At 68.9% G+C, this 53,992-nt stretch carries 47 protein-coding genes and 2 tRNA genes; 23 read left to right on the top strand and 26 right to left on the bottom strand.

Annotated features, from left to right (window positions below; genetic code table 11):
* Positions 1-239 precede the first annotated feature (239 nt).
* Complete coding sequence (dnaB, locus tag N7E59_RS10800) at positions 240-1,550, bottom strand: replicative DNA helicase (protein ID WP_261624947.1); 1,311 nt, start codon at positions 1,548-1,550, stop codon at positions 240-242.
* Between the two features lie 168 nt (positions 1,551-1,718).
* On the opposite strand from dnaB, the gene glsA reads away from it, so the two are divergent.
* A complete protein-coding gene (gene glsA, locus N7E59_RS10795; RefSeq protein ID WP_261624940.1) occupies positions 1,719-3,068 on the top strand; it encodes a glutaminase A in 1,350 nt (449 codons plus the stop codon).
* A gap of 36 nt (positions 3,069-3,104) precedes the next feature.
* Here glsA and N7E59_RS10790 read toward each other — a convergent pair whose 3' ends face one another.
* On the bottom strand, positions 3,105-4,202 hold the full coding sequence (locus tag N7E59_RS10790; protein WP_261624939.1) for an LLM class flavin-dependent oxidoreductase: 1,098 nt from the start codon (positions 4,200-4,202) through the stop codon (positions 3,105-3,107).
* Between the two features lie 743 nt (positions 4,203-4,945).
* The gene (locus tag N7E59_RS10785) at positions 4,946-6,271 is read right to left on the bottom strand and encodes a peptide synthetase (protein ID WP_261624938.1); all 1,326 of its coding nucleotides are present in this window, start codon (positions 6,269-6,271) and stop codon (positions 4,946-4,948) included.
* Positions 6,272-6,350: 79 nt separating this feature from the next.
* Here N7E59_RS10785 and N7E59_RS10780 point away from each other — a divergent pair, with 79 nt between their 5' ends.
* Positions 6,351-7,160 (top strand): alpha/beta fold hydrolase, encoded by an 810-nt coding sequence (locus N7E59_RS10780; RefSeq protein ID WP_261624946.1) that lies wholly within the window; start codon positions 6,351-6,353, stop codon positions 7,158-7,160.
* Positions 7,157-8,131 carry an AsnC family transcriptional regulator gene (locus N7E59_RS10775; protein WP_261624937.1) on the top strand — a complete coding sequence of 325 codons (975 nt, stop codon included), beginning with the start codon at positions 7,157-7,159 and terminating at the stop codon, positions 8,129-8,131. The genes N7E59_RS10780 and N7E59_RS10775 overlap by 4 nt, the downstream gene beginning before the upstream one ends.
* Here the strand turns inward: N7E59_RS10775 and N7E59_RS10770 are convergent.
* Positions 8,077-9,453 carry an amidase gene (locus N7E59_RS10770; protein ID WP_261624936.1) on the bottom strand — a complete coding sequence of 459 codons (1,377 nt, stop codon included), beginning with the start codon at positions 9,451-9,453 and terminating at the stop codon, positions 8,077-8,079. The two genes, N7E59_RS10775 and N7E59_RS10770, sit on opposite strands and share 55 nt — an antisense overlap.
* A gap of 113 nt (positions 9,454-9,566) precedes the next feature.
* Positions 9,567-10,802, bottom strand: a complete 1,236-nt coding sequence (locus N7E59_RS10765; protein WP_261624935.1) for a M20 family metallo-hydrolase — start codon at positions 10,800-10,802, stop codon at positions 9,567-9,569.
* A gap of 161 nt (positions 10,803-10,963) precedes the next feature.
* On the opposite strand from N7E59_RS10765, the gene N7E59_RS10760 reads away from it, so the two are divergent.
* From N7E59_RS10760 to N7E59_RS10745, 4 genes are all read left to right on the top strand, one after another.
* Positions 10,964-11,686, top strand: coding sequence for a DUF5058 family protein (locus N7E59_RS10760; RefSeq protein ID WP_261624934.1), 723 nt, complete (start codon positions 10,964-10,966; stop codon positions 11,684-11,686).
* Between the two features lie 44 nt (positions 11,687-11,730).
* Positions 11,731-12,468: a hypothetical protein gene (locus tag N7E59_RS10755; RefSeq protein ID WP_261624933.1), complete on the top strand. Its 738-nt coding sequence runs from the start codon at positions 11,731-11,733 to the stop codon at positions 12,466-12,468.
* Between the two features lie 48 nt (positions 12,469-12,516).
* The gene (locus N7E59_RS10750) at positions 12,517-13,749 is read left to right on the top strand and encodes an amidohydrolase (protein WP_261624932.1); all 1,233 of its coding nucleotides are present in this window, start codon (positions 12,517-12,519) and stop codon (positions 13,747-13,749) included.
* A gap of 80 nt (positions 13,750-13,829) precedes the next feature.
* On the top strand, positions 13,830-14,246 hold the full coding sequence (locus tag N7E59_RS10745; RefSeq protein ID WP_261624931.1) for a hypothetical protein: 417 nt from the start codon (positions 13,830-13,832) through the stop codon (positions 14,244-14,246).
* A 239-nt stretch (positions 14,247-14,485) separates the two neighbouring features.
* Here N7E59_RS10745 and rplI read toward each other — a convergent pair whose 3' ends face one another.
* The 11 genes from rplI to N7E59_RS10690 form a co-directional block, all read right to left on the bottom strand.
* On the bottom strand, positions 14,486-14,938 hold the full coding sequence (gene rplI / locus N7E59_RS10740) for a 50S ribosomal protein L9 (RefSeq protein WP_261624930.1): 453 nt from the start codon (positions 14,936-14,938) through the stop codon (positions 14,486-14,488).
* Between the two features lie 35 nt (positions 14,939-14,973).
* On the bottom strand, positions 14,974-15,213 hold the full coding sequence (gene rpsR, locus N7E59_RS10735; protein WP_261624929.1) for a 30S ribosomal protein S18: 240 nt from the start codon (positions 15,211-15,213) through the stop codon (positions 14,974-14,976).
* Between the two features lie 116 nt (positions 15,214-15,329).
* Positions 15,330-15,899: a single-stranded DNA-binding protein gene (locus tag N7E59_RS10730; protein WP_261624928.1), complete on the bottom strand. Its 570-nt coding sequence runs from the start codon at positions 15,897-15,899 to the stop codon at positions 15,330-15,332.
* A 61-nt stretch (positions 15,900-15,960) separates the two neighbouring features.
* Positions 15,961-16,260 carry a 30S ribosomal protein S6 gene (rpsF, locus tag N7E59_RS10725; RefSeq protein ID WP_261624927.1) on the bottom strand — a complete coding sequence of 100 codons (300 nt, stop codon included), beginning with the start codon at positions 16,258-16,260 and terminating at the stop codon, positions 15,961-15,963.
* 186 nt (positions 16,261-16,446) lie between these two features.
* The gene (locus N7E59_RS10720; protein WP_261624926.1) at positions 16,447-17,766 is read right to left on the bottom strand and encodes a M18 family aminopeptidase; all 1,320 of its coding nucleotides are present in this window, start codon (positions 17,764-17,766) and stop codon (positions 16,447-16,449) included.
* A gap of 76 nt (positions 17,767-17,842) precedes the next feature.
* On the bottom strand, positions 17,843-18,652 hold the full coding sequence (locus tag N7E59_RS10715; RefSeq protein ID WP_261624925.1) for a response regulator: 810 nt from the start codon (positions 18,650-18,652) through the stop codon (positions 17,843-17,845).
* On the bottom strand, positions 18,645-20,039 hold the full coding sequence (locus tag N7E59_RS10710; RefSeq protein ID WP_261624924.1) for a sensor histidine kinase: 1,395 nt from the start codon (positions 20,037-20,039) through the stop codon (positions 18,645-18,647). Before N7E59_RS10710 ends, N7E59_RS10715 begins: the two co-directional genes overlap by 8 nt.
* A gap of 65 nt (positions 20,040-20,104) precedes the next feature.
* Positions 20,105-21,049 carry an ABC transporter permease gene (locus N7E59_RS10705; RefSeq protein WP_261624923.1) on the bottom strand — a complete coding sequence of 315 codons (945 nt, stop codon included), beginning with the start codon at positions 21,047-21,049 and terminating at the stop codon, positions 20,105-20,107.
* Positions 21,046-21,984 (bottom strand): ATP-binding cassette domain-containing protein, encoded by a 939-nt coding sequence (locus N7E59_RS10700; RefSeq protein WP_261624922.1) that lies wholly within the window; start codon positions 21,982-21,984, stop codon positions 21,046-21,048. The genes N7E59_RS10705 and N7E59_RS10700 overlap by 4 nt, the downstream gene beginning before the upstream one ends.
* 275 nt (positions 21,985-22,259) lie before the next feature.
* On the bottom strand, positions 22,260-23,357 hold the full coding sequence (locus N7E59_RS10695; protein ID WP_261624921.1) for a DUF418 domain-containing protein: 1,098 nt from the start codon (positions 23,355-23,357) through the stop codon (positions 22,260-22,262).
* Between the two features lie 167 nt (positions 23,358-23,524).
* Positions 23,525-24,610 carry an inositol-3-phosphate synthase gene (locus N7E59_RS10690; protein ID WP_261624920.1) on the bottom strand — a complete coding sequence of 362 codons (1,086 nt, stop codon included), beginning with the start codon at positions 24,608-24,610 and terminating at the stop codon, positions 23,525-23,527.
* A 136-nt stretch (positions 24,611-24,746) separates the two neighbouring features.
* On the opposite strand from N7E59_RS10690, the gene N7E59_RS10685 reads away from it, so the two are divergent.
* Positions 24,747-26,180 (top strand): glycosyltransferase family 87 protein, encoded by a 1,434-nt coding sequence (locus tag N7E59_RS10685; RefSeq protein WP_261624919.1) that lies wholly within the window; start codon positions 24,747-24,749, stop codon positions 26,178-26,180.
* A 97-nt stretch (positions 26,181-26,277) separates the two neighbouring features.
* Here N7E59_RS10685 and N7E59_RS10680 read toward each other — a convergent pair whose 3' ends face one another.
* Together N7E59_RS10680 and N7E59_RS10675 are read right to left on the bottom strand one after the other, a co-directional pair.
* Complete coding sequence (locus tag N7E59_RS10680) at positions 26,278-27,027, bottom strand: CPBP family intramembrane glutamic endopeptidase (protein ID WP_261624918.1); 750 nt, start codon at positions 27,025-27,027, stop codon at positions 26,278-26,280.
* Positions 27,028-27,100: 73 nt separating this feature from the next.
* Positions 27,101-28,528 carry a CCA tRNA nucleotidyltransferase gene (locus N7E59_RS10675; RefSeq protein ID WP_261624917.1) on the bottom strand — a complete coding sequence of 476 codons (1,428 nt, stop codon included), beginning with the start codon at positions 28,526-28,528 and terminating at the stop codon, positions 27,101-27,103.
* Positions 28,529-28,711: 183 nt separating this feature from the next.
* On the opposite strand from N7E59_RS10675, the gene N7E59_RS10670 reads away from it, so the two are divergent.
* The 5 genes from N7E59_RS10670 (at position 28,712) to trxA (ending at position 34,891) form a co-directional block, all read left to right on the top strand.
* Positions 28,712-29,212, top strand: a complete 501-nt coding sequence (locus tag N7E59_RS10670; RefSeq protein ID WP_261624945.1) for an NUDIX hydrolase — start codon at positions 28,712-28,714, stop codon at positions 29,210-29,212.
* A 37-nt stretch (positions 29,213-29,249) separates the two neighbouring features.
* Entirely contained in the window at positions 29,250-30,995 is a 1,746-nt protein-coding gene (murJ, locus tag N7E59_RS10665) for a murein biosynthesis integral membrane protein MurJ (protein ID WP_261624916.1), read from the top strand.
* A gap of 51 nt (positions 30,996-31,046) precedes the next feature.
* Positions 31,047-33,407: a hypothetical protein gene (locus N7E59_RS10660; RefSeq protein WP_261624915.1), complete on the top strand. Its 2,361-nt coding sequence runs from the start codon at positions 31,047-31,049 to the stop codon at positions 33,405-33,407.
* Positions 33,408-33,516: 109 nt separating this feature from the next.
* Positions 33,517-34,506 carry a thioredoxin-disulfide reductase gene (trxB, locus tag N7E59_RS10655; RefSeq protein ID WP_261624914.1) on the top strand — a complete coding sequence of 330 codons (990 nt, stop codon included), beginning with the start codon at positions 33,517-33,519 and terminating at the stop codon, positions 34,504-34,506.
* A 58-nt stretch (positions 34,507-34,564) separates the two neighbouring features.
* On the top strand, positions 34,565-34,891 hold the full coding sequence (trxA, locus tag N7E59_RS10650; RefSeq protein WP_261624913.1) for a thioredoxin: 327 nt from the start codon (positions 34,565-34,567) through the stop codon (positions 34,889-34,891).
* Positions 34,892-34,975: 84 nt separating this feature from the next.
* On the opposite strand, the gene N7E59_RS11920 is transcribed toward trxA, so the two are convergent.
* The 8 genes from N7E59_RS11920 to rpmH form a co-directional block, all read right to left on the bottom strand.
* Positions 34,976-36,457, bottom strand: a complete 1,482-nt coding sequence (locus N7E59_RS11920) for a ParB/RepB/Spo0J family partition protein (RefSeq protein ID WP_261624912.1) — start codon at positions 36,455-36,457, stop codon at positions 34,976-34,978.
* A gap of 319 nt (positions 36,458-36,776) precedes the next feature.
* On the bottom strand, positions 36,777-37,739 hold the full coding sequence (locus tag N7E59_RS10640) for a ParA family protein (protein WP_390905046.1): 963 nt from the start codon (positions 37,737-37,739) through the stop codon (positions 36,777-36,779).
* A gap of 166 nt (positions 37,740-37,905) precedes the next feature.
* Entirely contained in the window at positions 37,906-38,592 is a 687-nt protein-coding gene (gene rsmG / locus N7E59_RS10635) for a 16S rRNA (guanine(527)-N(7))-methyltransferase RsmG (RefSeq protein ID WP_261624911.1), read from the bottom strand.
* Between the two features lie 50 nt (positions 38,593-38,642).
* Positions 38,643-39,296 (bottom strand): Jag family protein, encoded by a 654-nt coding sequence (locus N7E59_RS10630; RefSeq protein ID WP_261624910.1) that lies wholly within the window; start codon positions 39,294-39,296, stop codon positions 38,643-38,645.
* Between the two features lie 2 nt (positions 39,297-39,298).
* Positions 39,299-40,276, bottom strand: a complete 978-nt coding sequence (gene yidC, locus N7E59_RS10625) for a membrane protein insertase YidC (RefSeq protein WP_261624909.1) — start codon at positions 40,274-40,276, stop codon at positions 39,299-39,301.
* Between the two features lie 116 nt (positions 40,277-40,392).
* Positions 40,393-40,863: a membrane protein insertion efficiency factor YidD gene (gene yidD / locus N7E59_RS10620; protein WP_315943021.1), complete on the bottom strand. Its 471-nt coding sequence runs from the start codon at positions 40,861-40,863 to the stop codon at positions 40,393-40,395.
* Positions 40,860-41,336, bottom strand: a complete 477-nt coding sequence (rnpA, locus tag N7E59_RS10615) for a ribonuclease P protein component (protein ID WP_261624908.1) — start codon at positions 41,334-41,336, stop codon at positions 40,860-40,862. Before rnpA ends, yidD begins: the two co-directional genes overlap by 4 nt.
* A gap of 142 nt (positions 41,337-41,478) precedes the next feature.
* Positions 41,479-41,616: a 50S ribosomal protein L34 gene (rpmH, locus tag N7E59_RS10610; protein WP_261624907.1), complete on the bottom strand. Its 138-nt coding sequence runs from the start codon at positions 41,614-41,616 to the stop codon at positions 41,479-41,481.
* A 454-nt stretch (positions 41,617-42,070) separates the two neighbouring features.
* Between rpmH and dnaA the strand changes: the two genes are divergently transcribed.
* From dnaA to N7E59_RS10560, 10 genes are all read left to right on the top strand, one after another.
* Complete coding sequence (gene dnaA / locus N7E59_RS10605; protein ID WP_390905047.1) at positions 42,071-43,651, top strand: chromosomal replication initiator protein DnaA; 1,581 nt, start codon at positions 42,071-42,073, stop codon at positions 43,649-43,651.
* Positions 43,652-44,328: 677 nt separating this feature from the next.
* Positions 44,329-45,456, top strand: coding sequence for a DNA polymerase III subunit beta (gene dnaN / locus N7E59_RS10600; protein WP_261624906.1), 1,128 nt, complete (start codon positions 44,329-44,331; stop codon positions 45,454-45,456).
* A gap of 7 nt (positions 45,457-45,463) precedes the next feature.
* The gene (gene recF / locus N7E59_RS10595; protein WP_261624905.1) at positions 45,464-46,672 is read left to right on the top strand and encodes a DNA replication/repair protein RecF; all 1,209 of its coding nucleotides are present in this window, start codon (positions 45,464-45,466) and stop codon (positions 46,670-46,672) included.
* A complete protein-coding gene (locus tag N7E59_RS10590) occupies positions 46,669-47,295 on the top strand; it encodes a DUF721 domain-containing protein (protein WP_261624904.1) in 627 nt (208 codons plus the stop codon). Before recF ends, N7E59_RS10590 begins: the two co-directional genes overlap by 4 nt.
* A 268-nt stretch (positions 47,296-47,563) precedes the next feature.
* Positions 47,564-49,642, top strand: coding sequence for a DNA topoisomerase (ATP-hydrolyzing) subunit B (gyrB, locus tag N7E59_RS10585; RefSeq protein ID WP_261624903.1), 2,079 nt, complete (start codon positions 47,564-47,566; stop codon positions 49,640-49,642).
* Between the two features lie 67 nt (positions 49,643-49,709).
* Positions 49,710-52,355 carry a DNA gyrase subunit A gene (gene gyrA, locus N7E59_RS10580; RefSeq protein WP_261624902.1) on the top strand — a complete coding sequence of 882 codons (2,646 nt, stop codon included), beginning with the start codon at positions 49,710-49,712 and terminating at the stop codon, positions 52,353-52,355.
* Between the two features lie 320 nt (positions 52,356-52,675).
* Positions 52,676-53,062 (top strand): DUF3566 domain-containing protein, encoded by a 387-nt coding sequence (locus tag N7E59_RS10575; protein WP_390905045.1) that lies wholly within the window; start codon positions 52,676-52,678, stop codon positions 53,060-53,062.
* 146 nt (positions 53,063-53,208) lie between these two features.
* Positions 53,209-53,282, top strand: a tRNA-Ile gene (locus tag N7E59_RS10570).
* A gap of 33 nt (positions 53,283-53,315) precedes the next feature.
* Positions 53,316-53,444: a DLW-39 family protein gene (locus N7E59_RS10565; protein ID WP_261624901.1), complete on the top strand. Its 129-nt coding sequence runs from the start codon at positions 53,316-53,318 to the stop codon at positions 53,442-53,444.
* Positions 53,445-53,459: 15 nt separating this feature from the next.
* Positions 53,460-53,532, top strand: a tRNA-Ala gene (locus N7E59_RS10560).
* Positions 53,533-53,992 lie beyond the last annotated feature (460 nt).

The raw sequence follows: 53,992 nt of genomic DNA, 5'->3' as shown, positions 1-53,992 counted from the left end.
TGCGGGCTTCCCATATACGGAAGCCCGACGCACCCACATAGATGAAGCTCTGCGAATCCGGGACGTCTCACTCCCCGGGTGCAGATCGATCGACGGTCCGGAGCCTGCCGTCGAAGTCACACAAGGCTGCGGATCGCTCGCGGTCTCTGTGGGCCGAACGGTCGAAGTGCCTGAGCAGACGGGGCTCGATCCGCGTGAGACGTCGAGGGGCGTCTCGGTGAGGTCCACCTTCTGATGCGTCAGTAGTCCCGCGCCATGTCCTGGAAGCGGGCGTAGTGTCCCTGGAAGGCGACGGTGATGTCCTTCGTCGGACCGTTTCGGTTCTTGGCGACGATGATGTCGGCCTCACCCGCCCGAGGCGTCTCCTTGTCGTAGACCTCCTCGCGGTGGAGCAGCAGCACCATGTCCGCGTCCTGCTCGATGGAGCCGGACTCACGCAGATCGGAGACCTGCGGACGCTTGTCGGTGCGCTGCTCAGACCCGCGGTTCAGCTGGGAGAGCGCGATGATCGGCACGTCGAGCTCCTTGGCCAGCAGCTTCAGGGTCCGGGAGAACTCCGAGACCTCCTGCTGTCGGGACTCCACACGTTTGCCCGAGCTGAGCAGCTGCAGGTAGTCCAGGACCACCATCTTCAGATTGTGGCGCTGCTTGAGCCGTCGGCACTTCGCGCGGATCTCCATCAGCGACATGTTCGGAGAGTCGTCGATGAACAGCGGCACGTCGTTGAGCTTGTCCCAGGTCACCGCGACCTTCTGCCACTCCTCGTCCTCGAAGTTCCCGTTGCGGAAGTTCTGGAACGGGATCCGCGACTCCGCGGCGAGCAGCCTCATCGCAATCTCATGCCGCCCCATCTCCAGGGAGAAGAACGCGGCGGTCATCCCGTGCTGGATCGCCGCCGAACGCGCGAAGTCCAGGGCGAGGGTGGACTTGCCCATGGCCGGACGCGCCGCGACGATGATCATCTGCCCGCCGCTGAACCCGTGGGTCAGGTCGTCCAGCTCACGGAAACCGGTGGGGATCCCGGTCAGGCCGCCGTCGTGGCTGGCGTTGGTCTCGATCTCGTCGATCGTCGCCGGCAGGATGTCGGCCAGGGACACGTAGTCCTCGGACTGTCGGTTCTCCGCGACGTTGTAGATCTCCGACTGCGCCTCGTTGACGATCCCGTCGACCTCACCGTCGGCGGTGTGGCCCAGCTGGACGATCTTCGTCCCGGCCTCCACCAGACGCCGCAGGATGGCCCGTTCGCGCACGATGTCGGCGTAGAACGACGCGTTCGCCGCCGTGGGCACCGACTGCGCCAGGTTGTGCAGGTAGGCGGGCCCGCCCACCCGCTGCAGCTCCTGCTTCTTCGTCAGGTGGTCGGAGATCGTGACCACGTCGGCCGGCTCCCCGCGGCCGTAGAGGTCCACGACTGCGTCGTAGATGAGCTCATGCGCCGGCCGGTAGAAGTCGGATCCGCGCAGCACCTCCACCACATCGGCGATGGCGTCCTTGGACAGCATCATGCCGCCGAGCACGGACTGCTCGGCGACGATGTCCTGCGGCGGCATGCGGGACTCGCCGCCCGGCCCGGCGTCGTACGCCTCCAGACTCACCTGCTCTCCCCTCAGGTCGGCTCGACTCTGCCCCTAGACTACGCCTTGTCGGTGACGTCCCGGCCCGCCGCCTGAGGCTCCGGCCGCCCCACCGTCCCACCACCGCCGGCCCGAGGAGGAACCTTGCGCTCACCGATCCCCGACTACCTGGACGAGGTCCTCGACGCCTGCTCCTCGGACCGCTCCGGGCACGTCGCAGACTACATCCCCGAGCTGGCCTCGGCGGACCCGGACGTCCACGCCCTGGCCATCAGCACCGTCGACGGCTCGGTCTATGACGTCGGAGGGCGGGACCATCAGTTCACCATCCAGTCGATCTGCAAGCCCTTCGTCTACGCCCTGGCCATCGACGACATCGGTCTGGACCGGGTGCTGGAGGCCGTCGGCGTCGAGCCCTCCGGCGAGGCCTTCAACGAGATGTCACTGGAGGGCGGTACGGGCCGTCCCTACAATCCGATGATCAACGCCGGCGCCATCGCCTCCCACCAGCTGGTGCGCACCGACGTCTGGGAGCCGGACCCGGCCTCCCCTTCTGAGGAGCACAGGACCGAAGGGGTCCGACGCCGTGTCGCCCGGGTCCTCGGCGGCCTCTCCGCCTTCGCCGCACGGGACCTGGACATCGACTATGACACCGCCGACGACGAGTTCGCCTCCGCGCACCGCAACATGGCTATCGCACACATGCTGCGCAACCACGACATCATCACCAATCCCCCGGCCGAAGCCGTCCGGGGCTACATCGACGTGTGCTCCGCACTGGTCACGGTCGGCGACATCGCCCTGATGGCCGCCACCCTGGCCAATTCGGGGACCAACCCGATCACCGGCGCACGGGTCGTCTCTCCCACCGCCGCCCGACAGACGCTGTCGGTGATGGCGACCTGCGGGATGTACGACGGATCCGGCCGCTGGCTGGCCCAGATCGGCATCCCGGCGAAGTCGGGCGTCTCCGGGGGGATCATCGGGGTCCTGCCGGGACAGGTGGGCCTGGCGAGCTTCTCCCCGCGGCTCGACGAGGTCGGCAACTCGGTGCAGGGCGTGCAGATGTTCCAGCGCCTCTCCGCCGACATGGGCCTGCACCTGATGAGCAACGAGCAGCCGTCGAACACGGCCGTGCGATGGATCGGCACGGTGGACGACACCACGATGCCGGCCACCGACGACGGCACCGTCGGCGACGGAGGCGACCCCGGGGATGCGGTCCTGCCCGACGACGGCGCTCCGCCCATGGGACTGCGGACGAAGGTCGTGCTGCAGGGAACCCTGCGGTTCTCCGGCGCCGAGCGCACGCTGCGCGCGGTGGTCGACGCCTGGGAGTCGGCCGAGCTGCTGGAGCAGATCGAGCTGAACCTCGCCCGGGTCGACTCCATCTCCGGGGCCGGCGTGCGGATGATCCGCGAGCTGGTCCGGCGCCTGGAGCGGGACGACCGGCAGGTCGTCGTCGTCGACCCGGACCGGCTCCTCACCGACTGAGCCGCCTCAGAGGCGCGCGGGGATCACGGCCCAGCCTCAGGCCGGGGACTGCTCCAGCTCGGCCCGACGGCGCACCAGCGACCGGTGGGTGGGCGCCTCCGGGGTGCCCTCCGGCGCCCGGGCGGCGACCTCCTTCCGCAGCACCGGCACCACCTGCTCGCCCAGGATCTCGATCTGCTCGAGCACGGTGTCCAGCGGCAGTCCGGCGTGGTCGATGAGGAAGAGCTGACGCTGGTAGTCCCCGGCGTAGTCCCGGAAGCTCAGCGTCTTCTCGATCACCTGTTCGGGGGAGCCGACGGTCAGCGGCGTCATCTCGGTGAACTCCTCCAGCGACGGACCGCCGCCGTAGACCGGGGCGCGGTCGAAGTACGGGCGGAACTCCCGCACGGCGTCCTGCGAGTTCGGGCGCATGAACACCTGACCTCCCAGCCCGACGATGGCCTGCTCGGGCGTGCCGTGCCCGTGCTCGGCGAAGCGCTGCCGGTACAGGTCCACCATCCGCCCGGTGTGCTCCCTGTTCCAGAAGATGTTGTTGTGGAAGAACCCGTCGCCGTAGTAGGCGGCCTGCTCGGCGATCTCCGGGGACCGGATGGAGCCGTGCCAGACGAAGGGCGGCACGTCGTCGAGCGGTCGGGGTGTCGCGGTGAAGCTCTGCAACGGCGTCCTGAAGCGGCCCTGCCAGTCGACGTCGGTCTCACGCCACAGCCGGTGCAGCAGGGCGTAGTTCTCCACAGCAAGGGGGATCCCGGCGCGGATGTCCTTGCCGAACCACGGATAGACGGGACCGGTGTTCCCGCGGCCCAGCGTGAGGTCGACCCGCCCCTCGGCCAGGTGCTGGACGTAGGCGTAGTCCTCGGCGATCCGCACCGGGTCGGTGGTGGTGATCAGCGTGGTCGCGGTGGAGAGCAGGAGCCGTTCGGTCTGTGCGGCGATGTGCGCCATGAGGATGGGCGGGTTCGCGGGAGCCACGAACGGCGGATTGTGGTGCTGGCCGACGGCGAAGACGTCGAGGCCCACCTCCTCGGCCTTCTTGGCTATGGCGACGGCGGCGCGGATGCGCTCGTGCTCGGTGGGAGTGCGCCCGGTGGTCGGGTCGGTGGTGACGTCCCCGATGCTGAAGATCCCGAACTGCATGTTCTTCTCCTGATGTCCACGGATCAGTCCGCCGGATGTCCGACCTGCCACTGATCCTTCAAATTTTGAATGTTGTAGGTCGTAACGTCCGTCGCGCCCATGCTATTCCCGACAGTCGTCGCTGGGCGCGCCACGATGGGCCACAACCTGTGGAACACCTGTGGAGAATGACAGGCGAGAGGTTGCTATACACCCAACATGAGGTGGACGGCAAGCAGGACGACGGACCGTCAGTCCGTTTGAAAAAAATTGAACTCACAGGTGTGTCGCTGCATCGCCGCAGGTCAACGCGGTCCCCGAAGAGAATAAGTGAGTGCCCCCACAGCTTGTCCCCACGTTTCCCACAGGACACGCCGTGAACTTCACACGTTATCCACAACCTTGGGGACGCGACTGATTGCCCCACGGGCCGAGGGGTCATATCGTAAGTCCTGGCCCTGTTCGCAGGGCGGGTATTGGCCGGTACTCTCTCCGGCGTGCATCCGCCCCTGGGGCTGACGGTGACGGCAGCTGACATGTCGTCATGCGGACAGCGGCGCAGGCGCCCGCTCCCGGTCATCCGCCGACCTCGCGGGCCCGCCGGAGGCGTCCAGGGACGCATCGGGCGGAACCTGCATCGGATCGCCGGGTGTTCGGCGAAGGGAAGGGAATCACGCCCGCCCCGCACGGGACGGTTCGTGATTCTGCTGAACACCCCGGCGATCCGGTCACGTCTGCCGACTCTGCGCCGCGTCCGCCCCGCCTCAGCCCTTCATGGGAGACCGCATCTCGGTCACCACATCTGCCAGCCACGTCGGGACGGTCGACCGCGCCTCCTCGGTGTCCGGGTAGCGGCAGCGCAGGTGGAGGCCCCGACCGTTGACCACGAACCAGATCATCACGCCGTCGGTGCGGATCACGGCGGAGACGTGCTGGGTGTCCAGCCTCTCGTCCACAGCGACGGGCAGGCGCCGCTGATCGAGCCACGACATCGCGAACATCCCCGGCGCCGCCGGCATCCCGCCATAGGGTCGCATGATCGGCGTCAGCGGCGTCGAGCCCAGCCGGATCGACTCCCTGACCGCACGATGCGCCGACTCCAACGACGGGTCGCCGTTCTCCAGGACGGCGTTGGTGATGAACCACCCCACCGAGTCGAACCAGCGCCGGTCCTCCCTGTTGTGCACGGGGAAGACTGCACGCAGCGGCTGCCCCGCACCGTCGAGGCTCAGCCGGGTGAGCGCGGAGATCGCGACGCTGAGCAGCCGCACCCCGTGGTCGGAGGCGTAGGCCTCCAACAGACCGAGCTCCTCGGCGTCGACGACGTCGCAGACCTGCATCACCTGATCCCGCGGGCTGCTCAGGTCGCCCAGGGGCAGCGGAAAGGTGGGCATCGCGTCCCCGCCGGCACGGAGGATCTCGCCCCAGCGGCTCACCACCTCGGACGGAGGATCTGTGCGCGCTTCGAGCATCGCCGTGTGTGCGGAGAACGGTTCGGCGGCGGGGAGGTCGCCACCGATGGAACTCCGACCGGCGACGACGTCGGCCAGGCAGGCGGTGAGGTCGCGGGCCAGCAGCAGGGACCAGGCGTCGACGTGGGAGTGGTCGGCCCCGACCACGATCTGCGGGGGCCGATCCGGGGCCTCGACCAGGCAGAGCCGGTGCGACGGGCGGGCGAAGGGTTCGCACACCTCGTCGAAGTGTCGCCGCAGGACCTCACGCACCTCGTCCGCCCCGACCTCCCCGTCGGTGAGCGGGAGCCAGTCGCCGGGGACGACGTCGACTTCGGTGAGGATGAGCTCGGCGTCCGGCCCGTCCCGGAGGAACACGGTCCGGAGGGTCTGGTGACGGGCGACGACGGCGCACCAGGCCTCGGCGATCTGCTGCCGGGTCGCGGACTCGGGCAGGCTCAGCGCCACCGCCATCCATGACCCGGGGCGCGGACCGAGTCCGACGTGGCGTGCCTGGTCGAAGGAGATCGTCAGCCGCTCCTCGGACGCGACAGGACCGTCCAGTGGGAGAGCGATGAACGGGAGGCTCGTGACCCGTCCGGCCCGGGTCCCCATCCTCGCCACGGAGGTCAGCCGCATACGCGTAGTCTAGGGGCGAGGACGACGACGTCACACCTGCCGTCTCATGTGCGGCTCGGAGAGGAGCACCCCTGTGGGGATGTACCAGGCGGACGGTGCCCAGCTGCACTGCCGGAGCGCCGGGGAGGGCCCCGCGGTGGTGCAGCTGCACGGGCTGACGTCCCACGCCCTGCGCGAGCGCGCCGCGGGACTCGACATGACCCAGGAGCTCCACGGGGTGCGCACCCTGCACATCGACGCACGGGCGCACGGGAGCTCCACCGGCCGACCGGTCCCCGAGGACTACGTGTGGCCTCAGCTGGCGGCCGATCTGCTGGGGCTGCTCGACGTCGTCGCCCCGGGCGAGCGTGTCGCCGCCGCCGGACCGTCCATGGGAGCGGCCACTCTGCTGTACGCGGCACTCGAGGACCCGGACCGGTTCACCTCGCTGACGCTGCTGGTCCCGCCGACCGCCTGGGAGACCCGGGCCGCACAGGCGAAGGACTATCGGCGGGCGGCGCGGATGGTGGAGGCACTGGGGGTCGCGGCCTTCGCCCGGCTGGGACGGCTGATGCCGCCTCCGCCGGCCCAGGCCGATCGCACCAAGGAGACCATGCCCTCGGTGTCCCGCGAGCTGCTGCCCTCGGTCTTCCGCGGGGCCGCCCTGACCGACCTGCCCGACCCGGAGCGTCTGCGCCGACTCGACGTCCCCTGTCAGCTGCTGGCCTGGACCGAGGACGCCGCCCACCCGCTCTCCACCGCGGAGGAGCTGCACCGCCTGCTGCCCGACTCCACCCTGGACGTCGCCGAGACCCCCGAGCAGCTGCGGTCCTGGCCCCGGCGCACCGCCGAGTTCATGGCGCGGCGCGGCGCAGGCGACCGTACCGGCCCGACGGGGCGGCGATCATGATGGACCCCCTGGAACTCCGGATCGCGGAGGCCCTCCAGTGCGATCCCCGAGCCAGCTGGCGTCGGGTGGCCGCCGCCCTCGGGGAGAACGAGCGGATGATCGCCAGACGGGGCGGCACGCTGCTGGCCCGCCGCAGCGTCGTGGTCGCCGGGGTGCGCACCACCGGGACGTCGATGCTGCTGAGGGGGACGTGCCATCCCGGCGCACGCGCCACAGCGGCCGAGTCCCTGGCCACGCGCCCCGAGGTCACGTTCAGCTACATGCTCGCCGGGGCCTACGACGTCGTCGCTGAGGTCTTCAGCCCCGCGACCGAGAGGCCCTACTCGCTCGACGCCTCCATCACCCCCGGCTTCGCCCACGCCGAGACGCTTCCGATCCTGCACTACTTCCGGACCATCCGGGGATGGCGGCTCGGCGTGCTCTCCGACTCCGAGCGCGGCGCCCTCTCGCTCGGAGATGAGGACACCATGCCCGTGACCCATCACCCGGAGGGCGGCTCGGAGATCGATGAGGCGATCATCGGCTCCCTCGTGGACGACGGCCGGACGAGCATCGACGAGCTCGCCCGCCGGGCAGGAACCTCACAGTCCACGGCACGTCGTCATCTCGATGCGCTGATCGCGGAGGATCGCCTGCATCTCCGCGCTCTGGTCGAACCCGAGCGCGCCGGTCTGCGGACCGAAGCGCTCCTGTGGCTGCGGGTCGCCCCGCATCGGGTCCCCCAGGTCGGCACGGCCATCGCCGCGGACCCCAAGGCCCGCTATGTGGCCGCCATCGCGGGCTCCTCACAGCTCGTCGCCGACATCACCGTCAGCGGCCCCCAGGCGCTCTACACCTACCTCGCAGAGTCGGAGTGGGCGCAGGACATCGATTCCGTCGAGGTCTCCGTCGTCGCGGGCGCCCGCAAACGCGGCGGTCAGCTCTTCGAGGCCCCGGGAGCCACGGTCGGCCATTCCGTGGCCTCGTCATAGGCCTGCGCCCGGCGCAGCAGCAGCGCGTCCCCGTAGTGCGGCGCGGACAGCTGCACCCCGGTGGGCAGCCCGGTCGCTGTGAACCCGGCGGGGACGGCCAGCGTCGGCAGGCCCGTCGCCGACAGGATCGTCGCCGAGGACATCCACCCCAGATACGTGGACATCGGCACGCCGGCGACCTCCGCGGGGTACCGATGCTCCACGGGGAAGGGGACGACCTGACACCCGGGGCTCAGGAGCAGGTCGCAGGAGTCGAACAGACGATCACACTCGTCCTGCAGCTGTGCTGAGAGCGCGTTCGCCCGAATGATCCGGGGGACGTCCAGTGCGAACCCCTCCTCGACGTTCCAGACAACCTCCTCCTTCACCTGCTCCGGCGAGGCGCGGACGAACTCCCCGTACGCCGCGGCGAAGTCGAAGGCGCGCGCCACATGGAAGACCTCCTGTGCCGCCGAGAGGTCGACGACGACCTCCTGGACCTCGGCCCCCAGCTCGGTGAGCACCGCGGCCGCACGATCCACGGCCTCGGACATCTCAGGCTGCAGAGGCATCTCGGTGCCGAAGGTCCGAGTCACTCCGACCCGCACCCCGCGCAGCGACGCCGGCCCGGACTCGGCGAACTCTTCACCGGACATCGACCGCAGACCGGGAAGGCCGTCGGCCGGGCCGCTGCATGCGGCCATGAACAGCCGGATGTCGCGCACGTTCCGCGCCATCGGTCCCTGCCGGCCCAGCCATGCCGACCGGTGGGCCTCCCCGTGCGAGGGGATGACGCCGAGCGAGGGGCGGAAGCCGTAGACGTTGCAGAACGAGGCGGGGATCCGCAGCGATCCCCCCATGTCGCTCCCCTCCCCGAGCGGCTGGATCCGCGCGGCGAGTGCGGCGGCGAGGCCTCCGGACGATCCTCCCGCGCTGACTGCCGTGTCGTACGGGTTCCGGGTCACCCCGAAGACCTCGTTGAACGTGTGGGAGCCGGCTCCGAACTCGGGAACGTTCGTCTTGCCGGTGGAGACCGCACCGGCGCGTCTCAGGCGCGCGATGATCCGGTCGTCGGTCTCGGGGACGTGGTCGGCGAACAGCGGAGAACCGAAGGTCGACCGCATCCCGGCGACCGCGTGGGTGTCCTTGTGCGTCATCGGCAGACCGTGGAGGAGCCCGAGGGAGTGTCCCGAGGCCCGGCGCTCGTCGGCCGCGGCGGCCTCGGTCAGTGCGCGCTCGGGATCCAGGGTCACCACCGCGTTGAGGGGCCCGTCGACGGCTGCGATGCGGTCGAGGTGGGCCTGGGTGAGCTCCCGCGAGGAGAGGTCGCCGGATCGCATCATGTCCACGAGCCTCACTGCCGAGAGTTCCAGGAGGTCGTGCCCGTCGGAAGCCGCTCCGGGTGTCATCGGTGTGTCCTCCTCACGCTCATCTCCTCACGCTCATCTCCTCACGCTCATCTCCGCACCGCGTCCGCGCGGCGCAGCGATTCGGCCAGGGCCCGTATCCCGTCGATCACGTCGTCGAGCTCCGTCCATTCCTCCGGGCAGTGGCTCCGGCCCCCGACGGAGGGGACGAAGAGCATGGCGGTCGGGCTGCGTGCGGCGATGAACGCGGCATCGTGCTCGGCGCCGCTGAAGAGTTCGGCGCGACTCAGGCCGAGGTCGTCGACGGCTCTGCGACACATCTCGGTCACGGAGCCGTCCAGGCGCCGCGGCGCCTGAGGCAGCCATTCCATCTCGACGGTCACGCCCCGTCCGGCGGACTCCTCCGCGGCGCAGGAGGCCAAGGTCTCCTCAGCCGTGCGCAGCCACTCGTCGTCGATGCTGCGGAACTCGCCGCGCATCTCGGCCGCCTCGGTCACCACGTTGACCGCGGCGGGCGTGAACGTGACACCGCCGGTCGTCCCCTTCGCCCCGTCGGGTCCCGACCGTGCGATCCGCTCCACCGCGAGCACCGTCCCCGCGGCCGCACAGCCCGCGTCGGCGCGGCGATCCATGCCGGTCGTCCCCGCGTGGTCCCGGCGTCCGCCGAAGAGCGCCCGAAAGCGCGAGATCCCGGTGATGGAGCTGACCAGACCTATCGACGTCCCGGCGTGCTCGAGCATCGGGCCCTGCTCGATGTGCAGCTCGATGAAGGCGTCGACCCTGTCCCAGGGCCAGGTGCTCGCCATCATCGTCGCGGGATCGATGCCGACGGCGGCGAGCGCGTCTCCGAAGCTCCGCCCCTCCTCGTCCAGGACGTCGAGCATCGCGGTGTCGAAGACGCCGGTCAGCGCTCGGGAGCCGACGCAGCTCAGCCCGAAGCGGTTGGGCTCCTCACCGAAGAAGTCGACGACGACCAGGTCGTGGTCCAGCCGGATGCCCGCCTCGTCGAAGGCTCTGACGACTTCGAGCGCACCGACGACTCCCACCATCCCGTCGAACCGTCCTCCGCTGGGAACGGTGTCGGTGTGCGAGCCGGTCATCAGCATCCGCCCGCCCCGGGCGCCTCGTCGGACCCCGATGACGTTTCCCGCGGGGTCGATGCGGGCGTCCAAGCCGACCTCACGCATACGAGCCAGGACCGACTCCCGCCCTGCGACGTCGGGCTCCGACAGGGCGGTGCGGGTCCATCCGGGCTGTGCCGAGTCGGTGAGCCGTGCGAGGGCGGCGAGATCCTCACGGACACGGTCGGCTGAAGGTGCGATCACACCGTCCACAGAAGCAGAGCGGCCCCCTCCTTGGGAACTCCTGGTGGATTTCTCCATTCTTCATGTCGTATTCCACCATCCCTTGCTCCCGCCAGGTGTGACTCAGAATACTTATCGGCACCACCCACTTCTCCGGCTCGATCATGGAAGGTTCGACTCTCATGGACCCTGCGACATCGACGGACATCTGGTCGGTCGCGCAGTCTCCGCTTCTGTGGATCTGTGCCCTGGCCGTGTTCGGCATCATCTGTCTCCAGTCCTGGATCTACGTCCGCGCGGCGAAGCGCGCCGGAGAGGGCGTCGGGATCAGCAGAGGTGATCTCAACCGCGCCTTCCGTTCGGGCGCCGTCGCCTCCGTCGGGCCGTCCCTGGCCGTGGTCCTCGTCGCGATCGCACTGCTGACCCTCTTCGGCACGCCGGCAGTGCTGATGCGCATCGGTCTGGTGGGATCGGCCGCCACCGAGACCGCCTCGGCGACCATCGCCGCGGACACCATGGGGGCCAGCCTGGGCGGACCGGAGTGGACCCAGCAGGTCTTCGTCGTCGCGTTCTTCGCCATGTGCCTCTCCGGTGCGGCATGGATGGTGATCACCCTGCTGTTCACCCCGCTGCTCAAGCGCGGCGGCAACAAGCTGTCGCGGGTGAACCCCGCCGCGATGACCATCATCCCCGGGGCCGCACTGCTGGCGGCCTTCATGGCCCTGACCGCGATGGAGCTGCCCAAGTCGTGGATCCACGTCATCGCTGTGCTGGTCTCCGGAGCTGTGATGGCCGTGCTGATGGCCATCGCCACGAAGCTGAACATCGGATGGCTCAAGGAATGGGCGCTGGGACTGGCCATCATCGTGGGGCTGTTCGTCACGTACTTCGTCCACCACGGCTGACCGCCGACGCTGACCACCACGGGCCCGCACTCAGAGGAGCGGAGATGACCACAGCACCCACCGCCGACCAGGCGATGCAGCAGTTCGAACACACCACCTCACGATGGGGTCGGCTCACCATGAGCGCCGTCCTCATCACCTCACTGGCCGCGCCGATCCTCCTGCTGATCCTCGGAGACTTCGGCGTCACCTTCAACCAGCTGCTCACCGCCTACCTGGCCGTAGCCGCGGTGTACCTGGTGCTGGCCATCGTGGAACCCATCACCTACTTCCCCATACTGGGCCAAGCGGCCATGTACCAGGCGTTCATGATCGGCAACATCGCGAACAAGCTGCTGCCGGCGGCGATCGTCGCCCAGAACCGGGTGGCCGTACGGCCGGGCAGCCGGCAGGGCGACCTGGTGGCGGTGATGGCCATCTGTGGTGCGGCAGTGGTGCACGTGGTCTCCCTGCTGCTCTTCGTCGGGATCTTCGGGACGTGGCTGTTGTCCGTCGTGCCCGAGCCCGTCATCGAGGTGGCTCAGCTCTACATCCTGCCGAGCATCCTGGGCGCCGTCGTCGTGCAGGCGCTGATCACGGTGAAGCAGGCGCGCAGCGCCCTGTTCGCGGCCGCGGCGAGCCTCTTCGTCGTCTTCGCACTGGTGCCGCTCGTGCCGGCGGTCGGCGCCTTCGGCGTCGCCATCGTGGTCCTGCTGACGATCCTCGCCTCATGGTTCCTGCGCAACAAGGCCCATGATGATCGTCTGAACCGCCCCGAGACCCCGGAAGCCGGGCAGGATTGAATCGACAGCAGCGGCCGATACGGGCCGTCGTCCCACCGAGGAGGAGACATGACTGAGACCGCCGCACCGTCCGCGATGGACCGCTTCGCCCTGGACGCCCAGGAGCAGCAGCAGATGGAGGAGCTCTACAAGGAGCTGCACGCCCACCCGGAGCTCTCCATGCAGGAGCATCGCACCGCCGAACGGCTGGAGGAGCTGCTGGAGGAGCTCGGGGTCGAGCACTTCCGCTGCGGCGGCACCGGCGTCGTCGGGATCCTTCGGAACGGAGACGGACCCACGATCGCATTCCGGGCGGACACCGACGGTCTGCCGATCGCCGAGGACACGGGACTGCCGTACGCCTCGCAGGCCCGGGGGACCCTCCCAGACGGCACCGATGTGCCGGTGATGCACGGCTGCGGTCACGACACCCACGTCACCTCACTGGTCACCGCCGCCCGTCTGCTGGTGCGGGAGAGGGACGCCTGGTCCGGCACCGTGGTCCTGATCTTCCAGCCCGGGGAGGAGACCAGCGCCGGGGCTCAGGCGATGGTCGACGACGGACTGTGGGACCGGGCTCCCCGGCCCGAGGCGGTGCTCGGCCAGCACGTGTGGCCGGACCGCGCCGGCACCGTGCAGCTGACCCTCGGACCCGCCATGGCGGCCGCCGACTCGCTGCGGGTCACGGTCTTCGGCGAACAGAGCCACGGTTCGCAGCCCCAGAGCGGAGTGGACCCCATCGTGCTGGGCGCCTCCGTGGTGATGCGCCTGCAGGGCATCGTGGCGCGGGAGATCAGCCCGCTGAAGTCCGCCGTGGTCACCGTGGGCACCTTCCACGCCGGGCTGAAGGAGAACATCATCCCCGACCGCGCCGAGTTCACGGTCAACATCCGATCCCTGGAGGACGACGTCCGCGAACAGGTCCTGGCCGCCGTGGAGCGGATCGTCCGGGCTGAGGCCGAGGCCTCGGGAGCGCCGGAGCCCACCATCGAGAAGATGTACGACTTCCCGGTCAACCACAACGATGAGGACGCCGCCCACCGGGTCCTGGACGCTCTGCAGGGCACCCTCGGCGAGGCGAACGCGACCCTCGGGCCCCCGCGCATGGGGTCGGAGGACTTCGGCCGGCTGGCCACCGCCATCGATGTGCCCTCGGTGTTCTGGTTCTTCGGCGGATTCGACCGCGCCGGTGACGATCTGCCGGTCAACCATTCCCCGTTCTTCGGCCCGGTCATCGAGCCGACGCTGACCACCGGAACCCGCGCCGCCCTGACGGGGATCCTCGAATGGGTCGGGCGGTGACCGTCCCGCCCCAGCCTCCACCACACCCTCCGAGGGTCGGAGCCCCGGGAGCTCCGCAGGGGTACGGTCCGGCCGGCCACGTGCCGCCGGAGCACCCCTACGGGCACCACGCCGCTCCGGCGCATCAGCCGTGGCCGCCGCCCACACGGGGGCGGCCCTCGTGGGGTCTGGCGATCACGCTCTACTGCGTCCTCTTCCTGCCCGTCGCCTTCGTGAGCGTCATGCTCGTCCTCTTCAGCGGCCTCACCGGGCTGCTCGGAGTGTTCGCCCACGCCGACGAGCAGTCCGTCGGCGCCTTCTACTACGTCACCGCGGTCGTACTCTTCGGCGCGGCGTTCCTCGTGCTGATGCTTCCCGGCACCGCCGCGGCCTGGGCCGTCACCCGCCGATTCCGGAGGGGTGTGCTGCACGGCCTGTGGACGGTGATACCTACGACCGGAGCGGTCCTCGTCGTCAGTCTGCTCCTGTTCGCCCTGATGTCAGTGATCAACCACTAGGCGGCGAGCCTCAGGCTTCGGAGGACCGCGTCATCCGAGTCTCAGGTGCCGGTGCTGACGCTTCCTATACCCATGTGGTTCGGGCTTCCCATATATCGAAGCCCGAACCACCCACATAGATGACGGCCGTCCAGACCTGATCACCACGACCGGAGCACCCCCGCACACAGAAGGGCCCCGGATCCGTGGCGGATCCGGGGCCCTTCCCAGCACTGAGACCGGGTCTCAGCGATGCGGGGTCACTTCTCGGCGACGACCTGCAGGTCGAGGGTGGCCGAGACGTCGGTGTGCAGCCGGACGCTGGCCGAGTAGCTGCCGACCGACTTGATCCGGTTGGGGATCTCGACGGTGCGCTTGTCGATCGACCCCAGACCCGCGGCCTCGACGGCCTCGGCGACCTGCGCCGGGCCGACGGTGCCGAACAGTCGGCCGGACTCGCCGGTCTTCACGGCGACCTGCACCGGAGTCGACTGCAGCTTCTCGGCGACCTGCTGGGCCTCCTCGACCGTGGCGATCTCGCGGGCGGCACGTGCGGCGCGCAGGCGCTCCACGTCCTTCTCCCCGCCCTTGGTCCAGGTCATCGCGTAGCCGCGCGGCAGCAGGTAGTTGCGCGCGTAGCCGTCCTTGACCTCGACGACGTCGCCCGCGGCGCCCAGGTCGGTGACCTCCTGAGTCAGGATGAGCTTTGCCATATCAGTGGTTCCTTTCCTTCCCAGTCAGTCCCGGATCAGCCGCGACCCGCGCCGGAGTACGGCAGCAGGGCCATCTCGCGGGCGTTCTTGATGGCCTGGGCGATCTTGCGCTGCTCCTGCACGGAGACGCCGGTGACGCGGCGCGCACGGATCTTGCCTCGGTCGGAGATGAACTTCCGCAGCAGGGCGGTGTCCTTGTAGTCGATGACCTTGATGTCAGCAGCCTTCAGCGGGTTCGCCTTGGGCTTCGGCTTCTTGATGTCAGCCTTTGCCATCGTGGTGCTCCTTCGCTTGATCGGAGCCCGCAGCCTTCACTGCGGGATGGTGTACAGATGTGTCGTATGAGCTCGTCCGACGCCGGCGCGGGCGTCGGGCCCTCAGGATCGTCGGATCAGAAGGGGGGCTCGTTGCTGTCAGGGGTGCCCCATCCGCCGCCCGAGGGCTGTCCGCCCCACGGGTCGTTGGAGGAGCCGGAGCTGTCCCAGCCGCCGGACGACTGTCCGCCGCCCGCACCGCCGGCACCGCCGAAGCCGCCCGAGGACTGTCCGCCCCCGAACCCGCCGGAGGACTGGAACCCTCCGCCGCCTCCGCCGCCGCGGCCCTGGCGCTGCACGTTCGCGGTGGCGAAGCGCAGGGACGGGCCGATCTCGTCGACGTCGAGCTCCCAGTTGGTGCGACGCTCACCCTCCTTCGTCTCGAAGGAGCGGGCCTTCAGGCGGCCCTGGGCGACCACGCGGGTGCCCTTGGTGAGCGACTCGGCCGCGTTCTCGGCGGCCTCACGCCACAGCGAGCAGCGCACGAACAGGGTCTCTCCGTCCTTCCACTCGTTCGCCTGGCGGTCGAAGAACCGCGGGGTCGACGCGATGGTGAAGTTGGAGACCGCGGCACCCGAGGGGGTGAAGCGCAGCTCAGGGTCAGCGGTGAGGTTTCCGACAACGGTGATGATGGTCTCGCCGGCCATGTTCAGCTCCTAGGTGTGTACCTGACGGGGTCGGGCCGATCCGGCCCGTCCACCTCGAGGATCAGGCGATGTGCTGGTCCTCGGGACGGATGATCTTGGTGCGCATGATCGTCTCGTTGAGGCGGAGCAGGCGCTCGAGCTCGTGCGAGGCCTCGGGGGTCGAGTGGAAGTCGACGACGGCGTAGATGGCCTCGTGCTTCTTCCGGATCTCGTAGGCCAGACGACGACGGCCCCAGATGTCGATCTCGTCGACGGAGCCGCCCTCCTTCTTGACGATCTCCATGTACTTGCCGAGAGTCGGCTCCACAGTGCGCTCATCCACCTCGGGGTCGACGAGCACCATCAGTTCGTAGTGACGCATGTGTTGAACCCACCTCCTTCGGTCTGGCGGTCACGGGCTTTCCGTAACAGGAGGTTCTGATGCGTTCGTGCTTCCGGGGGCGGCTCCAGGGCGGTCCGCATGCGGGCGCGCTGAAGCCCCGGAAGACAACCTGCACAATGGTACCGGCAATCGGGTGTGGGCACTACCCGGGGGGTTCGGCGCCGGTCAGACGGTCAGTTCGGCGGTGAAGAACGCGGCGACGGCGTCGCGCAGGTGGGCGACGTCGTCGACCCCGCACATCTCCCGCGCCGAGTGCATGGACAGCAGCGGGATGCCGACGTCGACGGTCCGGATGCCGAGCCGGGCGGCGGTGATCGGTCCGATGGTGGAGCCGCAGGGGATGTCGTTGTGGGAGACGAACTCCTGGCTCGGGACGTCGGCGGCGCGGCAGACCTGCGCCCACATGGCCGCCCCGGGGGCGTCGGTGGTGTAGCGCTGGTTGGCGTTGATCTTCAGCAGCGGTCCCCGGTTGGGCAGCGGCCGGTTGGCCGGGTCGTGTCGCTCGGCGTAGTTGGGGTGGACGGCGTGGCCGGCGTCGGAGGAGAGGTGCCAGGAGCCGGCGAGCGCCCGCGCCCTCTGGGAAGCGGTGGCTCCGAGGCCTTCGTACAGGCGGTCGAGCACCTCTTCGAGGAACGGGCCGGCGGCGCCGGAGCGGGAGGCCGAGCCGAGCTCCTCGTGGTCGAAGGCCGCGAGCAAGGGGATGACGGCTCCGCCGTCGGCGTCGTCGGCGATCTGCTCCAGGGCGGTGATCCCGGCGTGGACGGAGGAGAGGTTGTCCAGCCGGCCGGAGGCGAAGAACTCGAGGTCGGCGCCGAAGCGGGAGGGCGTCTGGGAGTCTGCGACGACGACGTCGTACCCGTCCACCTCCTCGGCGTCGACCCCTGCGGCGCGGGCGACCACGGCGAGCACGTCGGCCTCCGCAGCCTGTTCGGCGGTGCCGGCGAGTCCGAGGATGGGGGCGGTGTGGGCCTGCTTGCCGAGGGTGAGTCCGTCGTTGACCTGCCGGTCCAGGTGGATGGCCAGCTGCGGGATCCGGGCGACCGGTCCGGTGGCGGTCAGGTGGGTCGCGCCGTCGCGGGTGACCAGACGGCCGGCCAGACGCAGCTCCCGGTCGAGCCAGGAGTTCAGCAGCGGGCCGCCGTAGATCTCCGTGCCGGCCCGGACCCATCCGTGGCTCAGGCTGGTGGACTTCGGCTTGAGCTTGAATCCGGGCGAGTCGGTGTGGGCGCCGAGGATGCGCAGCGGGGTCGTCGCCGTCGCGCCCTCCGGGACGATCCAGGCGAGCACCGCACCGTCGCGGACCACCACGTAGCGCCCGGGTGCGGTCGGCCAGTCCTGATGCTCGCCGAGCTGGGTGAATCCGGCGGTGACGAGGCGTCGGGCGGCGACGTCGGCGGCGTGGTACGACGACGGGGAGGCGGTCACGTACTCGCCGAGGTCGTCGATGAGCTGGTCTGCGGTCAGAGGTGCGGTGTTCTCGGCCATATCGTCCATCGTACGGAGGTCTGCCCCGCCGGGGACGGATCGGACGGGCTCGTGGTGCGCGGGCACCGACGGGGGATCAGCCGGAGCGGCGGACCAGCCCGGACTCGTAGGCGAACACCACGGCCTGCACCCGGTCGCGCAGCTGCAGCTTGGTCAGGATCCGCCGCACGTGGGTCTTGACCGTCGCTTCGGAGAGGAACAGCTTGGCCGCGATCTCCGCGTTGGACAGGCCCTCGGCCACGCAGAACAGCACCTCGGCCTCCCGCTGGGTCAGCGGCTCCCGGTGCACTCCGTCGTCCAGTGCGGCGGCGATCTGCGCGCCGGTCGGCGGGACCGCCTCGGCCTCGTCGCCCGCGGACCCCCGGCCCGCCGGCCCCCCGACCGGGCTCGGCGCACCCTCGCCGCCGCGCACGTAGGTGTCCAGCAGCCGCTGGGTGATGCGGGGTGCGACGACGGCGTCGCCCTCGGCCACCACCCGCACGGCGCTGACCAGGTCCTCCGGGGTGACGTCCTTGAGCAGGAACGCGCTGGCCCCGGCTCGGAGTCCAGAGAAGGCGTATTCGTCGAGGTCGAACGTGGTCAGGATGATCACCCGCGCACACGGGAACTCGGTCACCACGCGCCGGGTCGCCTCGATGCCGTCCATCCGCGGCATCCGCACGTCCATCAGCACCACGTCCGGGCGTCGCGCCTCCGGCAGCCCGGCGATCACGCGCAGCGCCTCGGCCCCGTCGCCGGCCTCGGCGACGACCTCGACGTCCTCCTCGCCTTCGAGGATCAGGCGGAATCCCATGCGCAGCAGGTGCTGGTCGTCGACCAGCATCACCCGCAGCGGGTCCCGCCGGACCTCGGCGTCCTCCCCGGTCCCTGCATTCTGCTCAGTCATCGCCGCCTCTCCTCGTCGTCGTCTCGGGCGGCTCCAGCACGGCGTGGACCAGCCACCCGCGCCGCCGTCCGGGGCCCGCATACACCGAGCCGTTGTAGAACGCCGCCCGCTCACCCATCCCGCGGATGCCCTGCCCCGAGCCGACCGAGGCCGCCGGAGCCTCCCCGAGCACCCCGTCGTCGGCGACGGTCAGCGACACCTGTCCGGCGGGGGCCATGCCCAGCGCCCGCTGGTCGCCGGCCGAGAGCCCGTCCTCCTCCAACCGTTCCTGCTCCTGCGCCGAAGGTCCCGGGACGTGCTCGATCGTCACATGGACCTCACCGACCTGCCGACCGTAGCGCAGCACGTTGGTCAGCGCCTCCTGCAGGATCCGGTGCACGGTGAGCACGAAGGCGTGGTCGTCGGGCAGCGGCGGTCCCACGGTGGTCACCTCCAGCGGCATCCCGGCCTGCCGGAACCCCGCGTAGAGCTCCTCCAGGGAACCCTGGACGGGTCGCCGCGCCTGGTCGACGTCGTCGCCGGCCCGCAGCACCCCGATCACCCGACGCATATCCGCCAGCGCCGTCCGTCCGGTGCTCGAGACCTCCCCCATCACCCGGCTGGCACGCTGGGGGTCGCGCGGTGCCACGACCTTCGCCCCGTCGGCCAGGGAGATCATCACCGAGAGCGAGTGGGCGACGACGTCATGCATCTCCCGGGCGATCCGGTTGCGCTCACCGATCTGCGCCAGCTCCTGGGAGTGCTCCGCCCATCGGAGGATCTCCTGCTCGTGCTGCCGACCGCGCCGCACCGCCGCGCCGATGGCCGCAGCGACGCAGGCGGCGAGGACCAGGGCGATCGCGCTCTGGATCAGCAGCTGGGTGACTTCGCCGGCCGAGGACCCGTCCTCGGTCAGGACCAGCTCGTTGCGCGCCGGACCGCCGTGGACGGTGGACCAGCTGCCCACACGCAGCAGCGGCACCTGGGCGAGCGTGGAGGTCAGCGCCGCGACCCCGAGCCCCCACGCCAGGCCGCGGGTGCGGCCGACCGCGTAGAGGGCGAACCACAGACCGATCTGGGTCGGGGTGAACCATGGGTAGAGCAGCAGGATCGCGGTCTCGCAGACGGTGATCACTGCGGTGACGATCAGCGGGGCGCGCAGCCGGAGCAGCAGGGCCCCGGCGATAACCACCACGCACGGCAGCATCCACCAGGACCGGTGTCCGAGGTCAGCGAGGGTCGATTCGGTCCCGAGGGCGACCGAGACCAGGTAGATCCCACAGATGAGTCCGTTCATGACCCGCGGGTGCTCCCGGAACCATCCGCGCACGCCACGACGCCGGATCGGCGCCGGCACCTGCCCCGCAGGGAGGGTGTCCGCGCCGTCCGGCGTCGTCGCTGTGGTCATACCGCCGAGACTACCGCCGCGGCCGTGGGGGCCGAGGGCTCGGCGGGGACGGCGTCCATGACCGGTCAGACGTCGCGGCGGCGGAAGAGCAGGCCGCCGAGCCCCAGGGAGACGACCAGCCATCCGGCCACACCGACTCCGGCCTCGAGGCGTCCGACGGAGTCCCCCATCATCGACATCTCTCCGAAGTCGCGGGCCGCGTCGAGCAGCGAACCGAACTGCCAATTGCGGATCAGGTCGATCGCAGGGTTGTCCTCGACGAACGTGGTGATGATGTCCATCGCCATCGGGGCGACGAACAGCAGGACCGCGAGGACCACGATCGCGCCGGCGGAGCTGCGCAGGATCAGACCCAGCCCGAGGCCCATCAGGGCGACGGCGACGATCATGAGCAGATTGGCGCCGAGCATCTGCCAGACCTGGACGTCGCCGAAGTCCACCGACAGGTCGTGACGGGCGGCGAACAGCGATGCGGCCAGCGTGATGCCGAGGATGAGGACCAGTCCGAGTGCGGCGGCGAACAGGCTCAGCGCGGCGGCCTTGGCCGCGACGAGGGTGAGCCGTCGGGGCACCGCCGCCATCGTGGAGCGGATGGAGCCGCTGCCGAACTCGGAGGTCACCGAGAGGACGCCGATGCATCCGATGAGGATGAAGGCGAAGAACATCCCTGAGAGGAGGTTCTGGTTGAGCAGCTCCGTCGCCGCGGCGTCGCGTCCCATCGTGTCGATGAAGTCCGACTGCTCGGAGAGCATCCAGGCGAAGCTGTAGAGCATCATGGTGACCATCAGCCCCGTGAGCACGACGGTGGTGATGCTCAGCCACAGGGTGGAGCGCATGGCGCGGAGTTTGGCGAACTCGGAGACCAGGACGCGGCCGAAGCTCAGTCCCGGCAGCGACGGGTCGGAGGTGAAGGGGCGGACCTCCCCCCCGTCGTCGCAGCTGGCGGTGCTGAGCCGACCGGAGGGGTCCTCGGTGTGCTGCATGTTCTGGTTCTGGGTCGCGGTGCTCATCGACGTGCTCCTTCCTGTGTGACGGCGTCGACGCCGCCGCTGCGGTATTCCACCGAGTCCTCGGTGAGCTGCATGTAGGAGTCCTCCAGGGAGCTGTGCAGCGGGGTGAGCTCATGGAGGGGGAGCCCCGCCCGCAGGGCGGCGCGGCCGATGGCCCGGGGGTCCATGCCGGTGACCTCGAAGCTCTCGGCGTCGCGGCTGGTGAGGGTGACCCCGTCGGCGGAGAGTGCCCGGGCCAGCTCGGCGGCCTCCTCGGAGCGGACCAGGGTCCGGGCCTCTCCGTCGCCGTCGATGAGCTCCTGGATGGGCAGGTCGGCGATGATCCGGCCCCGTCCCAGGACGATGACGTGGTCGGCGGTCTGCGCCATCTCGGCCATCAGGTGGGAGGAGAGGAACACGGTGCGGCCTTCGTCGGCGAGGCGGCGGGTCAGTCGGCGGACCCATCGCACGCCTTCCGGGTCGAGGCCGTTGACCGGTTCGTCGAAGATGAGCGTGGCGGGGTCCCCGAGCAGCGCGGCGGCGATGCCGAGGCGCTGGTTCATACCCAGCGAGAAGCCCTTGATGCGCTTGGCGGCTACCTGGTCGAGCCCGGTCATGCCGATGACCTCGTCGACGCGGGCCTTCGGGATGCCGTGGGTGGCGGCCAGGATCCTCAGGTGGCCCCGGGCGGTGCGTCCGGGGTGGGTGGCCCCGGCGTCGAGCACCGCCCCGACCTCCCGCAGCGGCGCGGTGTGCTCCGCGAAGCGTCGGCCGTTGACGGTGATGCCGCCGCGGGTGGGCGTGTCCAGCCCGACGGCCATGCGCATGGTGGTCGACTTCCCGGCGCCGTTGGGCCCCAGGAACCCGGTCACCCGACCGGGGGCCGCGGTGAAGCTGATGTCGTCGACGGCGGTCTTGGCACCGTAGTTCTTGGTCAGCGATTCGGCGGTGATCATCTCGATCTCCCCTCCTGATGGACTCTGCGGACGAGTGCTGCCGTCCTGCCTCCACGCTACGGAGGAGCGGGGGTCGGTCACATCAGGCTTCGGACGGATATCCGGTCATCGTCGGGACAGGGCGGGGTCATCCGAGAGGACTACCCGGGCTTCGAGCCCCACCCGCATCGGGGGAGTGAATCCTGCACCGACTCGCCGGTGAGGCCCGCAAGGTCTGCTCCCTCGACGAGGGTGGGGGTGGAGCTGGGGCGGGCTGGGGGCGGGGTGGGGTCGGGTCAGCGCCAGGTGGGTCGCCGACGGTAGGTCGACGCGCGCAGCAGACCTTCGACGGGTCCGGTGCGGAAGGCCCGCATCCACAGGGTGCTCAGCAGCACCTGGGCGGACCAGAGTCCGACGACGACGAGGCCCACCTGCATCGGGGTCAGCCGCCCGGCCAGGCCGAGCCCCGCCCAGGCTCCCCATGCAGAGAACACGACCGCGAGCACCACCGACTGGCCCAGGTAGTTCGACAGCGACATCCGTCCGGCGTGGCCGAGGAGTCGGGTGAGTCGTGCGGCGGCTCGGGCCCGCAGGATCAGCAGCAGCGCGAGCACGTATCCGAGCGCCTGGACGGGCCCTCCGAGCAGCACCAGACCCTGTCCCACCGCCTCGGCCCCCGCGGAGCCGGAGCCGACCGCGTCCCACCGCAGCGCCGCCGACCACACGCTCAGCCCGCCGCCGAGCACCAGGCCGGCCGTCATCACCGCCACGAGGCGTCCGGTCGGGATCTCCCGGTGGACGATCCGTTCCAGCAGCCGGTGCCGCCCGACCACCAGTCCGATGAGGAACGCCGCGAAGGCCAGCGGCGCCTGGATCATCAGCAGCGAGGGACCCACCGCAGCGTAGGAGTGCACCTGGAAGGCCAGGTACGGGCCGAGTCCCCCGGTGTAGGCCGCCCGGGCCTCCTCCGGATCGGCGTAGCGGGCCGCGGCGGCCTGATCGGCCACGGCGTCGGCCGCCGCCGGGTCCGCGGACTCCAGCAGCGCGGCCAGTCCCCCGACCCCCAGGACGACGAGGGACACCGCCCCGTACAGCAGTCCGGCGATCACCAGCGCACGGCGGGTCCCCATGTTCCGCAGACCGAGCAGCACGAAGCCGAGGATCGCGTAGGCCAGCAGGATGTCCCCGACGAAGAGCAGCACCCCGTGCAGCACCCCGACCACGATCAGGGCGACGCCGCGTCGGGTCGTCCGAGCGGCGACGTCGTCGCCGTCGCGCGCGGCGGCACGCATCTGGTGGACGAAGGAGAGGCCGAAGAGGAAGGAGAAGACGACGTAGGCCTTGGCCTCGAAGAGCACGGTGGTGGCGACGCCGACCAGCCGGTCCGCCGACACTGCCGCCGATGCCGACCCCGCCGACGCAGTCTCCGCGGCCTCGGTCCGGGGGACCCCGGCCAGGGTCTCCGGGTGGGCGAAGTACCAGATGTTGACGGCGAGGATGCCCAGCAGCGCGCAGGTGCGCAGCGCATCGACCGCCGCCAGGCGCGGAGTCCCGCCGAGGGTCAGCGCTCGACCTCTCCCCGGATGAACGCCTCGACCCGCTCGCGTGCCTCGGTGTCGTGCAGCTGCTCGGGCGGGGACTTCATGAAGTAGCTCGAGGCCGAGGTCAGCGGGCCGCCCACGTCCCGGTCGAGCCCGATCTTCGCCGCGCGCACCGCGTCGATGATGACGCCCGCGGAGTTCGGGGAGTCCCACACCTCGAGCTTGTACTCCAGCGAGACCGGTGCATCGCCGAAGGTGCGCCCCTCCAGCCGGACGTAGGCCCATTTGCGGTCGTCGAGCCACTGGACGTAGTCGGAGGGCCCGATGTGCACGTCCCGGTCCCCCAGGTCCGCCGAGGTGTTGGAGGTGACCGCCTGAGTCTTGGAGGTCTTCTTGGACTCGAGGCGGTCGCGCTCGAGCATGTTCTTGAAGTCCATGTTCCCGCCGACGTTGAGCTGGTAGGTCCGGTCCAGGTGGACCCCCCGGGACTCGAAGAGCGCCACCAGCTCACGGTGGGTGATGGTGGCCCCGATCTGGGACTTGATGTCGTCGCCGACGATGGGCAGCCCGGCCTCGGCGAACCGCTGCGCCCACTCCTCGGTGCCGGCGATGAACACCGGCAGCGCGTTGACGAAGGCCGCGCCGGCGTCGATGGCGGCCTGCGCGTAGAAGGTGGCGGCCTGCTCGGAGCCCACCGGGAGGTAGCAGACGACGACGTCGACGTCGGCGGCCCGCAGCGCCTCGGCCACGTCCACCGGGTCGGCCGGGGACTCCTCGATGGTCTCCCGGTAGTACCGGCCCAGCCCGTCGAGGGTGGGGCCGCGCTGGACCATGACGTCGGTGGCGGGGACGTCGGCCAGGTGGACGGTGTTGTTCTCGGAGGAGAGGATCGCCTTGGAGAGGTCCTGGCCGACCTTGGCGGCGTCGACGTCGAAGGCGGCGACGAACTCGACGTCGTCGACGTGGTAGTCGCCGAAGCGCACGTGCATCAGACCCGGGACGTCCTGGTCGTCGGGCGCGCCGCGGTAGTACTGCACTCCCTGGATCAGGGAGGCGGCACAGTTGCCCACTCCGACGACGGCCACTCGGATCGGATTGCCTGCCACGTCTCGACTCCTTCGTCCGGCGCTCGGATGCGCCGGTCTCACTCAGCGGGGACTGGCCCATTATTCCATCACCGGAGCACGTCGCCGCGTCCGAGTCGCCCGCGTCCCGTCGTCGGATCGCCGTAGGCTGGGAGCGATGAGCGCCACCCCTCCCCACACGCCGGACGGCGACGTCGACGCCCCGACCCGGTCCGATCCGCTGCTGCGGAGCCTCTCGGACCGCTTCGGCGGACCGGCCGGGGCACGCGTGCTCCCGGCGCGGAGGTCGCGCTGGGGGCTCACCGCGGTCGGTTGGGTCCTGGTGGCCCTGACCCTGCTGGGCGTCCTGCTGACCCTGCTGCACATGGGGCACTGCCGGGCTGAGGGCTGGGGCGGGGTGGCCGTGCACCATCACGGCTGCTACTCCGATGTGGCCGCCCTGTATGCGGGCCGGGAGCTGGATTCGACGCCGTGGGCCCCGTTCCGCGGAGACATGTGGTTCGAGTACCCGGTGCTGACGGGGCTGCTGGCTTCGGTCGCCGCCGTGGTCACCCAGGGTGTGGCAGCGCTGTTCCCCACCGGGGAGACGCCGGAGCAGACCGCGCTGCTGAACTACTGGGGCGAGCGGGAGTCCCTGCTGTTCTGGGACGTGACCTTCGTGATGACCGCGGCCGCCTGGGTGGTGCTGGTGCTGGCGGTGATGCGGGCGGCAGGTCGTCGTCCGTGGGATGCGGCGATGGTGGCGATCGCTCCGCCGATCATCCTCACCGCGGGGATCAACTGGGACATGTGGCCGGCCGCGGTGCTGGCGCTGGCGGTGCTGGCGCATCTGCGCGGGCGCCATCTGACCGCCGGGGTGCTGATCGGGATCGGCACGGCGTTCAAGATCTATCCGCTGTTCATGCTGGGCGCGGTGTTCGTGCTGGCGCTGCGGAGCCTGCTGGGCCGGGATCGGGAGGCCGACTGCGGTCCGGCGGAGTTCCTGCGCACCCTGCTGGGCGCCGTCGTCGCGTGGTCGGCGGTCAACGTGCCGGCGATGCTGATCAGCTTCCAGGCGTGGGGGCAGTTCTATGAGTTCTCCGACGAGCGGGGGGCCGGCAACTCGTCGCTGTGGCACGTCTGGACGCTCCTGGCCGACGATCGGGGCTGGCCTGCTCCGGATGCGGGCTTCATCTCGACGTGGAGCTTCCTGCTGTTCCTGTTCTGCTGCCTGGCGGTGCTGGCCCTGGGCGTGACGGTGCGCACCCGGCCGCGGATGGTGCAGCTGCTGTTCCTGATCGTGGCGGCGTTCATCCTGGTCAACAAGGTGTACTCGCCGCAGTTCGTGATCTGGCTGCTGCCCCTCCTGGCCCTGGCGGCTCCGCGCTGGCGGGACCTGCTGATCTGGACGGTGGTGGAGGTGCTGCACTTCTGGGCGATCTGGATGCACCTGGCCGCCCAGATCGGGGACTACGAGTCCCAGCATGTGATGGGCGAGGGGGTGTTCGTCCTGGCCGTCGTCGCGCACATGCTGGTCACCGTGTATCTGATGGGGGTGGTGGTCCGCGACGTCCTGCGTCCGGAGCGGGACCTGCACCCCCGGCCGGTCTGACCGGCGGTCCCTGGGATCGTGAGGAATCCCGCCCGATGTTCCGCGGGATTCCTCACAAGCCCGGGGATCCTCGATCGGTGGGCGGCGCGGCGGGGAGTCAGACGGCGCGCAGCAGCAGGTCGGCCACGATGATGGCGTTCAGACCGGAGTAGGCGAGCACGGAGGCCCAGGTGTTGTGGTGGACGTCGCGCACGACGGCGAGCACCATGCCGAGGACCGCGTAGAAGATGAGCATCAGCAGGCTGGCGTGCACGACGGCGAAGATCAGACCGCTGACCAGGGCCGCGCGCAGCAGCGGATGCCGGCCCCTGAGTCCGCGGAAGATGATTCCGCGGTGGATCATCTCCTCCCACAGGGGGATGATCAGCACGAACGTCACCATCAGCGCGGCCAGCGTCACCGGGCTGAGGACCTCGGTGAACCAGGCGATCGCCCAGGGCCCGCGGGGATCGGCGGTGGCCATGAACACGAGGGCCTGCACGATGCCCATGCACACCCAGATCGCCGGAATCTGCCAGAGCAGGTGCCACAGCGAGCGTGAGGCGCCTTCGAAGCCCAGCAGCGTCCAGGCGGCACCTCGGGCCCGGAGGAATCCGACGATGGTGCCCAGCACCAGCACCGAGCCGAGGACGACGGCCCAGGCGAGGATCTCGGGGGCGGCGAGCAGCCCGTCGGCGACGGCGACGGAGAGCCCCAGAGCCGCTGCGGCGACCACGGCGGCCTCCACGGCGACGATCAGCAGCAGGAGACGGGCCGCACGGCGCGGAAGCTGGGGTTCCTCGGCGTAGTCGTCATAGACGATCTCGTCACGGACCTTGGCCCGTGAGAACTCACTGGTCTCCAGCATCCCGATTCACCCGCCTCTAGCACTCCGATCGTGTGACCGGACACACTATCAGTGATTCATCAGGCGAACCAGATCATCCCTGCTGGTCAGTCCACCAGCTCCGCAGCAGATCCACGGCGTCCCCCTCCGGAATCGGCCCGTGCTCCATCCGGTGGTCCAGCAGGAACCGGTAGGCCTCTCCGACCGTGGGGCCGGGCGGGATGTCGAGGATCTCCATGATCTGCTGGCCGTCGAGGTGCGGGCGGATCCTGTCCAGCTCCTCCTGGGCGGCGAGCGCGGCGATCCGCTCTTCGAGGTCGTCGTAGGCGTGGTCCAGGCGGGCGGCCTTGCGGCGGTTCCGGGTGGTCACGTCGGAGCGGGTCAGCCGGTGCAGCCGCTCGAGCTGATCGCCCGCGTCGGTGACGTAGCGGCGCACCGCGGAGTCGGTCCACCCGGCCTCTCCGTACCCGTAGAACCGCATGTGCAGCTCGACCAGCTTCGATACCGCGCGCACGGACTCCTTGTCGAAGCGCAGCGCCTGCATCCGCTTCCGGGTCAGCTTGGCCCCGACGACGTCGTGGTGGCGGAAGCTCACCCCGCCGCCGGAGGAGAAGCGGCGGGTCTTGGGCTTGCCGACGTCGTGCATCAGGGCCGCGAACCGCAGGACGAAGTCCGGACCGGGGACCGGCCCCTCACCGTCGGTCTCCGACTCGGCGGCCTGTTCCAGGACCTGCAGGGAGTGCTGGTAGACGTCCTTGTGCCGGTGGTGCTCGTCGTCGGTGAGCCGCAGGGCCGGCACCTCGGGCAGCACGACGTCGGCGAGTCCGGTCTCCACCAGCAGGTCCACCCCCATCCGCGGGTGGTCTCCGCAGATGAGCTTCACCAGCTCCTCGCGCACCCGTTCGGCGGAGACGATCTCCAGCCGGGCCGCCATCGCGGTCATCGCCCCGCGCACCTCCTCGGCCACCTCGAGGCCCAGCTGGGCGGCGAACCGGGCGGCGCGCATCATGCGCAGCGGGTCGTCGGAGAAGGACTCCTCGGGGGTGGCCGGGGTCCTCAGGACCTTCGCCACGAGGTCGCGCACTCCGCCGTGGGGGTCGACCAGCTCGAAGCTCGGAAGGCGCAGCGCCATGGCGTTGACGGTGAAGTCCCGCCGGACCAGATCCTCGCCCAGATCGGTGCCGAAGCGCACCTGCGGCTTCCGGGACGTCGGATCATAGGCTTCAGCACGGTAGGTCGTGACCTCGATGAGGGTGTCGCCGCGGCGGACGCCGATGGTGCCGAAGTCCCGTCCGATGTCCCAGTGCGCATCGGCCCAGCCGGCGACGGCGGCGACGATCTCGTCGGGGGTCGCGTCGGTGGTGAAGTCCAGGTCCGGGGAGGTCCGCCCCAGGAACAGGTCCCGGACGGGTCCCCCGACCAGCGAGAGCTCGTGTCCGTGGGCGGCGAACTGCTCGCCGAGCTCGACGACGACGTCGGGCAGCCAGGCGCCGTCGGGGAATCCAGCAGGGAGGTAGGGCATAGCGCCTCACAGTCTCCCACAGCGCGGGCGCGCACCCGCGAGGAGGCCCGCAAGGAGGTCCGCAAGGAGGCAGGGTCGCCCCGGTGCCGCGAACATGGCCTCGGCCGCACCGCTAGAGTGGAGAGTATGAACGCACAGGGTGCCGGAGGTGAACCGCTCACCCCTCTGACCATGCAGCAGACCATGCAGAGGGGCCCCCGCCGCGCGCCCGTCCCCCAGCCCCCGCGCCCCGAGGGCGGCCTGCCCACGGTGGAGGAGGTCAGCGCCGGCGGCGTGGTCATCCGGCCCGGTGCCCGCGGCTTCGAAGCGGCGATCATCGCACGCTACAACCGCGGCGGACGCCTGGAGTGGTGCCTGCCGAAGGGCCACCCGGAGGGCGAGGAGGACTATGCCTGCGCCGCCGTGCGCGAGGTCGAGGAGGAGACCGGGATCACCGGCAGCATCCTGACCACCCTGGGCAGCATCGAGTACTGGTTCACCGTGCCCACCCACCGGGTGCACAAGACGGTCCACCACTTCCTGCTCGAGGCGGTCGGCGGGGTGCTGACCATCGAGAACGACCCGGACCACGAGGCCGTCGACGTCGCCTGGGTGGCGCTGGAGGACCTGGACCGGACCCTGTCGTTCCCGAACGAGCGGCGCATCGTCGGTGCGGCGCGCCAGGTGATCGCGGACACGCTGTAGGTCCGATGCACGCGGCCGCAGGTTATAGTCATCGCCGATGAGTCAGACCGCATCCGCCACCCAGCAGTCCGGCCACGAATCCGGCCATGAGTCCGCGAAGGCCTCGCACATCCCCGAGGGCGGGATGGCCCGCGCCAGTGCGCTCATGGCCTCGGGCACCCTGGTCTCCCGCGTGCTGGGCTTCATCCGCACCGCGCTGCTGGCGATCGCCATCGGGTCGACGGCGATGGTCGGGGACATCTTCGAGAAGGCCAACACGGTCCCGAACATCATCTACATGCTGCTCGCCGGCGGCATGTTCAACGTCGTCCTGGTCCCTCAGCTGATCAAGACCGCCAAGCGCCCCGATCAGGGGGCCGACTACACCTCCCGGCTGCTCACGCTGTGCGTGATCATCATGGGCATGGCCACGCTGCTGCTCACCCTGGCGGCGTATCCGCTGATCTCCGCGCTGACCCTGGACTGGTCGCCGGAGATGCTGGCCCTGGGCACCGCGTTCGCCCTGTGGACCCTGCCCCAGGTGTTCTTCTACGGGCTCTACGCCGTGGTCGGTCAGATCCTCAACGCGAACGCGAAGTTCGGCTGGTACATGTGGGCGCCGGTGCTGAACAACATCATCGCCATCTCGGTGATCGTCTCCTACATCGTGATGTTCGGCTCCTTCCAGGACGACGGCGACCAGCTGTCGGAGTGGACCACCGCCCAGACGGTCTGGCTGGGCGCCGGCCACACGGTGGGCATCATCGCCCAGGCCCTGCTGCTGTTCTGGCCGCTGCGTCAGCTGCCGTTTCCGGTGCGCCCGAAGTTCGGGTGGAGGGGCATGGGGCTGCGCTCGGCCGGGCGGATCGCCGGGTGGACCCTGGCGACGATGGTCATCGGCAACATCGCAAACCTGGCGTACATGCGCCTGATCTCGGGAGCCACCGCCAGCCGTGACGAGCTCGGCGAGGCGGCGGCGTCGGTGCCGGGCGAGTACGCGGCCAATGCGGCGCAGCTGATCACGGTGCTGCCGCATTCGGTGTTCGTGCTCTCCATCGCCACCGTGCTGTTCAACCAGCTGGCCCGCTCCATGGACACCGGCCGCTTCGAGCGTTCGAAGGAGCTCATCAACGAGGGGCTGCGCATGTTCGCGATCCCGGTGATGTTCTGCATGGTCGTGATCCTGGTGCTGGCCGGACCGCTGGGCCGCCTGTTCGGAGGCGGTGCGGAGACCGCGCACCTCTCGGGGGCGGCGATCGGCCAGCTGCTGGTCCTGCTGGCCCTGGGCATGCCGTTCCGGTCGGCGAACTTCTACCTGATGCGGGTGTTCTACTCGGCCGAGGACGCCAAGACTCCGTTCGTGGTGCACGGGATCATCGCGGTGATGTGCCTGACGGTGTCCTACGGGCTCAGTCCGTTCCTGCCGAACAACGTGCTGCCGTACCTGGTGATCGGTCTGTTCTCCTTCGCCCACGTGGTCCAGTACATGATCGTCCACCGGTGGGTGGTCCGCCGCTGGGGCGAGTTCGACTTCGGTTCGGTGATCAGCGCATACGCCCGCACCGGGTGGGCCGCGGTGGCCGCCGGCGTCGTCGGCGCCGGGGTGCTGTGGCTTCTGGGCGGATACACCTGGGGCTTCGCCTGGGAGTCCATCGCCACCGCACTGGTGTCGTGTGCGGTGGTGGGCACGGTCATGGGCGTGGTGTTCGTGGTGATGCTGCGGGTCATCGGGGTGCGCGAGTTCGACGACGTCGTCGCCCAGCTGGCTCGCAGAATCCCGGCCCTGGCCCGCCTGAGCCGGTAAGCTGAGGCGCAGCCAGTAGCCCGCCGAACCCATCCCTGCAGGAGGACCGCCGTGCCCCAGCCTTTCGCCGTCGGCGACGTGGTCGGAGGTCGTTATCGCATCACCCACCACGTGGTGACCTCCGCCGATCAGGACATCGTGTTCGAGGGCACCGACCAGGTGCTGAACCGTGAGGTGAGCATCCTGCTGGCCTCGCGCTCCAACGCCAAGCAGGTGGCCACCTCGGCCAAGGAGCTGGCCACCGGCGAGCGGGTCTCGGACGTCCAGGTCCTGGATCTGGGGCTGGCGGAGGACCGCACGTACCTGATCGCCTCGCTGACGGATCCGAACGGGCTGCTGGATCTGGTCGTGCCCGATGCCGCCCCGTATGTGGAGCCGTTCTTCACCGATTCCCTGGGTTCGGAGATCTTCGGCCAGTCGCGGGTGATGGAGCCGGAGACCTACCACGACGATGAGGAGTACTACGCCGCGCTGACCGAGCCGGAGGCGGAGACCGGGAAGAAGCGGCCGGCGCGACGTCGTCCGGGCTTCCTGGACCGCGTCTCGGACACCCTGAACCGGCGGCTGGGGACCTCGGAGTCCCGCGGGACGCGGGATGCGCACGCCGAGGCCGGAGCGGAGGCGCCGCAGGACGCGGACCAGGTCACCGAGGCCGCGCGGGAGGACGCTGAGTCGGACCAGGCTGGGGCATCCGAGACGGATCCGCAGTCCGCCGAGTCGACCTCGACCGTCGGTGCCACGACCGGCGCGACGACCGGCTCGGCGACCGGCTCGGCGACCGACGCCGCGACCGAACGGGCCGAGACGGAGGACGCCGTGAGCGCCGGGCAGGAGGCCCTGGAGCAGCGCGGCACCGGCATCGCCGATGCTCCGCAGGCCCCGGTGGCCGCCTACCGCGAGACCGAGATGCCCGAGATTCCGCAGCCGGATCTGCCCGAGCGCATCGATGAGACTGAGGAGCCGGAGGAGCTCACCGGTCTGCCCGAGGCCCAGGACCCCGAGGCGCATGACGATGAGCCGGGTCAGGAATCGGCACAGCAGCCGGTGCAGCAGGAAGCACAGCATGCGGGCGAGGAGCCTGCGGAGGAGCCGGAGGAGTTCTCCGCCTCGGCCGCGGGGGTCTCCGAGGTGCCGAGCTCGCGCCGTCCGCGGCGGGGCCGCCGCCCCGAGCGGACCTCCGGCATCACCGCGGGCATCCCCGCCCTGGCGGATCTGAGCCTGGCCTCGGCCGCCTCCGCCTCGGACACCGAGGAGGCCTTCGGCGTGCGTGCCGACGAGCACGGCGGCTACGTCCGACTCTCCGAGGCCGATGCCGCCCGTGGACTTCCCGAGGACCACGACGACGCCGCCGGCGAGCACCAGGGCGAGCACCGGGGCGAGCACCGGGGCGAACAGCCGCTGGGGGCCGCCTCGGCCGCGTCGGCCGATGCGTCCCCGGAGGCGCAGGCCGAGCAGGACAGGACCGACCCGTGGGCCGAGGATCCGGATCCCGAGGACGTCGTCGACGATCCGCCGGCCGAGCCCATCACCGACTACGACCGGCCGCGCGCCGGAGCCGCGGCCGCCGGAGGGGCCGCAGCGGGCGCCTCCGCCGCGGCGGTGGCCGGGACCGACGTCTCCGGAGAGCTCTACTCGGAGCAGCACGATCCCGGTTCCGCCTCGGCGGGCACGGGTGCGGCCTTCGTGGACGACGAGGAGCATGAGGCCCGCCGCGGCGACCGTGAGGCCGCCGTGGTCGGCGGCTCCGGCGGCGGTGCGGCGGCCGCAGCGGGTGGGACCCGCGGCTCGGGCCCCGGACGCTGGTTGGCCCTGCTGCTGCTCGGCGCCGTGCTGCTCATCGTGGGCATCGTCATCTTCACCCAGCTCGGCGGCGGGGACGACGTCGCCGACGGTGACGAGGACCAGGACGAGGAGGCCGTCGCCGACGGCGAGGATGACGGCGAGGCCGATGAGCCGGAGCTGGAGATCGCCTCGGTGACCCGTGAGGTCCCGGACAACGAGGAGCTCGGTGAGGACTTCGACGAGGATCTGAACAACCTCATCGACGACGACGAGTCCACCAGCTGGGGAACCTTCAACTACGGCAGCGCCGCGTTCGGCGGCTACGCCTCGGAGATGGCCGTGGTCGCCGAGCTCGAGGAGCCCGGTGAGGTGACCCAGGTGACTGTGGATCAGGACCCGGCCCAGCAGGGCGGCTCCTTCGAGATCCTGGTCAACGACGAGGCGACCGTGGAGGGTGCCACGAGCGTGGGCAGCGGCAGCTTCGGCGACGAGCCCGCCGTGGTGGACCTCGACGAACCGACCGAGGCCTCCTACGTCATCCTCAGCATCTCGGAGGTCCCGGAGAACTCCGAGCCGGACAACCCGGACCTGCCGTACCGCCTGGACATCCGGGAGTTCGACGTCCGCTGACCTCCGTCCCAGGTGCGGCCGGAATACTCCCGCCCCCGCGACGGTTCCTGTTCTCCGAGAGGGGCGGTCGCGTCGACGCCCCGCCGAGACAACGAAGGACATCCCTCACGTGACTGAACAGACTCCCGACACGGTCCATGACGTCGTGATCGTCGGATCGGGCCCCGCCGGCTACACGGCGGCGGTCTACACCGCCCGGGCGAACCTCAAGCCGGTGGTCCTGGCCTCCTCCGTCACCGCCGGCGGAGAGCTGATGAACACCACCGACGTGGAGAACTACCCCGGCTTCCCGCAGGGGATCATGGGTCCGGACCTGATGATGGAGATGGAGCAGCAGGCCACCCGGTTCGGCGCCGACGTGCGACACGAGGACGCCGCCGCGCTGCGGCTGGATCAGCCGATCAAGGAGATCACCCTGGGCGACGGCTCCATGCTGCATGCCCGCAGCGTCATCCTGGCCACCGGCTCGGCCTACCGCGAGCTGGGCGTCCCCGGGGAGAAGGCGCTCTCCGGCCACGGGGTGAGCTGGTGCGCCACCTGCGACGGCTTCTTCTTCCGTGAGCAGCACATCGCCGTGGTCGGCGGCGGCGACTCCGCCATGGAGGAGGCGCTGTTCCTGACGAAGTTCGCCTCCAAGGTGACCGTCATCCATCGGCGGGACCAGCTGCGGGCCTCGCAGATCATGGTCGACCGTGCCATGGCGAACGAGAAGATCGAGTTCATCTGGAACACCGAGGTCACCGAGGTGAAGGGCGAGGGCAAGGTCTCCTCACTGGCCCTGCGCAGCACCGTCGACGGCACGGAGTCCTCCCTCGATGTGACAGGACTGTTCGTGGCGATCGGTCATGACCCGAGGGTCGAGCTGTTCAAGGATCAGCTGGAGCTCACCGCCGAAGGCGTGGTGAAGGTCGAAGGCCGCAGCTCCCGCACCTCCCTCCCCGGAGTCTTCGCCGCCGGCGACGTCCTGGACCCCACCTACCGTCAGGCGATCACCGCCGCCGGCTCCGGCTGCGTGGCCGCGCTCGACGTCGAGCATCACCTGGCCGACGACGACGCCGCACAGATCGCCGAACGTCCGTGGGTCGGCGAGACCGTCTGAGGACGGGCGCCGACCGCACTACCGACCTGAGTACCCCTGCCGCTGAAAGGATCTGATCATGACAGACCTGAAGAATGTGACTGACGACAGCTTCGACCAGGACGTCCTGCAGGCTGAGAAGCCTGTGATCGTGGACTTCTGGGCCGAGTGGTGCGGTCCCTGCCGCCAGCTGACCCCCATCCTCGAGCAGATCGCCGACGAGCACGCCGAGAAGGTCGAGGTCGTGAAGGTCAACGTGGACGACAACCCCGGAATCGCCGCGAAGTTCGGCATCACCTCCATTCCGGCGGTGTACGGCTTCAAGGACGGCGAGCACGTCCACACCTCCATCGGTGCCAAGCCCAAGGGTGCGATGGAGGAGGAGTTCGCCGACTTCCTCGGCTGAGCCTCGGTACGACGCCCCCACAGACGGAGGCCCCGCAGCGATCATGAGAATCGCTGCGGGGCCTCCGTCGTCCGGGGGACCTTCTCAGGCTCGGGCGCCGGGGCCCATCATCTCCATGAGGCGGTGCAGGTCCTCGATCGAGCCGAAGTCGATGGCGATCCGCCCCTTCTTCGCCCCCAGGGTGATCTTCACCTGGGTGTCGAGCCGATCCGTGAGCGCATCGGCGTACTCATCCAGCTGCTGGTACCGCGCGGTCGACGGCAGCCGATCGGTGGTTCCACGTGAAACACCCTCGTCCTGCTGCTTGGCCACCGTGACCGCCTCTTCGGTGGCACGTACGGACAGACCCTCGGCCACGATCCGCTGCGCCAGTGCATCCATGGACTCTTCGGAGTCCAGACTCAGCAGGGCGCGAGCATGTCCCGAGGACAGCACCCCGGCCGCCACACGACGCTGCACCTTCGGCGGCAGCTTGAGCAGACGGAGCGTATTGCTGATCTGTGGTCGGGATCGTCCGATGCGGGAGGACAGCTCGTCCTGGGTGCAGGAGAAGTCGTCGAGGAGCTGGCGGTAGGCGGCCGCCTCCTCCAGCGGATTCAGCTGTGAACGATGGATATTCTCCAGCAGCGCGTCCCTGAGCAGCTCATCGTCCTTGGTGGAGCGGATGATCGCCGGGATCGTCTCCAGGCCGGCCTGCTTGGAAGCCCTCCAGCGACGCTCACCCATGACGAGTTCGAAGGTGTCGTCCTCCAGTACTCGGACCACCACCGGTTGGAGCACACCGATCTCCCGCACCGAGTGGACGAGCTCATCCATGTGCTCCTCGTCGAACTCCGTGCGCGGCTGACGAGGATTGGGCGAGATGCTCGCCACCGGCACGGCCCGAAACTCTGCGCCGTCGACGGTGTTCGTCCCCGAGTCGGCGACCGCCTCGGTCCATGCCGAGCGTTCTCTGCTCACTGCATGCGTGTCATAGTCTTCATAGTCATTAGCCTCTGACGCTCTTCCCGGTGCTGACGGGGATTCCGCCGACCGTGCACTGGCTGAGGAACGTGCCCCTCGAATCTCTGGCATCTCAGCCCGCGCCGCGCCGGGAGTCCGACGAGCACTGGTCCGCGGCAGCGAGGAGCTGTCCTCACGTGTGATCCGGCGTGTCCCGAGGTGCGACTTCGCCGAGAAGAACACGTCGATGGGGCGGGCAGGATCCGTGGTCTCCGTTTCACGTGGAACATCCGATGCCGTATCAGTCGCCGACTCCGATGGCTTCTGCTGCGACGGTGCCGGTTCTGGCTCAGAGCGACGCCGCTCGGCACTGCCGTCGTCTGCCGAGACGTGTTCGGCGTTCGTCACATCGTCAGCGTCTGTTCCACGTGAAACACCAGGTGCAGTCTCTGGCCCCGGCGAACCTGCAGGAGAGTCCTGTCCGGCCTGAGCCACAGTGGTCTGCCCCGACTGGGCGGGCTGATCCGCCTCCACCTCGGCCTGTTCCGCCTCCAGTTCACGCGAATCGCTGTTGATGAGGGCACCGAGTCCCCGACCCAGTCCCCGCCGTCGCCGTTCACTCATCCAGATCGTCCCTTCCTCGGTGACCCCATGGGATCCGCAGCATCGACCACCCATTCTAGTGAGTGATGCGAGAACTGAGGGGACCTCGGAGTCCAGACACATCCTGCATGTTTCACGGGAAACATCCATCGCGTCCCCTGGCGAGCCGAATGACCGTCGCCGCACACGTTTCACGTGGAACCACACATCGCTGATCCCTGATCGGTCAACCTGATCAACCAGGCATGTTCCACGTGAAACACAGACGCGCCTCCATCTGTGCAGATGGGGGCGCGTCATCGATTCGGGGCAGGTGTCGACGATCCTGCCGCCACGAGGGTCAGCGGTTCTGCTCGACTCCTCGCGTCGAGATCTCGGCGGCAGCCTCAAGATAGGCCAACGCACCCGTCGACGTCGGGTCGTAGCTGATGACGCTCTGCTGATACGACGGGGCTTCGGAGATTCGGACGTTGCGTGGGATCAGGGTGTTCAGGACGTTGTCGGGGAAGTACTCACGGACCTCCTCGGCCACCTGAGCCGCCAACCGTGTGCGACCGTCGTACATGGTGAGGAGGATCGTGGAGATCTCCAACTCATTGTTGAGGTGCTTCTGGATCATCTCGATGTTCCGGAGCAGCTGGCTCAGTCCCTCCAGCGCGTAGTACTCGCACTGGATGGGGATCAGGACCTCACGTGCGGCGACCAGTGCGTTCACGGTGAGCAGCCCCAGAGAGGGCGGGCAGTCGACGAAGACGTAGTCCAGGCGCTCCAGTCCTTGAGCCTCTCGGTACTCGTGGTAGGACTTCAGCGCCCTCTGCAGCCGCTGTTCACGAGCCACCAGGGAGACCAGCTCGATCTCCGCACCGGCCAGGTCGATGGTCGCCGGGACCACCTGCAGGCGGTTGACGTCGGGGCAGTCCTGGATGACATCCGAGATCGGGAAGTCCTCGATGAGGACCTCGTAGATCGAATCCCGGTCCGTGCCGTGCGGGATGCCCAGTGCGGTGGACGAGTTGCCCTGCGGGTCGATGTCGACGACGAGCACGTTGAACCCCTGATCGGCCAGGGCCGCCGCCAGGTTCACCGTGGTCGTGGTCTTGCCGACTCCGCCCTTCTGGTTGGAGACCGTCAGGACGCGGGGCTGCTTCGGACGCTGAAGGGTGGTCTCAGCCAGGGCCCGGCGACGCCGGTTCTCCTGAGCCAGTTCGGCTCCGAGGGGGGAGGAGGCGTCGACGCCGTCGATCACTGATCCGCTGTCGGTGCTCTGGGCGACCGTTTCCCGTGAAACATCCTGACCTGCCACTGGGGCACTTCCTCTCTCAGCTGTGCTGCGGTCTGCTCCGCCCGAGGCGGTTCATCCATCGATCGAGTCTAGGGCACGTCTACGGCATGGCTCTGACCTGGGACGATCACGACTCCGTCGCAACTCTGTCCGATCTTGCCGCTGTTCTGCCCCGTGCTGCGTGTACTCAGCGACGGCGGATCCGCACGACCGTGGTCGGCTCATCGAGCAGGTCCTCACCTAAGAGCATGATCTCCGGTCTCCGCATCCGATGCCGGGACAGCGCCTTGCCGGCGGCCTCGATCTCGTCCGCAGCGCTGCGCCCCTTGATCAGCATCAGTTCGCCGTCGTCGTCGAGCAGCGGAACTGTCAGTGGCAAAAGCTTCTTCAATGCTGACACCGCGCGTGCGGTGACCACATCGGCCATCACCTCGTCGCTGACCTCTTCGGCACGTGCGCGGATGAGCTCCACATTGCTGAGACCCAGGTCCCGGATCACCGTGTCCATCCACTGCACGCGGCGTTCCATGGGCTCGATGAGCTGGAAGTCCACGTCGTCACGGACCAAGGCCAGTGCGATGCCGGGCAGACCTGCACCCGATCCGACGTCGGCGACGGTTCCTCCGGAAGGGAGCTCTGCGCCCAGGACCGCACAGTTGAGGACATGGCGGGACCACATGCGGGGAATCTCCCGGGGGCCCAGCAGCCCATGCTCGAGGCCGGTGGAGCACAGATGCTCCACGTAGCGTTCGACCAGCGGAAGCCGGTCGCCGAAGATCGCCTCGGCGGCCGAGCGTTCGGCCGCCGTCATCTCCGGGGGCGGACCGCCCTGCTCGGGCAGTCCCTCCTCCGGCTGCGGTGTCTCAGTGCTCATGGGAGTCGGTCCGGCCTCCTGCCGGCGGTGTGGCTGTCGGTCCGGCGGTGTCAGGAGGCCGAGACGACGACGTGGCGTCGCTTGCCCTCGCCCTCGGACTCACTGACCAGGTCCTCGTCGGCGATGAAGTCATGGACGATCTTGCGCTCATAGGCGCTCATCGGCTCCAGGTGGACCTTCTCCCCGTGGTCCCGGACTTTGGCGACGGCGTCGTCGGCGAGCTCCTTGAGCTCCTGCTGACGCTCCTCTCGGCGACCGGCGATGTCCAGGACCAGTCGGGTGCGGCTGCCGGTGGCGGTGAGCACGGCCAGACGGGTGAGCTCCTGGAGGGCGTCGAGCACCTCTCCGCGGCGTCCGACCAAGTCCTCCAGCTCATCGGAGTCCCCCTCGGCCACCACGGAGATGAATGTGCGGTCCCCACGGACCTCGATGTCGATGTCGCCGTCGAGGTCCACGATGTCCAGCAGCTCTTCGAGGTAGTCGGCGGCGATGTCGCCCTCGTCCTCGGCACCGCTCTCCTGCGCGTCCCCGTCCTGCTGGTCTTCGTCCTGCTCGGCGGAGTCCTGCGTCTCACCGGCGGTGGGCTCCTGGGGCGCCTCGTCGGCGTCGCCGGTCTCCTGCGGCACCTGCTCGGTCGTCTCCTGCTCGGTCGTCTCCTGCGGTGCCTGCTCCGCGTCGTGCGTCTCGGTCTGCGTGTCGCTCATCGTCACTTCTTCCTCTTCTTGCGGGAGGGCTGCGCGTTCTGTCCCAGGTGCTTGCCGCTGGGCTTGGGCTTCTCCTCGGCCTGCTCGGCCTCACCCTTCTTCTCGTGGATCGGGGGCAGTCCGCGGGCGGCCCGACGCAGGTTGAGCTCCTTCTCGGCCTGGGAGCCCGGGGTCGGGTTGTTGCGGATGACCCACCACTGCTGACCCATGGTCCAGAAGTTGGTCGCGGTCCAGTAGATCAGCACACCGACGGGGAAGTTCACACCACCGATGACGAAGACCAGGGGCAGCGCGTAGAGCATGACCTTCTGCATCTGCGCGGCCTGGCCGGTCATGGCGGCCTCGGACATGTTCTTGCTCATCAGCTGCTTCTGGGTGAAGAACTGGGTGAGCACCATGGTCACGATCATCACCGCGGTGAGGATGATGACGTTCCACTCGGTCGGGCTGGAGTTGAAGGCCGGCAGGAAGATGTCCGACATGCCGACGCCGAAGATCTCCGAGTTGTCGAAGGACTGGACCTCGGAGGCGGAGAGGGCTCCGTAGCCCTCCTGCTGGTACTGCTCCTGCCGCATGCGGTTGAGCATCCAGAACAGCGCCAAGAAGATGGGCATCTGCGCCAGGATGGGCAAGCACATCATGAAGGGGTTGACCTTGTGCTTCTTGAACAGCGCCTGCTGCTCCTGCGCCATCGCCTGGCGGGAGACCGGGTCCTTCTTCCCCTTGTACTTGGCCTGGAGCTTCTGGACCTCCGGCTGGATCTCCTGCATGCCGCGCTGCGACTTGATCTGCCGGACGAACAGCGGGATGAGGATGATGCGGATGACGATCACCAGCATCACGATGGAGATCGTCCAGTTCCAGCCCGAATCGGCCCAGTCGCCGTCGTCGCTGAACAGTGTGAGCAGGTTGTGGAACATGCTCAACAGCCAGGAGACCGCCCAGGTGAACGGGAGCAGGAGTGTGTCGAAGAAGCCCATGTGTCTCTCAGAGTCGTGATCGCCGGGCGTCCATGCGCGTGCGTGCCCGGCACTCCGGAATCGACGGTGCCGACGAGTCGGAACTCGTCTGCGCAGGTCAGACCGTCTCTGACCGGTCAGTCTGAGGGTTCGGCCTCAGCGGCGGCACAATCGTCATCCGGAGGGATCGGCGGATGGTTTGTCTCTATGATCGACGGAGTCGACCCCTCAGGCCAAATCCGTGCGGCCTGCGGGACGTGATCCACGCCGCCGCCGGTGAACGGGTTGCATCGCAGCACCCGCCATGCGGTCAGCCCGCCGCCGCGGATCGCCCCGTGGACGGTCACCGCCTCCAGCCCGTAGGCGGAGCAGCTCGGGTAGAAGCCGCAGACCTGGCCGTAGAGCGGGGAGATGAGCCGACGGTAGAGCTTCAGCAGTGCGGCGAGCACCGCCGAGGGAGCGCTGCGGAACCAGCCCCAGCGCTGGCGGCGCAGCTCCTCGGGCGTCGGTATGGGGCCGGGGACGCCCGGCTGTTCGCCGATCTCGACGTAGAAGTCCCTGTGGCGGACCCAGGCCTGCTCCCGATCAGCCGCGGTGCGACCAGTCATCGCGACCGCCCGGGAGTCTGGGCGGTGCGACGGACGGCCTTGCCGATCGCGCGGTGGACGGCCGCGGCCAGCTCGTCGCGCAGCTGCGGGTGGTCGAGTCCGGTGATCTCGGGCAGGGCCCGGACGACGACGTCGGCGCACAGCAGCCTGCTCCCGTCGTCTCCCTGATCCTCGTCGGGGCCCGCGTCCGTGTGCTCTCCGACCTGCTCGTCGAGCCGGCCCAGCGGACCGTCGGCGTCGTCGAGCAGGTCGCGCACCAGGTGACGCAGGCGCCGCTGGGTGCGGTGGCGGACCACCGAGTTGCCCACGGCCTTGGAGACGATGAACCCGCAGCGCCAGGCGGCTGAGTCCTGCTCGGTACGCGGCGCCAGGCGGACGGACACGACGAGGGTGTCGGCACCGGCGCGAGCCCCGCGCCGCATGACCGCACGGAAGTCGGCGCCACGGATGATGCGGTGCTCACGCGGCAGCATGGGACTCCTCGGGCGGGGTGCGGGGCGGCGGGTCCGGATGCACGAACGGCCCGCGCCTCCCCCGGGGGAGGACGACGGGCCGTCGTCTCCTCGACGTGGTCTCACGTCGTGGTGCGGCCGCCGTGGCGGCCGAAGCTGTGTCTCAGGCCGAGAGCGCCTTGCGTCCCCGGTTGCGGCGGGTCGAGATGATCGAACGGCCGGCACGGGTGCGCATACGGGAACGGAAGCCGTGCTTACGGCTGCGCTTGCGGTTGCTCGGCTGGAAGGTCCGCTTGCTCACTGTGTACTCCCCATGGATGGTTCACGACATCGGTGCGGAACGGGGCCCGTCGGGGCCGTCTCGAATCCGCAGATCGGTGTCGCCCGAGGGCAGGAGTGTACTCCGTTCCGCTGTCAGGGCGACCTGTCAACACTAGGGCAGGGTTCGAGGACCCGTCAAGACGACGTCGCGCGGGTCTCGTTATCCACAGTTTGGACCCCTTCTTCTCCACATCGGTGGAGAACTCGCCGTCATATGTCGCATCCGTGTGCCTGCGGGGATCCCTCGGAGGCGACTGTCGCAGCTGGACCGCTGTCCACAGCTGAACGGTGGTCTGACGGAGGCGTCATCCACAGGTTGCGGGTATGGTCGGGGGACGAGCCGGCGTGACCCGTCGGATCTGAGGTCTTCGGCAGGAGGGAGCAGCGTGTCCGTGGACTCTGAGCACGGCGTCGCAGAACGCTGGGAGCAGCTGATCGCCGAGCTGCGCGACCATCACGGGATCGGCGGGGTCCAGCTGGCCGACGTCGGCCGGGCCCAGCCCCAGGGGGATCAGCTGATCGGCGACACCCTGGTCATCGCCGTGCCCAACGAACGGCTGCGTCGGCTGATGCAGTCGACCCTCCAGACTCAGCTGAGTCAGGCGCTGCGGACCGTCTTCGGCAGGGACATCCTGTGCGCCTATGTGATCGACCCCCAGCTCGCGGCCCAGCAGCTGGCGGACTCCGACGGCGACGGTCCGGCATCCCGGCCCACACCTCCGCGTCCGACGGGGCCCCCGGGCGCGGCCGGTCCGCGTCCGACGGCCGATCCCTCTCCCCGGTCGGCGGCCTCAGCCTCCTCCACCGCCTTCGACGACGTCTATCCGACCCTGTCGCACACCGCACCGGCTCCCGCACAGCCGACGGGTCCTCAGCCGACCACGATGCAGCCGACGGGTCCTCAGCCGACCGGACCCTCGGGGATGGCCCAGCACGAGACCCTGCTCTCGGCCGCGGCCGCAGAGGATCAGGCCGGCAGCTTCAAGACCTCCCGGCTGAACCCGCGCTACACTTTCGACACCTTCGTCATCGGTTCCTCGAACCGCTTCGCCCATGCGGCGGCCAATGCGGTGGCCGAGGCCCCGGCCAAGGCGTACAACCCGCTGTTCATCTATGGGGACTCCGGACTGGGCAAGACCCACCTGCTGCACGCGATCGGCCACTACGCCCAGCGTCTCTATTCGGGGATCCGCGTCCGGTACGTGAACTCCGAGGAGTTCACGAACGACTTCATCAACTCCATCCGTGACGATGAGGGCGCGAGCTTCAAGAACGCCTACCGCAGCGTGGACGTGCTGCTGCTCGACGACATCCAGTTCCTCGCGGACAAGGAGCGGACGGTCGAGGAGTTCTTCCACACGTTCAACACGCTCTACAACAACAACAAGCAGGTCGTGATCACCTCGGACCTGCCGCCCAAGCAGCTCTCCGGCTTCGAGGAGCGGCTGCGCTCCCGGTTCGAGTGGGGGCTGATCACCGACATCCAGCCCCCGGACCTGGAGACCCGGATCGCGATCCTGCGGAAGAAGGCCACCGCGGAGAACTTCTCCTGTCCGGACGACGTCATGGAGTACATCGCCGACAAGATCTCCACGAACATCCGTGAGCTCGAGGGTGCGCTGATCCGCGTGACCGCCTATGCCTCGCTGAACAAGCAGGCGGTGGACCTCCCACTGGCCGAGCAGGTGATGCGGGATCTGATCAGCGACGACAACGTCCAGGAGATCACCGCCGAGCAGATCATCGACGCCACCGCTGAGTACTACAGCTTCACCGTCGAGGAGCTGATGTCGAAGTCGCGGAACCGGACCCTGGTCACCGCCCGGCAGATCGCGATGTATCTGCTGCGGGAGCTTACGGAGATGTCGCTGCCGAAGATCGGGCAGGCCCTGGGCGGCCGCGACCACACCACGGTGATCTACGCCGAGCGGAAGATCCGTGAGCTGATGGCCGAGCGGCGCGCGGTGTTCAATCAGGTCACCGAGCTGACGAACAAGATCAAGCAGCAGCGCTGACCGCACAGGCTCATCACATCCGGGACCACATGGTGTTCTGAAGTCAAGTCCGTGGTCTACAGCTGTGGAGAACACGGCCCCTCACATCTCACACATATGTAGTTCGGCAGGATCCTGCGGCTGGTCGTCGTCCGAGCCGTCGAGTTCTCCACAGTTCTGCACACATTTCCACAACCGGACGTGGATTCTCTCCACCGGGCATCCCACACCTGTGGAGAAGATCGTGGACGAAGGACGAAGAACTGCCGCAGACCTGGGGACGACGAGGCACTTCCTGCGGAGATCGCCGTCACGGCGGGGATCTCCGTCCACGGCCCGTTCACAGGCGAAACGGAGGAATTCCACCGTCCGGTGCACAGGAGGATCCGCGCAGAACACGTGGAGGAGCCCGTTATCCACACTTTCCACATGACTTGTTAACACTTCTCCCTATTCCAGAGAGATACAGAGAGCACACACTGGCTCCACGGCACATCGAACACTCCGATCCGGTGCCCGAACTCAGATCGCATCACTACATGTGGTCCGACCGTCCGGGCCCGAAGGCATATATGCCTGTGGATCGGCAGTGGCATCGTGACCGACCTGACAGGTAGGCTCAACTCTCGACACAGCGGCGATGATGCTTGACATCCGTGCAGGCTCCGCTCCTGACCCGCATCGAAAGGCGATGATCAGTGAAGTTCACTGCGGCGCGAGACGTCCTGACCGAGGCCGTCTCCTGGACGGCCCGTGCGCTCTCCCCCCGTCCGCCTGCTCCGGTGCTCTCCGGTCTGCTGATCACCGCTGAGGGGCAGACCGTCACGATCTCCAGCTTCGACCACGAGATCTCCGCTCAGCTGCACATCGAGGCCGACGTCGAGACCGAGGGCACCGTGCTGGTCTCCGGACGACTGCTCAACGACATCGTCAGAGCGCTGCCGGACGCACCGGTCACCGTCGAGCAGCAGGACTCCAAGGTCCTGGTCACCTGCCGGTCCTCAAAGTTCACCCTGGCGACGATGCCGGTGGACGAGTATCCCGAGCTTCCGGCCATGCCGGAGCTCGCCGGCACCGTCGACGGCGCCGCCTTCGCCCGTGCCGTGGCCCAGGTCATCACCGCGGCTTCGAAGGACGACACCCTGCCGATCCTCACCGGGGTCAAGGTGGAGTTCGAGGGCGACACCATGACCTTCCTGGCCACCGACCGCTATCGGCTGGCCATGCGGGAGATCACCTGGGCTCCGGCCCGGCCCGACATCTCGACCTCGGCGCTGATCAAGGCCAAGACCCTCAACGACGTCGCCAAGTCCCTGGCCGGCGGCGGTGAGCTCTCCATCGCGATGAGCGATGAGGCGGAGATGATCGGCTTCTCCTCCGGCGGCCGCCGGACGACCTCGGTGCTGGTCGACGGCGACTACCCGAAGATCCGTCAGCTCTTCCCCGAGCAGACCCCCATCCACGCGGTGGTCCGGACCGGGGAGCTCATCGAGGCCGCCCGTCGCGTCTCGCTGGTCGCCGAGCGGAATTCGCACGTGCGGCTGCAGTTCACCGAGGACCAGCAGCTGGTCCTCGACGCCGGCGCCGACGACGCCGCGGCGGCCTCGGAGGTCGTCTCGGCGGATCTGACCGGGGAACCGATCACCGTCGGGTTCAATCCGATGTACCTGAACGAGGGGCTCAACGTCATCGACAGCGAGTACCTGCGGTTCTCCTTCGTCTCCGCCCCGAAGCCGGCGATGATCACCGGCCAGGACACCCCCGACGGGGAGAATTCCAGCGACTTCCGGTATCTGCTGATGCCGGTCCGTCTGCTCAACCAGTGAGCCGTCCGTGCGGCTGAGTCATCTCACGCTGCAGGACTACCGCAGCTACGCCGAGGCGCAGATCGAGTTCGCGCCGGGGCCGAACGTGCTGCTGGGCTTCAACGGGGTCGGCAAGACCAACGTCGTCGAGGCCGTCGGCTATCTCTCCACACTCTCCTCCCACCGGGTCTCCCAGGATGCGCCGCTGGTGCGCCACGGCACGGACCAGGCGATCATCCGTGCCCAGGCTCATCGCGGATCCCGGGAGGCGCTGCTCGAAGTGGAGATCAACCCGGGTCGGGCGAACCGGGCCCGGATCAACCGCGGATCGGCGGTGCGGGCCTCCGAGGTGCTCGGGGTGCTGCGCACCGTGCTCTTCGCCCCGGAGGACCTCGAGCTCATCAAGGGCTCCCCGGGGGTGCGGCGTCGCCTGCTCGACGACCTCGCCGTGCAGCTGCGTCCGGCTCTGGGGTCGGTGCGCCTCGACTACGAGAAGGTGCTGAAGCAGCGCAACGCCCTGCTCAAGTCGATCCGGAACGAGGGATTCACCGCCACCCACGAGTCCACTCTCGACGTCTGGGACCACCAGCTCGCCGACGCCGGATCCCGGGTGCTGCACGCCCGGCTGGAGGTCCTCGAGGCGCTGCGGCCCCATGCGGCGGAGGCCTATCAGCAGCTCTCCGGCAGCGTGCGCACTGCGACCATGGGCTACCTCAGCTCCCTGGACGGCCGAGGCGAGGACTCCGCGGGGGGTCCCCCCGACGGTGAGGTCGTCGCCCAGTCCGTCCCGCCCCGGGAGCAGCTCACCGAACGGATGCTGACCGGGCTGCAGGGGGCCCGGAAGCAGGAGCGGGAGCGGGGGATGACGCTGGTCGGTCCCCATCGGGATGATGTGCACCTCAGCCTGGACGAGGTGCCGGTCAAGGGTTACGCCTCCCACGGGGAGACCTGGTCGTTCGCCCTGGCCGTGCGCCTGGCCGGATACCGGGTCATGGTCGACGACGATCCCTCCGACGGGGGCCGTCCGGTCCTGATCCTCGACGACGTCTTCGCTGAGCTCGACGCCCGCCGGCGTCGTCGTCTGGCCGATCTGGCCTCGGAGGCCGAGCAGCTGCTGGTCACCGCCGCCGTCGACGACGACGTCCCGGAGCCTCTGCTCGATCACGCCTTCCGGGTCGAGTCGGCGGACCAGATCTCACAGATCACACAGATGTCTGCCGTTGAGGATCAGCAGTGAACTCCCCGACCATCGTCGGCCCCGCCGGGACCCCGTCGCCGGAGCCGGAGCCCAGTCCGGACGGCATCGCCGCCAGCCAGGTGGAGGATGCCGCGGGGATCCTGCTCGCCCGGATGCGTCGGGCCGCCGAGTCCCGCGGCGAACATCGGCTGCGCGGTGTGCCCCGGTCGGGTTCCCTGGCCGGCGACCCGCGTGCCGGGGCCCGCCGCGCCGCCGAATCGGCAGGGTCGGCAGGATTCTCGGGATCCTCCGGGGCGCGCGGGTCCGGGCGGGACCCGAGCCTGCTCGGTCCGGTGGTGGATCGGCTGATCGCCCACCGCGGATGGACCGCCCCGGTGGCGGTGGGGTCGGTGGTCGCCCGCTGGGATCAGCTGGTGGGTCCGCAGGTCGCCGAGCACTGCCGGCCGGAGAGGTTCGAGGACGGGGTCGTCGACGTCGTCTGCGACACCACCGCCTGGGCGACGAACCTGAAGCTCATGCAGCCCCAGCTCATGGACGTGTTCACCCGGGAGCTGGGCCGCGGCATCGTCACCGGTCTGCGCATCCGCGGACCCCAGGCTCCGTCGTGGAAGAAGGGCCGGCTCTCGGTGCGCGGACGGGGCCCCCGGGACACCTACGGGTGACCGACGCCGTCGGACGCGCTCCTGCCGCACTGCCAGGCCCGTGGGCGACCCCGGCCTCACATGCGGACCGGCTGAGCGCTGGGAGCGGCCTTCTGAGGCCGCGCAGGGTGACTTCCACACCTCACCGACCCTCCCACTGAGGCATCAGGCGGTTTTCGCGGTAGACTGACACCCGGCCCGAGCAGCAGTCTCGGGTCGGTCCATGTCCCGGCCGCGACACCACTTCCAGGTGGCCGGCCCCCGGTGCTGAAGGAGACGGCCGAAGCTCGTGACCTCGGAAGACACACCCACGGATCACGGAGGCGACTACGGCGCCTCCGACATCACCGTCCTGGAGGGCCTGGAGGCCGTCCGCAAGCGTCCGGGCATGTACATCGGGTCCACCGGTGAGCGCGGTCTGCACCACCTGGTCTACGAGGTCGTGGACAACTCGGTGGACGAGGCTCTGGCCGGCCACTGCAGCGAGATCGAGATCGTGCTGCAGGACGACGGCGGGGTCCGCGTCTCCGACGACGGCCGCGGCATCCCCGTGGACATGCACCCCACTGAGGGCAAGCCCACCGTCGAGGTCGTGATGACCGTCCTGCACGCCGGAGGAAAGTTCGGAGGCGGCGGCTATGCGGTCTCCGGCGGTCTGCACGGTGTGGGGATCTCGGTGGTCAACGCACTGTCGACCCGTGTGGAGACCACGGTGAAGCGGCAGGGCCGCACCTGGCACATCGCCTTCGGCACCGGCGGAGAGACGGTGTCCCCGCTGAGCGAGGGCGAGGCCACCGACGAGACCGGCACCACCCAGGTCTTCTACCCGGATCCGAGCATCTTCGACGAGGTCGAGTTCGACTTCGAGACCCTGCGCGCCCGCTTCCAGCAGATGGCGTTCCTGAACAAGGGGCTGCGGATCGTGCTCACCGACGAGCGGGACATCGAGGCCAACCACGTCATCATCGACGAGGTCGTCTCCCACCAGGAGGAGACCGCCGAGGACGCCGAGACCCCGGCCGAGCCGGGCGAGTCCGCCGAAGCGGTGAGCGAGATCCCCACCGGTCGGAAGGTCGTCTACCAGTACGACCACGGCCTGCTGGACTACGTGAACCACCTGAACACCACGAAGAAGGCCGACACCGTCCATGAGGACGTGATCGCCTTCGAGTCCGACGACGACGAGCGCGGCATCACCGCCGAGGTGGCGATGCAGTGGACCCTGACCTACTCGGAGTCGGTCCACACCTACGCCAACACGATCAACACCCATGAGGGCGGCACCCATGAGGAGGGCTTCCGCAGCGCGCTGACCAGCCTGGTCAACCGCTATGCCAAGGAGAAGCAGATCCTCAAGGAGAAGGACGACAACCTCACCGGCGACGACATCCGCGAGGGTCTGACCGCGGTGATCTCGGTGAAGCTCTCCGAGCCGCAGTTCGAGGGTCAGACGAAGACGAAGCTGGGCAACACCGAGGCCCGCGGCTTCGTCCACCGGGTCGTCCACGAGCAGCTCAGCGACTGGCTGGAGCGCAATCCGGGCTCGGCGAAGGACATCATCCGCAAGGCCCAGTCGGCCGCACAGGCCAGGGTGGCGGCGCGCAAGGCGCGGGAGAACGCCCGGCGGAAGTCGCCGCTGGAGTCGATGGGTCTGCCGGGCAAGCTCTCGGACTGCTCGTCGAAGGACCCCTCCCGGTGTGAGATCTACCTGGTGGAGGGCGATTCGGCCGGCGGGTCGGCCAAGCGCGGTCGGGACCCGGAGACCCAGGCGATCCTGCCCCTGCGCGGCAAGATCCTCAACGTGGAGCGGGCCCGGCTGGACAAGGCGCTGTCCAACGCGGAGGTCCAGTCGATGATCACCGCCTTCGGCACCGGCATCGGCGAAGAGTTCGACATGGAGAAGCTCCGTTACCACAAGATCGTGCTGATGGCCGACGCCGACGTCGACGGCCAGCACATCACCACCCTGATGCTGACTCTGCTTTTCCGGTACATGCGTCCGCTGATCGACGGCGGCTACGTCTACCTGGCGCAGCCTCCGCTGTACCGGCTGAAGTGGTCCAACGCCCCGCACGACTACGTGTTCACCGACGCCGAGCGCGACGCGGCCCTGGAGGACGGTCACGCCAAGGGTCGCCGGCTGCCGAAGGATCAGGGCATCCAGCGGTACAAGGGTCTGGGCGAGATGGACTACTCGGAGCTGTGGGACACCACCATGGACCCGGAGCACCGGACCCTGCTGCAGGTCTCCATGGAGGACGCCGCGGCCGCGGACGAGATCTTCTCGGTCCTGATGGGCGAGGACGTCGAGTCCCGCCGCGGGTTCATCCAGCAGAACGCGAAGGACGTCCGATTCTTGGACATCTGATGCCCCGTCGTCCCCGGCATCATCCGTCCTTCGACCCAGCCGTCCTCGATGAGGGAGAGCACCGTACGTGAGTGAGAACACTGAGAACCCCGGCACCGGCGAGTCCTCGGTCCTGACCGACCGGGTCCGCCAGGTGGACCTGCAGACCGAGATGAAGCGGTCCTACCTGGACTACGCGATGGCCGTCATCGTCGGCCGTGCGCTGCCGGACGTCCGCGACGGGCTCAAGCCGGTCCACCGCCGGGTCATCTACGCGATGTACGACGGCGGCTTCCGTCCGGACCGCTCCTTCAACAAGTGTGCGCGCGTGGTCGGCGACGTGATGGGCAACTACCACCCCCACGGCGACACCGCGATCTACGACGCCCTGGCCCGCCTGATCCAGGACTGGGTGATGCGCTACCCGCTGGCGCTGGGTCAGGGGAACTTCGGCAACCCGGGCAACGACGGCCCGGCCGCCCCGAGGTACACCGAGACCAAGATGGCCCCGCTGGCCATGGAGATGGTCCGGGACATCACCGAGGACACCGTCGACTTCCAGGACAACTACGACGGTCGCCAGCAGGAGCCCACCGTGCTGCCGGCCAGGTTCCCGAACCTGTTGGTCAACGGGTCCTCCGGCATCGCCGTCGGCATGGCCACCAACATCCCGCCGCACAATCTGCGTGAGGTGGCCGCCGGGGTGAAGTGGTATCTGGAGAACCCGGAGGCCTCGCGTGAGGAGCTGCTGGAGGCTCTGCTGGAGCACATCAAGGGCCCGGACTTCCCCACCGGGGCGCAGATCCTGGGCACCCGGGGCATCGAGGAGACCTACCGCACCGGTCGCGGGTCGATCACGATGCGTGCGGTGGTCAACGTCGAGGAGATCCAGGGCCGGACATGCCTGGTGGTCACCGAGCTGCCGTACCACGCGAACCCGGAGAATCTGGCGCTGAAGATCGGGCAGCTGCTGCGCGACGGCAAGGTCTCCGGCATCGCGGACCTGCGCGACGAGTCCTCCGGGCGCACCGGTCAGCGCCTGGTGATCGTGCTCAAGCGCGATGCGGTGCCGAAGGTCGTGCTGAATCAGCTGTACAAGCACACCCAGCTGCAGGAGAACTTCTCGGCGAACATGCTGGCTCTGGTCGACGGGGTGCCGCGCACGCTGAGCCTCGACGCCTTCGTCCACCACTGGGTGATGCACCAGATGGAGGTCATCGTCCGTCGCACCCGGTTCCGTCTGGCCAAGGCGGAGCGGGAAGCACACATCAAGGTGGGTCTGCTCAAGGCGCTGGACGATCTGGATCGGGTGATCTCCACGATCCGCGGGTCCTCCACGGTGGATGCCGCACGGGAGAACCTGAAGGCCCTGCTGGACATCGACGACGACCAGGCTCAGGCGATCCTGGACATGCAGCTGCGCAAGCTCGCGGCCCTGGAGCGTCAGCGTCTGCAGGAGGAGTACGACGAGCTCATGGAGCTCATCGCCGACTTCAAGTCGATCCTGGCCTCCGAGGACCGTCAGCGGGAGCTGATCTCCGAGGAGCTCGACGGGATCGTGGACAAGCACGGCGACGAGCGGCGCACCCACATCCTGCTCGGTTACGACGGGGACATGTCCATGGAGGACCTGATCCCGGAGGAGGACGTGGTCGTCACCGTCACCCGGGACGGGTACGTCAAGCGCACCCGGATCGACAACTATCGGGCGCAGAACCGCGGCGGCAAGGGGGTGCGCGGGGCGCAGCTGCGCGCCGACGACGTCGTCGAGCACTTCTTCGTGACGACCACGCACCAGTGGATCCTGTTCTTCACGAACCTGGGCCGGGTGTACCGGTCCAAGTGCTATGACCTCATGGAGGCCGGCCGGGATTCCAAGGGCCAGCACGTGGCGAACATCGTGGCGTTCCAGCCGGAGGAGCACATCGCCGGTGTGCTGCCGCTGCGCAGCTATGACGACGCCCCGTACCTGGTGCTGGCCACCAAGGGTGGGCTGGTGAAGAAGACGAAGCTCACCGACTACGATTCGCCGCGTCAGGCCGGGGTCATCGCGATTAACCTGCGCGAGGACGACGAGCTGGTCTCGGCGAAGCTGGTCTCGGACGAGGATGACCTGATGCTGGTCTCCCGGAAGGGCCAGTCGCTGCGCTTTACCGCCACCGACGACGCGCTGCGTCCGATGGGCCGTGCGACCTCCGGTGTGACGGGGATGAAGTTCCGTGAGGACGATGAGCTTCTCACCGCTGATGTGATCACCGAGGACTCCTACGTGTTCGTGGTGACCGAGGGCGGGTATGCGAAGCGCTCCTCGGTGGAGGAGTACCGGGTGCAGGGCCGTGGTGGTCTGGGCATCAAGGTCGGCAAGCTGGTCGAGGACCGGGGCGACCTGGTCGGGGCGATGGTCGTCGAGTCCGACGACGAGGTCCTGGTGGTCATGGCGTCGGGCAACGTGGTGCGTTCTGCGGTGGAGGGTGTGCCCTCGAAGGGCCGCGACACCATGGGTGTGATCTTCGCCAAGCCGCGCGGCAAGGACAGGATCCTGAAGGTGGCCCGCGCCTCGGGTGACGCCCTGGCCGCGGCGGGTGAGGAGGCCGCCGATGACGGGGCCGCTGAGGGTGCGGATTCCGCGGTGAGTGCGGCTTCCCCGGATGACGGTGAGGCACTGCCGAGCACCGGCGACGATGCAGTAGCGTTGGATCCTGACCGCGAAGACGTCGATGGAGGACAGCAGTGAGCGCGAACAGCAGCGAGGGCGGGGAGTCCCGCCCGGCCAGCCGGTTCCCGGCACCGCGTCCCCGTGCCCACGGCGCGTCCTCCGGTGAGCGGTCCGGCGGCGCGAAGGCTGAGACCTCGCAGACGTCGTCTGTGCCCAGCTCCAGGGCCGGCACTGCGACCGAGGAGAAGCGGGCCGCTGAGAGGCAGCCGGCACGTCCGACCGCCGATGAGGCGGAGAAGCGTGGTCCCGCCCCTGCGGGGAACGCTGGGCGTCGTCCGGCGCCGCGACCTCGTCCGGCCCCTGCCGGGTCCGGCCGTGGGAGGACCAATCCTGGCCTGGTGCGTCCCACTCCGCGGGCCAAGGTCCGCAAGGCGCGGCTGCTGGTCTCGAAGGTGGACCCGTGGTCGGTGCTGAAGATGAGCTTCCTGCTCTCGGTGGCGCTGGGCATCATGACGGTGGTGTGTGCGGTGATGCTGTGGTCGGCGATGGATCTGACAGGCATCTTCGACCGCATCAATGAGCTGCTGGCGCAGATCCTCGGCGACGAGGGCGGCGGGTTCGCCGTTCAGGAGATGGTGACTCTGGGTCAGGTGGCCTCATTCGCCACGATCATCGCGGTGATCAACGTGGTCGTGCTGACGGTGATCTCCATGTTGGCGGCGGTGCTGTACAACATCTCGGCGTCGCTGGTCGGCGGCGTCGGCGTGACCCTGACCGACGACTGATCAGGGGTTTCGGCGGCGTCCGAGGTCGTGACCTCGCGAGGTCGTAGTGATTTTGTGACAGTTCTGGCGCTGGTGTAATGTGGAGTGGTCGTCCTGCGGAGGGCAGTCCCTTACGGGGGTTCCTCAGACTCCCCCGACGACACCAAGGGCGTATAGCTCAGGCGGTTAGAGCGCATCGCTGATAACGATGAGGTCCGAGGTTCAAGTCCTCGTACGCCCACTCTGAAGGTCCCACACCCGGGAGGTGCCGACGATGCGGAGAATCGCGCTGCTGGCCCTGACCGCGGCCGGGATCGTCGGGTACCGCCGCTGGCGTGATGCCGAGGAGGGCCGCAAGGTCTGGGACTCGGCCACCGACTCGCTCGACGGCGAGAAGGACTAACTGGATACCCACCTCGGGGGCTTAGCTCAGCTGGTAGAGCGCCAGCTTTGCAAGCTGGATGTCAGGGGTTCGAGTCCCCTAGCCTCCACCCGCATCCTGGGTGACGGATCGGCCTTAAGGATCTGTGCGACTTAAGATATACGACGCTTACCCAGACTGTATTGCTAAGGTTGCCGGCATGCGATCAACGACTTGATCGTGTGCCTAAACATTACTGAATCACATCACCGTGCCAAGTGAAGACTTCGGCCCAAGACCGCTGCAGGAGCTGAGCCGCAGTGGCCGGTCTATAGGTATCGACCGATCCTCTGAGCACAGTCTCGTTGATTTAGGGGGCTGGGGCTGGATGCAAACTAAGTCCCTCGGATTGTCCTCTGCAAACCTGTACTCGCGATGAACCCATTCCTAGAAGCCCCGACCTACTCAGAAGAGCTCGAGGTTTCTTCTTGCTATGTCCACCCTGTCAGTGGGGGTAATGAATGGGGATTTTTCGGAGTCCCGACGCCGGAGCTGGCTCTCGCCTTCGCGCGCTACCGAAGTAGTGTCGC

This window comes from Nesterenkonia marinintestina, assembly GCF_025420485.1.
Classification (GTDB): Bacteria; Actinomycetota; Actinomycetes; order Actinomycetales; family Micrococcaceae; genus Nesterenkonia; species Nesterenkonia marinintestina.
Note: the sequence above shows the minus strand (reverse complement) of the source record. Positions and strands in the feature narration are given on the sequence as shown.

Coding starts and splice junctions, on each gene's coding strand:
- rpsF (WP_261624927.1), bottom strand. CDS start 16,260: ATGCGTCACTACGAACTGATGGTGCTCGTCGACCCCGAGGTGGATGAG.
- yidD (WP_315943021.1), bottom strand. CDS start 40,863: ATGACTGGTCGCACCGCGGCTGATCGGGAGCAGGCCTGGGTCCGCCAC.
- murJ (WP_261624916.1), top strand. CDS start 29,250: ATGAGTCAGACCGCATCCGCCACCCAGCAGTCCGGCCACGAATCCGGC.
- trxA (WP_261624913.1), top strand. CDS start 34,565: ATGACAGACCTGAAGAATGTGACTGACGACAGCTTCGACCAGGACGTC.
- rplI (WP_261624930.1), bottom strand. CDS start 14,938: ATGGCAAAGCTCATCCTGACTCAGGAGGTCACCGACCTGGGCGCCGCG.
- N7E59_RS10785 (WP_261624938.1), bottom strand. CDS start 6,271: ATGCGGCTGACCTCCGTGGCGAGGATGGGGACCCGGGCCGGACGGGTC.
- N7E59_RS10780 (WP_261624946.1), top strand. CDS start 6,351: ATGTACCAGGCGGACGGTGCCCAGCTGCACTGCCGGAGCGCCGGGGAG.
- N7E59_RS10775 (WP_261624937.1), top strand. CDS start 7,157: ATGATGGACCCCCTGGAACTCCGGATCGCGGAGGCCCTCCAGTGCGAT.
- N7E59_RS10760 (WP_261624934.1), top strand. CDS start 10,964: ATGGACCCTGCGACATCGACGGACATCTGGTCGGTCGCGCAGTCTCCG.
- yidC (WP_261624909.1), bottom strand. CDS start 40,276: ATGGGCTTCTTCGACACACTCCTGCTCCCGTTCACCTGGGCGGTCTCC.
- N7E59_RS10630 (WP_261624910.1), bottom strand. CDS start 39,296: ATGAGCGACACGCAGACCGAGACGCACGACGCGGAGCAGGCACCGCAG.
- N7E59_RS10680 (WP_261624918.1), bottom strand. CDS start 27,027: ATGCTGGAGACCAGTGAGTTCTCACGGGCCAAGGTCCGTGACGAGATC.
- N7E59_RS10750 (WP_261624932.1), top strand. CDS start 12,517: ATGACTGAGACCGCCGCACCGTCCGCGATGGACCGCTTCGCCCTGGAC.
- rsmG (WP_261624911.1), bottom strand. CDS start 38,592: ATGAGCACTGAGACACCGCAGCCGGAGGAGGGACTGCCCGAGCAGGGC.
- N7E59_RS10720 (WP_261624926.1), bottom strand. CDS start 17,766: ATGGCCGAGAACACCGCACCTCTGACCGCAGACCAGCTCATCGACGAC.
- N7E59_RS10715 (WP_261624925.1), bottom strand. CDS start 18,652: ATGACTGAGCAGAATGCAGGGACCGGGGAGGACGCCGAGGTCCGGCGG.
- N7E59_RS10755 (WP_261624933.1), top strand. CDS start 11,731: ATGACCACAGCACCCACCGCCGACCAGGCGATGCAGCAGTTCGAACAC.
- rpsR (WP_261624929.1), bottom strand. CDS start 15,213: ATGGCAAAGGCTGACATCAAGAAGCCGAAGCCCAAGGCGAACCCGCTG.
- dnaB (WP_261624947.1), bottom strand. CDS start 1,550: ATGCCGCCGCAGGACATCGTCGCCGAGCAGTCCGTGCTCGGCGGCATG.
- N7E59_RS10670 (WP_261624945.1), top strand. CDS start 28,712: ATGCAGAGGGGCCCCCGCCGCGCGCCCGTCCCCCAGCCCCCGCGCCCC.
- N7E59_RS10565 (WP_261624901.1), top strand. CDS start 53,316: ATGCGGAGAATCGCGCTGCTGGCCCTGACCGCGGCCGGGATCGTCGGG.
- rnpA (WP_261624908.1), bottom strand. CDS start 41,336: ATGCTGCCGCGTGAGCACCGCATCATCCGTGGCGCCGACTTCCGTGCG.
- N7E59_RS10685 (WP_261624919.1), top strand. CDS start 24,747: ATGAGCGCCACCCCTCCCCACACGCCGGACGGCGACGTCGACGCCCCG.
- N7E59_RS10710 (WP_261624924.1), bottom strand. CDS start 20,039: ATGACCACAGCGACGACGCCGGACGGCGCGGACACCCTCCCTGCGGGG.
- N7E59_RS11920 (WP_261624912.1), bottom strand. CDS start 36,457: ATGAGTGAACGGCGACGGCGGGGACTGGGTCGGGGACTCGGTGCCCTC.
- N7E59_RS10790 (WP_261624939.1), bottom strand. CDS start 4,202: ATGCAGTTCGGGATCTTCAGCATCGGGGACGTCACCACCGACCCGACC.
- N7E59_RS10770 (WP_261624936.1), bottom strand. CDS start 9,453: ATGATGCGATCCGGCGACCTCTCCTCGCGGGAGCTCACCCAGGCCCAC.
- N7E59_RS10705 (WP_261624923.1), bottom strand. CDS start 21,049: ATGAGCACCGCGACCCAGAACCAGAACATGCAGCACACCGAGGACCCC.
- N7E59_RS10730 (WP_261624928.1), bottom strand. CDS start 15,899: ATGGCCGGCGAGACCATCATCACCGTTGTCGGAAACCTCACCGCTGAC.
- N7E59_RS10700 (WP_261624922.1), bottom strand. CDS start 21,984: ATGATCACCGCCGAATCGCTGACCAAGAACTACGGTGCCAAGACCGCC.
- N7E59_RS10675 (WP_261624917.1), bottom strand. CDS start 28,528: ATGCCCTACCTCCCTGCTGGATTCCCCGACGGCGCCTGGCTGCCCGAC.